The sequence below is a fragment of the Flavobacterium sp. UBA2787 genome (genome assembly GCA_002352205.1).
In the GTDB taxonomy this organism is placed as follows: Bacteria; Bacteroidota; Bacteroidia; order Flavobacteriales; family Flavobacteriaceae; genus Flavobacterium.
The window spans coordinates 115344-171635 of record DEHZ01000012.1 but is presented as its reverse complement, the minus strand read 5'-3'; the positions used below and the strand labels follow the sequence as shown (position 1 = coordinate 171635).

Below are 56292 nucleotides of genomic sequence, written 5' to 3'. Positions count from 1 at the left end.
AGTTGCTTTGATTTTTATATTCAAAAGTGGAAATTCTTTTTTGTCGGTTTCTTGGTTGGCAATTTCATCCATTACTTCAAAACCTTTAGTTATTTTGCCAAAAACGGTGTGCTCTTTGTCTAAATGATGGGCTCCATTTTTGTTTTGAACGAAATAAAATTCATAAGGATTGCTAAGTTTTTCTGGGTTCTCTTCCCATAATCTTGCAGCGGCTAAGGCTCCGTAATGGTGCTTGAGGGCGTTATTAAATTCGGGAGGAATGAGGTATTTGCCAATGTTTTTTCTATCTTTTTTTGTAATTGATTCATCTGAACTTCCACCTTGTATGATGAAATTTTTAACAACCCGATGAAAATAAGTCGTATTGAAATAGTTCTTTTTGACCAAGTAAATAAAATTGGCTCTATGGAGTGGAGTTTTATCGGATAATTCAATTTCGATATTTCCATATTCTGTCTCGATAAGAACTTTTTTTTCTGGATTTCTCTCGCCATACCACATTAAAAAATCGACTACATTTTCGTCTGTAAGAACAATTGTTTCTAGATCGTATTTTGGCTTTGGAGCACTATTTTTTATGTTTACTGAATCATTTTTTTGCTCTCTATTTTTTTCTGTAGTATCTTTAGTTTTCTTTTCACACGAAACGATTAAAAAAAATAGCAAAAAAAGGAAGATTTTATGGAGTTTCATGATTTTTTAAAATATGTTCCAAAAATAGCAAAAGAATCGCTTCCTGCTACAACTGCCCATTTAAAAATGGCTCCTTTGTTTCGTCAAGAGTTATTAAAGGAGATTGATTATGATTCGTATCAGCCTAGAAAAGCGGCGGTTTTAATGCTTTTTTATCCTAAAAATAATGAAACGCATTTGGTGTTGATTGTTCGGAATACGTATCCAGGCGTTCATTCTTCACAGATTGCTTTTCCGGGTGGGAAAGTAGAATTAGAAGATGAGTCGTTGGCTCACACTGCTTTGCGTGAAGCAGAAGAAGAGATTGGCGTGAATAGAATGCATGTTGAAATTGTTAAGTCGTTTACAGATGTTTACATACCACCAAGTAATTTTTTGGTTTCTCCCTTTTTAGGAGTATGTCAAAAAGAATTGGAATTTATAATGCAAGAAGATGAAGTGGCCGGCATAATCGAATTGTCGTTACGCGACTTTTTGGATGATAAAAATGTGGTGATGAGAAAATTAACTACTTCCTATGCCAATGAAATTGATGTACCCGCTTTTTTAGTAAAAGAACACATTGTTTGGGGTGCTACTGCGATGATGATGAGTGAATTAAAAGAAACTATTAAAATGGTAATTTAATTGATTAGATTTTTATAAATTCGCAATCAATTTTTCCAACAAAAGAGTAATTATGGGATTGTTTAAAAGAAATCCTTTCGGACACATTCTGTTTTTAAAAAAATGGCTCATACGCATTTTCGGAGTGCTAACACACCAACGTTATCGTGGTTTTAACGAAATGCATATTGACGGCTCTGAAATTATTAAAAATCTTCCGCAGACAGGTGTTTTGTTTATTTCTAATCACCAAACTTATTTTGCTGATGTTGTGGCGATGTTTCATGTATTCAACGCTAGTTTAAGCGGTCGGGATGATAGTATTAAAAATGTTGGCTATTTATGGAATCCCAAGTTAAATATCTATTATGTTGCTGCCAGTGAAACCATGAAAGAGGGGCTTTTGCCAAGAATTTTAGCGTACGCCGGAGCAATTACTGTTGAACGCACTTGGCGTGCGAAAGGCAAGGATATTCAACGGGAAGTAAATCCAAATGACACTGAAAATATTAAAATAGCTTTAAATGACGGTTGGGTAATCACTTTTCCGCAAGGAACAACACGTTCGTTTAAACCGGTTAGAAAAGGAACGGCACACATCATAAAGCAACACAAACCGATTGTGGTTCCGATTGTTATTGATGGTTTTAGACGTTCTTTTGACCGCAAAGGACTTCGCATCAAGAAGAAAGGAATTCTTCAATCAATGGTTATCAAAGAACCGTTAGATATTGATTATGACAACGAATCTATCGAAGAAATTGTTGAAAAAATTGAATATGCTATTGAGCAACATCCATCTTTACTCAAAGTGATTCCGGTTGAAGTTTTAGAAGAACAAAAAGAATTAGACAAAAAAAGAATGTGGGAATATTAAAAATCCATTTTCTTTAACTCTTCATAATTTTTGTATAATCTTCGCATTAAGAACCCGTAAATCAAACGGTAGAACAACCAAAATAATCCAAAAGTTACAGCGAATAAAACAAAGTAAGTTAAGCCAATAACAATCCAAAATGCTTGCGGATTACTGTCTTTTGCATTTTCCAAAACCGAATTAATGCTCGGATCATAAGTGATTTGAGAAATGACAACAATTATAAAAATCAACGCAAACATCGCTAAATTATACCAAATGTAGTACTGAACTGTTTTTCGTGTTTTTATGATCGAACTCATCAGTTTTTTGACTGTATCGGTCGTTGAAATTGTTCTGAAATTTTTATAAAATACATATATAAAAAATAAAATAATAGCATAGTTAATTACAGTCAACACACCGAATAGCGTATCAATATGATACATTTCCAATGTTTTCAAATAATTATCATCTACGGTAAATAGACCAATAGCAGCCCACAAAATCAATTCGGCAATACTAATCATCAAAATCCATTTTACAATGGAAGATGATCGCTTGTGAATCATTTTATATATTTGGTTTTCCGTCACTTGCTCATAAGCGTGTGCGTCTTTTTTCCAAGCTTTTTTCAATAAATCCAATTCCTCAGTCATATACTTATGGATTAACGATTTTTTTTAATTTTCCTTTAATTCTATTCATTTTCACGCGTGCATTTACTTCCGTAATTCCCAGTGTTTCGGCAATTTCTTCATAATCTTTATCTTCTAAATACATAAAAACTAATGCTTTTTCAATGTCATTCAATTGATGGACGGCTTTGTATAAAAGTTTAATTTGTTCTTCTTCTTCAAAATTGTAATCATCGGGTGCAATGAACTGTTTTTTGCCTTCCATGTCAGTCGTAGCAACCGTTCGCGTGCTTTTTCGATACAATGTAATAGCCGTATTCAATCCCACACGATACGCCCACGTCGAAAATTTCGAGTCGCCACGAAACTTCGGAAACGCTTTCCATAACTGAATCGTAATTTCCTGAAATAAATCATTGTGAGCATCTTCACCCGACGTGTACAAACGACAAATCTTGTGAACGATGTTCTGATTTTCCTTTAATTGCGTAACAAAAGATTGCTCCAGTGAATTGCTCATGCTCAGTTAGTAGTCAGAATATAAAATTTGTTACAAGTTACAATTATTTTCAGAAGCTAATCCCGCTACCTGCCTGCCGGCAGGCAGGTCCGTTTCAAGCTTTTTTGTCTTGTTACGTTTTTCTAAGGCAAAAAAAGAGCTTCCGTTGGTCGCTTTTTTTGCCAAGAAAAACTGCAACAATCCTGCAAAAGGCTTTCCACTGCTATCGGGGCTAGGAGTTGTGAGTTGAAAAGTTGCGAGTTTGAAAGTTTCAGGTTTCAGGTTTCAAGTTTTCCGATACTTTGTGCCTTGTCTTCTTCCTAGCAAAATTACCAACCAAAAATGATAAAATTCAGTTAAATTTTGACCTATCAAAAAACGAGTAATTCATCAAATGTTAAAATCAACTATCTTTGTCATACAAAATCTCAGTAGCTCAGTAACTCAGCTACTCAGTAACTCAAAACTATGAATATCCCAAATACTAATCTTCCCAGAATCGTCATCATCGGTGGCGGATTTGCCGGAATTGCACTCGCCAAAAGCCTTAAAAATCAACGTGTTCAAGTCGTCTTAATCGATAAACACAATTACCATACATTTCAACCATTATTATATCAAGTAGCCACAGGCGGATTAGAAGCCGGATCTATCGCTTACCCAATTAGAAAAGTTGTTCAGGAGTACCAGAACTTTTATTTTCGTTTAGGTTTTGTCAACGAAATTGATACGCAAAACCAAAAAGTAAAAGCAGACATTGGCGATTTGCGGTATGATTATTTAGTGTTAGCTACCGGTTCCAAAACCAACTTTTTTGGTAACAAAGAAATCGAACGCAACAGTGTGGCAATGAAAACCATTCCGCAATCACTCAACATCAGAAGTTTGATTCTTGAAAACTTTGAACAAGCGTTGCTGACGAACGATATTCACGACCGACATAGTTTAATCAATTTTGTACTTGTGGGTGGCGGACCAACCGGAGTAGAATTAGCCGGAGCTTTGGCCGAAATGAAAAAAGCCATTCTTCCCAAAGATTATCCCGATTTGGATGTGCGAAAAATGCAAATCAACCTCATTCAATCCGGAGAAAGAATTTTAGATACGATGAGCGAAAAGTCATCGAATGCAGCTGAAGATTTTCTGATTAATTTAGGTGTAAATGTCTGGAAAAATGTTCGTGTAACCGGTTACGACGGCAGTACAGTTTCAACCAACACCGATTTAACTTTTGAATCAGCGACCGTAATTTGGACAGCGGGTGTGCAAGGAGCATTGCCATCCGGAATTGATACAAATGCAATAATTCCACGAGCTGATCGTGTTAAAGTAAATGAATTCAATCAAGTAGAAGGTTACGATAACATCTTTGCCGTTGGTGATATTGCTGCGATGATGACTGAGCAATATCCAAAAGGACATCCTATGATGGCACAACCGGCGATGCAACAAGGAAAATGGTTAGGCGAAAACATCGTCAAAAAAATAAATAAAAAACCGCTAAAACCTTTTGTCTACAACGACAAAGGTTCGATGGCAACGATTGGCAGAAACAAAGCGGTGGTTGATTTACCAAAATTTCATTTTAGTGGTGTTTTTGCTTGGTTTGTTTGGATTTTTGTACACTTGTTTTCCTTAATCGGATTTAAAAATAAAGCAGTTGTTTTGACCAATTGGATTTACAACTACATCCGTTTAGACCGCGAAGGACGATTGATTATCAGACCATTTAAAAAGAAAAATGTGACTTCTTTTGTGGCGGATGAAGTTTAAGTTGGGAGTTATTAGTAAGGAGTAGGGAGAAAGAAATAGGCAGAAAACTCTCCCAACTAGTAACTCCTTACTCCATACTTTCTCTCCATTCCAATCATCAATCCTACAAATTTGCTATATCCTTCCAAACCGTCTTTTTGTTTGTTGAGTTTTAAAAAATTGTCGTAAAAGGTTTTGAAAATCGGTTCCAAAAACGTTTTGTATTCTTCGTGAAATTGTTTGCTTTCTTCAAAATTTTTGATAATTCCTGAATTGATTAACGGTAGAAATTTTTCACTACTGCCTTCTTCAATCCGTTCTAAATTTCGCAAACAATGCTTCACAGCAAAACTATAACCCGAATATTGAAAATAAATATCATTACTTTTCACAGAAGCTAAAAACCCGATGAAATTGGCTTCGCTCTCGCTGGCATACCCAATTTGATGAGCCATTTCATGTAACGTGGTGGTTGGAAAATTATATTTTGGCAAACAATCATTCACTTGAGCTTCATTGGTAAACGGATTCAAATACCCACCAAATCCCATATAACTCAACGGAACACTGATTAATGATGGTTTGATGCTTGGTTTTTCATACAATAGAAAAGGAAATTCTTTTTCAACCGAGGCATAACTTTTTACACTCAAATCAAAAATCTCCTGAGTAGAGTACGGAACAACCACTTTTACCGAATCATTTTTCGTAATTTGTTTGTGAATCGCATTTGTTTTTTCAATCAATTTTATCGTAAAAGCTTCTAATTCTTCAGTAGAATATTCTTTGTCAATTTCCAGTTTTTCATACATAGGAATGCGATGGTAATTGGTTGCCCACAATAAATGAAATAGAAAGTAAAACACTGAAGCAAAACTGAGAATCTTCAGCAAATTATCTTTCCAAGCTGTTTTCCACTTTTTACGCACTTTCCAAAACCATCGGAAAACCAAAAACAAAACGATACCGTAAATAATATCACCAATGGAAATCGAAGTAAATCCAAAAGTGGTTCTAGAAATTTTTGAGATAATAGGATATATTCCGTTACTGTAATAATCTTCGATAAACTTGGGAAATAAAGAAGCGATTTTTAATACAATGATTTGTATCAAAAGGAATAGTGGAAGTATGTATTTTTTTTGAATCATCGTTGGGTCAAATATATGAAAAGGTGATGGGTAATTGGTAATCGGTAAGAGGTTTGGCGAAATTTTAATAAAATTAACTTCTTTATTTAGAATAAATAAGAATAATATTTTACATTTGTAGCATCATTTTTCAATCATGGGAAAAGCAAAAAAATCTGAAAAAGTAATTTATTTCTGCGACGGCAAAAAATGCTGTAAATACAACAAAGAAATCAAAGATTGTCTGAAGGATTTGGTCAAAGACAATGGTTTGAAAGAAACTGTTGCCTTTGAAAAAATGAAATGCCAAGGAATGTGCAAACAAGCTCCCGTTTTGTGTATTCACAAAAATGAATGCGTGGGCAAAGTATCGACTAAGGATGCTAAAAAACTATTCGAAAAGCATATCGCTTAACTTTTTTCGCACTTCTTTCTTTATAATTTAATTGAGGTTATTATTCATTTTACTAAACTAAATTAAAAGTTCTAAAATACCAACTTGTTTTTAGATAGGTTTAAATGTTATATATTTGAGTTACTTACAAAAACATCTGTAAGTCTTAAATTCTTTAGAACTATGAAATGGACCTACAGTATAAAAAATAAATTGACAGCTTCCGGTGCACTTTTTTCACTTTGTGTATTGGTGTTGTTCAGTAATTACATTGACAGAACTCATACAGAAAACGTAAAAAAGGCAATCAGCACTTTGTATGAAGACCGATTAATTGCTGAGGAATTTATTTTAAAAATGACGAGTGGTTTTTATCAAATTAAAGAAGCAATAAATTCTGATTCGACTGATGTTATTAAAATTAAAAGTATAAATAATTTAATTGCTGATGTTGTATCGGTAAGCAATGCCTATCAAAAAACTAAATTTACGGCTGTTGAAACAAGAAAAGCAAATGAATTGTTACTTATACTCAAAGAGTTTGAATCCAGTCAACATACTCTTCAAGCAAAATTAGAATATTCGAACAAGGCGTTAGTAATTCTCAATGAACTTTCTGCAATTCAGTTAGCCGAGTCTAAACAAATCATGGCTCATGCTGAAGAATTGTATCTCTCAGGAAAAACATCTTCACAGTTTGTTTTTGTTATCATTGTTATCATATTAATCGTACTTCAAGCTCTTGTATTTACTTCTAAAAGTTTAGTTTCAAATACAAAATTTCCAAATCTAAACTAGCTAAAACAATATAAACGGAACACTATTCGATAGTACTATTTCAAAAACTTTCACTTTTGTTAATTCAAAAATCCCTCAATTTCTTTGTAACTTTGCAATGCTGAAAAAAACTCAGCAATTCAGAATTTTCGAATCTCAGCAACTAAAAAAAATGAATCAAGAAATCAGAAACCTAGAACCCAAAGCACTTTGGAATAAATTTGCCGATTTAAACGCTGTTCCACGTCCGTCTAAAAAAGAAGAACGTGTAATTGCTTTTATGATGGATTTCGGAAAGCAATTAGGCTTAGAAACTAGTAAAGATGCAGTCGGAAACGTCATCATCAAAAAACCGGCAACTGCAGGATTAGAAAATAGAAAAACAATCGTGATGCAATCACATTTAGATATGGTGCATCAAAAAAATAACGATACGACTTTCGACTTTGATACACAAGGAATCGAAATGTATGTGGATGGCGATTGGGTTCGTGCCAAAGGAACTACACTTGGAGCCGACAACGGTTTAGGTGTAGCGACCATTATGGCGATTTTGGAAAGTAAAGACATTCCGCATCCGGCCATTGAAGCCCTTTTTACCATTGACGAAGAAACCGGAATGACCGGAGCAATGGGTTTAAAAGGCGGTTTGTTAAACGGAGAAATTCTGTTGAATTTAGATACCGAAGAAGATGATGAAATTGACATTGGTTGTGCCGGTGGAGTAGATGTAACTGCGACAAGAAGTTATAAAGAAGAAGAAACTCCCGAAAATTCGTTGGCTTTTATCATTACTGTTAAAGGTTTAAAAGGCGGTCATTCCGGAATGGATATTCATAAAGGATTGGGAAATGCCAACAAAATTATGAATCGTTTGTTGTTTGACGGTTTTCAAAATTTCGGTTTACAAATTGCTGAAATTAATGGTGGAAGTTTACGAAATGCCATTCCGAGAGAGAGTGTGGCCAAAGTGATTATTTCGGCTATTTATGAAGGAGCATTTCAATTGGATATGCAAAACATAATTGATAATATTAAAACTGAATTCAAAACGACTGAACCAAATTTAACCATCGAAATTACCGAAACCGAATTACCGGAAAAAGTAATGGATTTAGGCATTCAAGAAGGATTGATTCGTGCGATTTATGCGGCTCACAACGGCGTTTACCGAATGAGTGCCGACATGGAAGATTTGGTTGAAACCTCCAACAATATTGCAAAGGTTACCGTAAAAGAAGGAAATATAACCGTTCAATGTTTGACTCGTTCCTCGGTTGAAACATCCAAATTTGATTTAGCGAATGCATTGCGTTCTGCATTTGAATTGATGGGCTGCGAAGTGACCTTTGGCGGAAGTTATCCGGGTTGGACACCGAATGTGAACTCACCAATTTTAGATGTTTTAGTGAATATTTACGAAAAGCAAAACGGCACCAAACCAAATGTAGTAGCGTGCCACGCCGGTTTAGAATGTGGAATTTTAGGCACCAATTACCCAAACATGGATATGATTTCGTTTGGACCAACGATTCACGGAGCTCACTCTCCGGATGAAAGAGCTTCGATTTCATCGGCACAAAAATATTGGAAATTTGTGTTGGAGATTTTGGAGAATATTCCGGAGAAGAAATAAGAGTATAGAGAATAGAATATAGAAATCCCGATTAGAGTCGGGATTTTTTTTGTTCAAAAATGGCGAGTAGCTGTAAATAGCTTTTAACGTTTTAGTAGCTGTTAGTGGTTGGCAAATTGTCTTCCAAATTTCTGTTTTTAATATTTTAAAATATTGAATTTACTTTTCCCTGTATATTTCAAACTCTCCATTTGCAACTTCTTCAATATATTCATTTTCCGTAATCTTTTCTTCATAAATTATCATTTCCCAAGTTCCTGAAAATTTTTTTTCCATTTCGTCATAAAAACCAAGATATTCTATATTAGGATGTTTGATATTTTTGTCAACTAAAATTTGACCGTTTTCGTCTTTAAAGTAAAAGTATGGATAATTTACAATGAAACTGATTTTGTCATTTTCAATAAATCCTTTTACTTTAATTGGTTCTGTGAAAATATTTTCAGATTCCGAATCGATTGTTGTTCCTATAAATGAGTTGCCATTAAAAGTTAAATTCATTTTGAATGGTACTTTTACATAACTATCAATAATTTCATAACCTTGTAAGTATGAAAAAAAACCTTTCCAAATTTGTTCATTATCTACGATTCTCATAAAGATTATTTAATTCTTTTTTTGTTCTAATCTATAATTTTATATGAATATTTCTTTTCGGTTATAAATCTCAATCATTTGAATTACTTTCAGTTACGTTTGCTTGCCGCTCTTGTATGTTACTCAGTTATTTGAGCATATAAATTTGTTTTCATATAGATATATTAAACTAAATTGAGTTTAATTTTATTAAATTCAACTATAAAGAATTTATTACCACCTACTATTTCCAAACCAAAACCACAGATTAAAAAAATCAGCAAATCTGTAGTTTTTCCTTTTATCAATTCACTTTCTTAAACGGAAACCCCTGACTCTTCCCGTCACCACTAATTTCCGCATACAAACTGTCTTTATTTACTATTTTGTAGGTGATTTTTTTTGGAAAATCGTGTTCTGGATTTTCAAAAATTAATTCGTTATTCGTAACAGTTGTAGCAGTAAAAAGAGTCGCTTTTCCATCGTTTTGATTGGAAGCCATCACAGAATAAATCCATTTATCCATTTTGAAGAGAATTACTTCTTCTTGAAACAAAGTGTCACCATTTTTAATAAAGGTACTTTTTGCTTCTAATCGATCATAGGTTAATCCTTCTTTTGTTTCGTTCTTTGTTCTGTACCAAGTTTCTGTAAATGTTCCATCTTCTGTTTTGTTTTCCCAAGTGCCAATTAACCAATCCACTTCTTGAGTAGAATAGTCTTTCTGACAAGCGTTAATAGAAAAAATAATCACTAACAATAATAGTAAAATACGGTATTTCATAATCAAAGATTTTGTTTAACAATACTACAACAAAACATTGAAATGAGAAACTTGACACTTGACACAAAAAGTCGTACTTTTGCACTCCAAAATAGAGTTATAAGACTATGTTAGACAGATTACAATATGTAAAACAACGTTTCGACGAGATATCAGATTTGATTATTCAGCCTGATGTGATTGCCGATCAGAAGCGTTATGTGCAATTGAACCAAGAATATAAAACCTTAAAAGGTTTGGTGGACAAGCGTGAAGAATACATCCGTTTGACACAAAGTATCGAAGAAGCCAACGAAATTATTGCCGATGGTTCGGATGCCGAAATGGTTGAAATGGCCAAGATGGAATTGGATGATGCCAAAGAACGCATGCCATTATTGGAAGACGAAATCAAGTTTATGTTGATTCCGAAAGATCCCGAAGATGCAAAGAATGTGATGGTTGAAATTCGTGCCGGAACGGGTGGGGATGAAGCTTCCATTTTTGCTGGAGATTTATACAGAATGTACACCAAATACTGCGAAGGTCGTGGTTGGAGAACTTCAGTGGTAGATATGAACGACGGAACTGCCGGAGGTTTTAAGGAGGTAATTTTTGAAGTAACCGGAGAAGATGTTTACGGAACATTGAAATTTGAAGCCGGAGTTCATCGCGTGCAACGTGTTCCTCAAACGGAAACACAAGGTAGAGTTCACACATCAGCAGCAACCGTAATGGTTTTGCCGGAAGCGGAAGAATTTGATGTTCAAATTGATATGAATGATGTGCGTATTGATTATTTCTGTTCATCAGGTCCTGGTGGTCAATCGGTGAATACGACGAAGTCGGCTGTAAGGATGACGCACGTTCCAACCGGATTGGTGGCTCAATGTCAAGATGAAAAATCGCAACATAAAAACAAAGACAAAGCGTTAACGGTTTTACGTTCGCGTTTGTATGAAATGGAATTAGCCAAAAAACAAGCGGAAGATGCCACAAAACGTACTTCGCAAGTGAGTAGTGGTGACCGTTCGGCAAAAATTAGAACGTATAATTATGCTCAAGGCAGAATTACCGATCACCGAATAGGGTTGAGTATTTTTGATTTAGACGGTTTTATGAACGGAAATATTCACAAAATGATCGAAGAGTTGCAGTTAGTGAGCAACACCGAAAAATTAAAAGAATCGGAAGTATTTTAAATAAAAAAACGGAGCCAAATTGGCTCCGTTTTCCTTTCCACAAAAGAGTAGGTTATTCTTTTGCTTCAGCGTTTTCTTCTGATTTTGCACCTATTCTATTTACTTTAAAGAAAGTAGCAAATCTGGTTTTTAAACCTGCAATTTTTAAATTATCTGAACCAGACAACCCTTCTTTTTCAACTGTATTTTTACGGGTATCTAATGCTTCATAAAGCAATTTGATTTCGTCCCATTCTTCTCTTGAATAATTGTCTTTATTATCTGAGGCAGTGTTTACAAAAGTTTCATAGGTTTGCAAGATGTTATCTTTGTTAACCCAATCAAAATTCATGTCATCATTAATTTGTTGACCACCAAAAAGTGAAGATCTTACTTTTGCTTTGTAGTTTGCCGCTTCCATTTTTTGTCTTTCGGCAACTAAATTAGCTTTAAATGCTTCATATTTTGCTGATGATTCTTCAACTTTTCTGTCTAATTCTGCTCTATCTTCTAAATTTTCTAAAGCACTTTCTGCTTCAATTTTTTTAGCTACATAAGCACTTTCAACATCATCCCACTTTTCAGCTAAATCTTCTGAAGCAACATTGCTAACAGAATCAATATAAGCTGTGTAATTGTTTACGGCTTTTTCTGCCTGAGTTTTTTTCTCGTCTGCACATGAAACGAATGTAGCAGCAACGATTGAAGCTACGAAAAGTGATTTTAAATTTTTCATTTTATTAAGGTTTAAGGTTATTATAATTTATTTAATTCTGGTTCTTCTGTTTCTGAAACAGTTTCTTCTTTTGAATTTACTTTTGTTAAGTAATTGGTAACTACAAATTGTAAAACGGTACCAAGCACTTTTTTTATTGGATTACTGGAATTACCAATGATTACTTTTTTTGAAACATATCCGCCAACCAAACTTAAAAGAGTTGGAAGCATCGGAAGTAGTTTATTTTTATCAGTAACGGTTTGATATACTCCTTGTAGTCCTTCTTGAATAATGTTGGATGGAGAAATGCTTTCTTGCACAAGTTTGAATTGTTCTTTAATTTCAACAAGTTCTTGTCTGTGCTGTATTGTGAGCAATGCAATTTTTTGATCCAATAATTCGTTTTGATTTAGCTTTTTCATGATACTATAAATTTGAATTATTGATTTGGTCTTCTAAGAATTTTTCATCTTTCTCTTTCATCAATTTTCCTACTACGATATTATCAATTGGAATTTTGATTAAAGGTTTTCTGAAAATATAAATTAAAATACCAACAAAAACATAGAATCCGGACACAATGAAAAATCCCATTGCATAATCTGCTAATAGTTTACCAATCAGCAGTGCTAATCCAATATTTATAAATAATGTAAATATAGCCACAACAAGCGTTAGCGATAGAACAACAGCTAGTGATGATATAACATCTGATGATTTATCAATAGCATTCAACTTGATAAGTTCTAAACTTGTTTTTGAATACTGTTCTGCTTTGTCGTAAAGCTTACCTAAATTTGTGGCTATATTTTCCATGATTTATAATTTTATTTATTCAATTCGCGGTTAATTTTTTCAAGATTCGCTTTTCCTTCATTTGCTACGTTATGAGCAACGTCTTCTGCTTTTGAAGTAAGTGAATGATACTGATCTTCAACTGAAGTCAAGAAATCATTAAAACTTGATTTTACGGTGTCTTTTAAATCACCACTTTTTTTGGCAATTTTTCTTCTGGTGTTTTCACCTTTGTCCGGTGCAAATAAAACTCCTAAAACTGCTCCTGCGGCTAATCCGCCTAATACTCCTAATAATACATTTGATGCTTTCATAATTTGTGTTTTTAATGGTTATATATTTCTTCCTTTGATTAATCTAAACAAAATAGCGATTACAGCGATGACTAATAAAATGTGGATAATTGATCCGATGCTGTAAACAAAAAATCCGAGTGCCCAAAGTATAATTAATACTACTGCGACTGTGTATAATAAGTTTGACATAATATATGTTTTTTAAAGTTAATATTAAAATTTATAAGCAGCATAAATGCTTAAGTTACTGTTTTTTCCGTCAGGAAAAGTATAGGTTGTTCCTAAGAAGCTTCTTTCTTTACCAACGGTTGATAAACCATAGTTGTAACGAACTCCAAAACCTATTGAATCAAAATCGAATCCTGCACCGGCAGATAAACCGTAATCAAATTTGTTAAAATCATCATTGTCTACGTTTTCTTCAAAATCAAAATCTCCACTGTTAGATTCGTTTGTTACTTCTGCATCAATTAAATAGGCAAAATAAGGTCCGGCATGAATATTAAGGTTCTCTGTTAAATTTACTTTCAATAAAATTGGAGCCTCAATATAATTCAATTTGAATTTTCCGGTTCCTGAAGCAAAAGCATTGTCATAAACCAATTCTGCACCTTTTCTGGAATACAAAAATTCCGGTTGAATGGATAAGAAATTTGTAATTGGCATTGAAACAAACACACCTACATTGAAACTAGTTAAAACATTGTTGTCGTCTATATCTTCTGTGTAAAGGTTAGAGAAGTTTACTCCTCCTTTGATACCAAAGCTCGCTCCGGTAGTGGCATTATCATTCGTTTGTGCATTTGAAACGAAGAACGCTGAACAAGTTAGTGCTGTTAAGATTAATTTTCTCATGGTGTAAATAATTTTAAGTAATTAGTAATTGGGTTTATTTTGGGTTTCTAAAAAATTATTAATTGTGGTAATATTTTGTTCCAGTTCTTCAATTTTTTTTTCGTAAAAATCATTTAAGTCCTGAACTTTATTTTTTTGACGAATTTTTTCTAATTTTTCTTTTTCTTTTTCTAAAAAAATTCTAAAATCTTTTAAACCATTTTCTGATGAAATTTGAAACTGATTTGTTTTTTTTGAAAACACATCAGATAAAACAATGAGCTTTTTTTGAGCAACAGAATTTATGATTGTATCAACTTGATTGTGATTTTTTTCAAATTCCGAAAACATGTTTATTAATAAACTATCTTCACTTTTTTCAATGAACTGATTGAATGCTAATTTTAATCTCAAATTAATAGTACTCAATCGTGTAATATTTTCAATTTCAAAATCAAATTCTGACTTTGTCATTTTTTTTTCTTCCTCTTCAATACATGATAGTGAAACCATCATAAATAGTAATAAGGATGCCGTGATTTCAAAAAACTTTTTTGTGTTAATTCTTTTCATTTTATTCACTTGATTTAACATTACAAAGTTGCGACAATCAAGTTCGTGTTGTGTTACAAGATATTTTGATTTTGTTATAGAATTACCACATTTCCCAATTTTAAAGGGGTTTTGGTTGATTTTGGCCAAAAAAAAATCTCATTTTTACATGAGATTTAATTTTAATTAGAAAGTTTTAAAATCTTAATAATTGAATTTATTAACTAGTTTTAATGTCATCAATACAAATCTCTTTTTCTTTTTTCAAATCTTTGATTTCATGATCTGCCGATTGAATTGTTTTGGCCTCTGTAGTAACTGTTATATATTGCACAATCTCGGCATATTTTGAAGGCTTTATGGGTTCTGCAAACTTAACTGCATAGCATTTGGCAAATGTTGCACCTAAATATAATATTACTGAAGAGTAGTAAACCCAAACCATCAAAACCACAATAGATCCGGCAGCTCCATACACATCGCTAATATTTGAATTTGAAATATAGAAAGTAATTAAAAATTTACCGAGCATAAACAATACCGTTGTTGTGAAAGCCGCAACACGAACTTGTCTCCAAGTAATGTCTGCATCCGGAAGAATGGTGAAGATGGCTCCAAAAAGTAAAGAGGTAATTAAGAAAGTTACTATAATGTTAGAAAAATGGATAAACCCAATACTAATTTCAGAATAATTTTTGGCTAATTGATCACTAATTCCGTCTAATAATGTAGAAAAGCCAAGTGCCACAAGCATAATGAATCCCAAGCTTCCAATCACGCCAAACGATAATAGTCTAGCTTTGATGAATAACCAAATCCCGGATCTTTTCTTAGGTCGTAAGCTCCAAATGGTATTAATGGAATCTTGAATTTCTGCAAAAACTGATGTTGCGGCAAAAATTAAAGTTCCAATTCCAATCACAGCGGCTATGGTGCTGTTTGGGGATAAAGCTAAATTTTGAATCATCGACTGAATTTGCTCTGCTGCTGACGGCCCGAGAAAGTCCTTCATTTGCGAATAAATTGCACCTTCAATCGCTTCTCTTCCCCAAAAAACATCACAAATAAATAGAATAACAAGAAGTAGCGGTGCCAACGAAAAAACAGTTATGTAAGCCAAAGAAGAGCTCATTTTAAGAATTTTGAACTCCGAAAAACCATCAAAAGTATCTAAGATAACTTCGTAAAATGATTTGAAATAAGTTTGTATAGCCGGCATTTAAAATTTTTTTAATATTCTGTTGGTAAATAAACAGTGATTAACGCACCTTCATCTGGCTGGCCATTGGCACAAATAAAACCGTAATGATTTTTTACAATTTTTTTGCAAATGGCTAATCCAACACCGGTTCCTGGATAACTGTCTTTGGCATGAAGTCGATTAAAGAGCAGAAAAATTTTCTTTGAATCATCCGGATGAAAACCAATTCCGTTATCTACAAAACTAATTTTATGATAAACTCTATTTGAATTGTCATCAATTTGATCATCTTCGCTGGCTTTTATTTTTTCATAACTGATGGTTATGATTGGAGGTTGATCCGGCTTTTTGTATTTGATGGAATTATTTATTAGATTGATGAATAATTGTCTTAACTGAAATGGAATTCCTTTAATTTCCGGTAATTGACAAAAATCAACGGTTGCATTGGTTTCTTCAATTAATTGCGATAATTCTTGAACAGCAGCTGTGGCAGTTTCATTCAAATCTACTTCTTCAAAACTCGCATCTGTTTTATTGGTTCTGGAATATTGCAATAAATCATCAATTAGAACTCGCATTCTGCTTGCCGAAACCACGATTCTTTCCATATATTCTTTTCCTGCTTCAGAAAGATTTTCTTTTTCCTTTTCATTAATACGAGAAATAAAGGTTTGAATTTTTCTTAGCGGTTCTTGCAAATCATGACTGGCAGCATAGTTGAATTCAACCAATTCTTTGTTGTTTCTTTCTAAATCGGTATTTTTTTCTCTGAGTATAATTTTCTTAACAATATCATCAGTAACATCTTGTGTGGTTCCGATAATAATTTTTTCGTTAAAGCGATTAATGAATAATTTTCCAACCGATCGCAAATGACGTACTTCTTCATTTTTATTAATAATTCGATAATTGATTGTTGAAAGATTTTCATTTACAGGAATTTCATTGAATGCTTTTGATGTAATTTCATAATCATCCGGATGAACAAAACCTAAGAAATCGGTGTGCGTTGCTTCAAAAACTTGCGGTTCTAATCCAAAAAGCCGAAACTGATTATCCGAAAACTGAATTTCATCTTTTTCCAAATTCCATGTCCAACTACAATAATTCCCTAAAATTTCTGCTTGATTGATAGATTCTTGAGAAACACGTAGCCTTGAATTGGAGCGTTCAATTTTTTTAAAATCGCTGTTAATTTTAATGTAAGCAATAACAATAAAAAATAATGTGATAAGAATGACCAATAAAGCATAAAGTGGTGTATAGGAAACAGAATCTCGAAAATCAAATTCACGTTTTTTCAAAATGCTGTTTTCAAGAGAAACCATTTCGTCAACTTTATTCCGAATTTGATCCATCACTTTCTTACCATTGGCTTCATAATATTTTTTATAAAGATCTTTGTCTTCATAACTTTTATTAAAATAAGTGTACCGCAAAACAATCAAATGATACAGTTCTTTTAACTTTTTTTGCTGCGATTGATTGTCTAGTGTAAGATTTTTTAAATTAAAAAAAGCTTGATTTACTTTTTCTCTGGAATTGGAATACGAATCTAAAAAAGTGGTATCACCATATAATAAATAACCGCGATAACCTGTTTCTGCATCTTTGATATAGGAAATAACACGTTCAAGTTCCAATTGAACTTCATAAGAATGAATAACTAAATCTCTTGATTTGTTGAGATTGATGATATGTTTGTATGAAACAGAAGCCGTAAATAAAATGACCGCCAACGAAACCACAAATGCGATTTTGAGAAGTAGAGTCGATTTTTTTAGGTCTTGAATTTTCATATTACATTCTTAACAAAAAATTTTCTTTGTTTAGTCCAGATGTATGGTATTGCCAATTTAGCGTAACCACTTCACTTAATATTTTTTTTAAAGTACTGAATTCACTTGGCTTTTTGATATAAATATTAGCTCCTTGCACAAATGTATTTTCAATATCTTCCTCAGAAGATGAAGTTGAATAAATAGCAATGGCAATATCATCAAATTTTTGTACTTTTTTAATTTCTAGTAAGCATTCAAATCCATTTTTCCTAGGCATATTCAAATCTAAAAAAAGGATATTTGGCAAAACTGTTTCAGGATCATGAAGATATTTCATCAATTCTTCACCATCACAATGCGTGGAAACTACGGTATTAATTTTTAATTCTTCAAAGGCATCTTTAAAAAAAAGTCTATCATCTTCATCATCATCGGCCAAAGCAATGGTAATGTGTTCTTTTTGCATACAAAGTGTTTATTATAGTTAGTTGAATGATTTTAATCTTCGTTTGGCGATGATTCGTTGAAAGGCAGATGGTGTAATTCCGGTAATATTTTTAAACTGTGTGCTCAAATGGGCAACACTGGAATAATTTAATTTAAAAGCAATTTCTGTTAATGTTAATTGATTGTTGATGATTAGGCTTTTAGCTAATTCAATTTTTTGAATAATTATAAAATTTTCTATTGAGGTATATGTTACTTCTGAAAACAGATTTGATAAATAACCATAACTGTGATTTAATTTTTCGGTGAGATAAACAGAACTTTTTACAGACAGTGGTTCTTCACTATTCACCATTTCTGTAATAGTATCTTTTATCTTTTGCACCAATATACTTTTTTGATTTTCAATAACTTCAATACCGTATTCATTTAGCATGATGGTCATTTCTTGTAGTTTTTCAGCAGAAATATTTTCTGAAAACTCAATTTCGCCAAAACTTAGAATCATAGGTTTTAAGCCTAATTCGCTCAGCTTTTGTTCTAAAATTTTTTTAGTCAATATGTTAAAATCAAATTTTAAAAAGGCTTTCATATTCTATGGTTAATTCGTAGTAAATTTAGCAAAAAAGACAGTAAATACAATTTTAATATAAAACAAGACATAACTTTTTGAAGAGTTATGCCTTGTGGGGTGAATTAATAAGTCTATTTTGTTAATTCTAAGGTTTGAATTTCATTGGAACCATCTGTAGATTTCCACTTTTGTGATTTTCTGTTGTTTTCGATTAAAATCCATGTTTTAGCAATTGAAGAATTTTCGCTTTCTATTGTTATGTATGGTTCATTCAAATTCCATTTGAACGGAACATCGTCTTTTGTTTCTACTCCCAAAACATTATAATATAAGCTTTTCTCTCCTGTATTGTTTTTATTAAAAGTAATAGTTCCTATGTTGTTCAAAGAAATATTTTGTTCGCCGGGTTTAATTGTTTCAAACTTTTGAACGTTCCATGTTCCAACAATTTTTTCAGAACAAGAAGTTAAAAACAAAACGGCAACAAAGGATAAAGTAAAAATTGATTTCATAAAAGTAAATTTTAATGTTATAAAAATTTGATTTGACAACTGTCATCGAATTAGGTTTAATTACTTAAAATCAAACCTAATTCTTTGAAAGTCATTCTTTTTCGTAGCATTTTTTATAACTAAACTTAAAGCTTATCAATCATTTTTTTGACTTCATCTTTAGATTTTCCAACACGTTGTTGAATTCTTCCGTAAAGTTCATCTTCTTTTCCTTCAACGTATAATAAATCGTCGTCGGTTAAATCAGCATATTGTTGTTTTAACTTTCCTTTTAACTCATTCCAGTTTCCTTTTAAATCGGTTGTATTCATGATTTTGGTTTTTAAATTAATAATTTCGTTAATGTATATAACAAATTTAGCCCAACTAAGCACTACTTATGTTACATAATTTTTTTTGTTTGTTATATAATTTCCGGGAAAGTTTATGCTTTTAGAAGAATTAGAGCTTATAAATTAATTCGGGTTTTGTTTATCATCCCTTATTTTTTTCCAGTTTTTTAACCTTATTCTGGCGGAGCTTCTCAAATGTTCATCAAGCGGTTCCCCAATCAAAAACCCATAAGGTTTTAGTTCAGGAATCGTGTCAAAAACAACTTTTAAGCTGGCAATAACCGGCAACGCAACCACCATTCCGGCTGTCCCCCAAAGCATTGAGAACAAGATGATGGATAGAATAGCAACAAAAGCATTTATGCTCACTTTTGAACCTGTGATTTTTGGAGTAATAAAATTTCCTTCTATAAATTGAATAAACACAAAAATGGCAATAACGCCAACCGGATACCATAAAGAATCCTTCGTGGCTAAAGCAACAATTGCGGGAAGCAATGATCCAATAATTATTCCTATGTAAGGAATTAACAATAATAAAGCCGCCAAAAACCCAAAGAAAATAGCATTATCAATTCCTAAAATTAATAAACCTATAGAATTGAGAACACCAACAATTCCCATAACCATAAATAATCCTACCAAATAATTTTGTTGAACATCATAGAGTTTACTCAAAATTGTTTTTGCTTTCAAAGTGTTTCCATCCTTTGAAAATGCTCTGTAAAAAAAGCTTTTGAAAAATTTTCGGTAAATTAAGAAGAAAAATATATATAGTGGAATCAAAATTACATCTGTAAAAATACTTCCGGACATTGTAACGAAGTCTAATATGCTGGATGAGTTCTCTTTTAAAGTTTCACCAAGATTTAATTTTTTTAATGATAAGTCGCTTTTATTCATGCCAAGCGTAGTTTCGATTTTTGTGGCCAGAGAATTATAGACTTCACTTAATTTATCTGCATAATCACCACCTTTATCCATAATATCTGAAATTTGAAATCCAATAAAGGTAATCAAGCCAGAAACTAGCAACGATAACAATAAAATAGCAAAAATTGCAGATGCTACTCGATTAAAGTGCCATTTTCGTTCCAAATACAATACGAACGGAAAAACCGAGACACTTAAAATGATGGCAATTATAATAGGTACAACGATCGGTTTGAGTATATATAAAACAAAAACCAAACTTATTATAAAAAGCAGGTTTAAGGCAGGATGGTCGTCTTTTTTTACAGTGGTTAGCATGCAACAATAGTGGTTAAATTTAAAAAAAGAGGAATTATCATAATTCCTCTTTTCAGTAATGGTGCTTATTAAAGCTTGTCGATCATATCTTTAACTTCTTCTTTCGATTTACCAACTCTTTGTTGAATTCTTCCGTAAAGTTCGTCTTCTTTTCCTTCAACGTATAGTAAATCATCATCTGTTAAATCGGCATATTGTTGTTTTAATTTACCTTTTAACTCGTTCCATTTTCCTTTTAAATCTGTTGTGTTCATGATAGTTTAATTTTAAATTAATACTTGTTTGTTCTTGTATTCACAAAATTATCATGAAATCCGTCTTGTCTTGTTACACAATTTTTCCAGATTGTTATATAATTTCATTGATTGTCTAAATCTACTTTGTAAATTTGCCAAACTACAAAAACCAACACCTTGACTACAACAGAACTTATTGAACAAATTTACACTAAAAAATCGTTTCTATGCATAGGTTTGGATGTGGATTTAAATAAAATTCCTAAACACCTACTTCAAACCGAAGATCCTATTTTTGAATTCAACAAAGCCATCATCGATGCCACCCATGATTTGTGTGTTTCCTATAAACCAAACACAGCTTTTTATGAAGCCTATGGATTAAAAGGTTGGCAATCGTTGCAGAAAACAATTGATTACATTAATACAAATTATCCCAAAATTTTCACGATTGCCGATGCTAAACGAGGCGATATTGGCAATACTTCTTCCATGTATGCAAAAGCTTTTTTAGAAGATTTGAATTTTGATTCCGTCACCGTTGCACCCTACATGGGAAAAGATTCTGTGGAACCCTTTTTGGCATTTGAAAATAAACACACCATTTTACTTGCATTAACTTCCAACGAAGGTGCATTCGATTTTCAAACGAAGCTTTCCGGAGAAACAGAAATATATAAACACGTTTTAGAAACATCCAAAACTTGGAAAAACAGTGAAAATTTAATGTATGTTGTTGGAGCCACCAAAGCAGAATATTTTACAGAAATCAGAAAAATAGTTCCCGATAGTTTTCTTTTAGTTCCCGGAGTAGGAGCACAAGGAGGAAGTTTACAAGAAGTTTGCAAATACGGATTGAATGCCAATGTTGGTTTGCTAATCAATTCGTCACGCGGAATTATCTATGCTTCAGCCGGAGAAGATTTTGCAGTAAAAGCAAGAGAAGAAGCGTTGAAATTAAAATTGGAGATGGAAGAAATCCTTCTAAATGTTAAAAATTAGCAGGAAATTAACGAGTATTATTTTTTAATTTTTATTGAGAAACCTATTTTTGTTTTTTGATAAAACACAAAGAATTGAAATATAGAGTAGTATTAGCCTTATTTTTATCTCCACTACTGAATTATGCTCAGGAGAGAAAAACTGTTTACCCGCATTCTGTTTTTTGGCACAAAACAGAAATTAATGAGTTTTTCAATGAAAATTGGGGCGTTGGAGCAGATTTTGTTTATAGAAGTAAAAACGAATTAAACTCCGGAAGCATGTTTGATAGCCATTTGCGAACCAGCATCAGACCTTGGATTAATTATCAATTTACTAAAAATTCTCGACTTTCAATTTCACCAATCGGATACATGCATACCAACGAATATGTTGGGAAACCTGAAGATCTGGAACGACCTAATTATCATGAACTAAGAACTACTTTTCAATTTTTCCACCATTACAAACATGATAATGGAAAGTGGATGCATACTTGGCGATATCGTTACGAATTGCGTTGGCAAGAACAAGCTGACGCAGATGAATATCGTTTTTTTACACGATTTAGATTTCGTTACAGAATTAGATACATGATTAATTCCAATGATTTTTATGAAAACAATACATTATATGCAGCTGTTTCAAACGAAATTGGACTAAATATCGGTAAAAATGTCGTTCTTAATACTTTCAACCAAAATAGATTATATGTAGGTTTAGGTTATCGTTTCCTAGATGTAGCACGACTCGAATTACGTTATGTTGACAGATTTCGAACTCGTGGAGCAACCGGATATGAGTTTGATCACGGAAGAGGAATCATGGTTGGACTATATATCGATCAATTAAGTGGATTGTGGAAATCTAATGATCAACAAGTAAGATATTCAGACTAATGGAATCAATATGATTAAAAGAAAAAATTATATTTTACTTCTAAGCAGCATTTTTATAACAGGATTGTGCTTCTACTTATTATATAATTATAAAATAGAAAAGCAATCTAATGAGTTAAAAGAATTAAAAGAGAAGTATACCCTCAAAATAGATTCTTTAGAAACATATAAAAAATACTTCCAAGCTACTCATTTATATTTAGAAGGTTTTGAACAAGAAGCAAATACAATCGTTAAGTCAATACCAATGTCAGATTCACTTTGGATAAATACAGTTGAATTGTTACAAAATAAATCCAATAATACGTCGCCAAAAATCATTTTGAGTCAAAGAGAAAAGACGGTACATGATACAATAATTGCCTATGATAAAGTTGCAATAAGTGATTTAGAAAAAACGAAAAATGATTTAGAAGTGGCAAAATCCAAGTTAAACGAGCTTCAGATGGCAAGTGGAATTTTGAATTTAACCAGTTCAAAAGGTAAAAAATTTCAATACATCGGACAAACTAAAAACGGAAATGCAGAAGGTTTTGGAGTTGGGATTTTTGAAACCGGAAGTATTTATAAAGGATATTGGCAAAATAATTTCCGTCACGGAAAAGGAATTTTTACTTGGAAAGACAACGAACATTATGAAGGTGAATTTAAAAATGATAAAAGAGACGGATACGGAGAATATCATTGGAAAAATGGCGAAGTGTACAAAGGTTTTTGGAAAAATGATCAACGTCATGGGGAAGGAAAGCTGTTTAAAAAGAACGGAAAACTAAAAAAAGAAGGAATTTGGGAAAATGATGAATTAGTGAGATGATAAAAATAAAAGACCAACTTGATAATCTTCATCAATTTGAAACTTCGCCCAAACGAATCGTTTCCCTCGTTCCCTCACAAACCGAACTTCTATATGATTTGGGTTTAGAAGACCAAATCGTAGGCATCACAAAATTTTGCGTTCACCCCAAGCATTTAAAAGCTACCAAACAAATTATTGGAGGAACTAAACAAGTGAAATACGATAAAATAAAAGCCCTTCAACCCGACATCATCATTGCCAATAAAGAAGAAAACACCCGAGAAATCGTCGAAGAATTGAGCAAAATTTGTCCGGTTTGGGTGACAAATATTATTACCATTGAAGACAATTTGCAAATGATTACTGATTTCGGAAAGATTTTCAACAAACGCACGGAGGCTCAAAAATGGAATGATAAAATCACTTTTGCGTACAATGATTTTCAACAATTTATCAAGGATAAACCTTTTCGAAAAGTGGCTTATTTTATTTGGGCCAATCCGTATATGGTAGCCGGAAAAGATACATTTATCAATGAAATGCTTGTTCTAAATCGTTTTGAAAATATATACAAGGAAAAAGGACGTTATCCGGAAATTGAATTGGAAAAAATACGTCAAGAAGGTGACCCGGAAGTTGTTTTTTTATCCTCAGAACCGTTTCCGTTTAAAGATGAACACGCTTTTGAAATTGGCCGTTGCACACACCATGCCAAAACCATTTTTGTAGACGGTGAATTGTTTTCATGGTACGGAAGCCGGATATTGAAAGCCTTTCCTTATTTTAAAAAATTACACGAAAAATTATAGTTCAACTTCCTCTAGAACAAGTGTTTCGTTCTTTTCAGCTTGAACATTTTCCGGTTTTTCAGCACTAGGTTGCTTTTTCTTTTTCAAAAAGTTTGAAAATTCTTGTTTCAAAAACTTTAAATCTTTATTTTCTTTAAAAACGCCTTTCATTGGGGTGAAATTTTTTTTGCAAAGATACATTATCAAATAATTAAATTATCATTAAGAATTGTTAAGATTCAACTTTTGTATAAAAATGCTACATTTGCCAAAAAAAGTTTGATTTCCTATTCAACATACAAAAACGAAAATTCTTCAGAGTGGGTTACCTTTGTACATGGTGCGGGCGGAAGCTCGTCTATTTGGTTCAAACAAATCAGAGAATTTCAAAAACACTTTAATGTTTTGCTACTTGATTTGCGTGGGCACGGCGAATCAAAACCAAACCTCAAAAACGGATTCAAACAAAAATATACTTTCAAATCCATCGCCCAAGATGTGTACGAAGTAATCGATCATTTAAAAATTGAATCGTCGCATTTTGTTGGCATTTCACTCGGAACCATCGTCATAAGACAATTGGCAGAAATGCATCCCACCCGAGTAAAATCGATGATTATGGGCGGAGCCATTTTAAAAATGAATTTCCGGTCGCAAATTTTAATGAAACTCGGCAATATTTTCAAATACGTTTTACCCTATTTAGTGCTTTACCGTTTTTTTGCTTTTGTGATTATGCCAAAAAAAAATCACAAACAATCACGACTACTTTTCATCAACGAAGCAAAAAAATTATACCAAAAAGAATTCATAAAATGGTTTAAACTAACCGCCGAAATCAATCCGGTACTCAAATGGTTTCGTCAAGTCGAAATTAATATTCCCACACTTTATGTCATGGGCCAAGAAGATTATATGTTTCTGCCCTCCGTTCGTCAAGTCGTTGAAAAACACTATAAAACGGCAGAATTATTTGTGATAGAAAATTGCGGACACGTAGTCAATGTTGAGCAACCGCTGCAGTTCAACTCGGCTGTCATTTCATTTGTTCAGTCTAAAGCATAAAAAAAAGTCAGCGGTCTCAATCACTGACTTTCTTTTTACTAACTAACTCTAACCAAACAAACCTTAAATTTATACTGCAAATATCAGCAGAAAAATTCATAAGTTGTGTTAAGCATTTGTTATATATATGTTATTGATTATTAAATTTTTAGCTGTCTCATCTTCCAACCCGTAACCCGTAACTCGCAACCCGCAATTTACTTATTATCCTGCATCGCAAAAACCCGCTTCAACAAATCAGAACTTCTCGCACTCAAATTCGTTCTAATCTCTTTTTCTTCCACAGCCACCATTTTAAAAACACCTTCCATCGCTTTTGTGGTCGTATAATCCGTTAAATCAGGATTCACTTTTTTCACCAACGGAATCGAATTATATTTCGTAATGATTTCTTTCCAAATTTCATCCGCTCCTACTTTCTCAAAAGAATTTTTAATCACCGGATTAAATTTTGAATACAACGCAGTAGAAGTAGAATTCTGCAAATACGAAGTCGCCGCCGTCTGATTTCCCATCAAAATATTCTTAGCGTCATTAAACGTCATTTGCTTCACCGCATCCACAAAAATCGGAGTCGCTTCTTTCACAGCATCTTCCGCAGCACGGTTCAACACTTTCAAACCTTCATCAGCCAAACTCGATAAACCCATCGTACGCAATCTGGAATCTACCATTTTCAACTCATCCGGAAGCAAAATTTTCACCGCTTCGTTCTTAAAAAATCCGTCCGTTTTAGTCAATTTCGAAACCTGTTTGTCAATTCCGTTGTTCAAAGCTTCTTTCAACCCGCTGGCAATATCGGCATTCCCAAGCATACCGCCGGTTTGAGGAAGTTGAGCGGCAATTTGCTGCATTTCTGCACAGCTAAAAAATGTAAAGGCACATAAAAGTAAAATCGTTTTTTTCATACTTGATATAATTTAATGTTTCAAAAATAAGCAATTATTATGCCTTTTTCTGAGTTGTGTTGTTAAGTTTTAACTTAAATTTTCTCGCAGAGACGCAAAGTCGCAAAGCCACAAAGTAATAAAATAAGGTTTTAAACTTTGCGTCTCTGCGGCTTTGCGAGAAACAACTAATAAAAATCCGCCAAAATCCGCGTTTAGCTTCAGCTAATCCGTCCAATCCGCGTTCCAATTATGAGTTCCCAAAAGCTTCGTGCCTTTCCAACTTCGTGGCAACCCCCAAACAAATAATTACTCCAATTTTTAAAATCTGCGTTCAAAATAACCGACAACAGAAAACCGACAACAGAAAACAAAAAAACCGCTATTATTTTTTATTAATTCCGTAAATTGCACCCTCAAAAACATCATTTTTTTATCAATGGAACAAGCAACTCCTTATATTCCTAAAAATAAAGTAAGAATTGTAACTGCCGCATCCCTTTTCGACGGACACGATGCAGCCATCAATATCATGCGACGCATCATTCAAGCCACCGGTGTAGAAGTCATTCACCTTGGCCACGACAGAAGCGTAGAAGAAGTCGTAAACACTGCTATTCAAGAAGATGCCAATGCAATCGCCATGACATCCTACCAAGGCGGTCACAACGAATATTTCAAATATATGCACGATTTGCTCAAAGAAAAAGGAGCCGGTCATATCAAAATATTTGGCGGTGGAGGAGGCGTAATCCTTCCCGAAGAAATCAAAGAATTACACGAATACGGAATCACTCGAATTTATTCGCCCGATGATGGTCGTGCAATGGGTTTACAAGGAATGATCAACGATTTAGTGCAACAATCCGATTACCCAATTGGCGATAATTTGAATGGAGAAGCTAATCATTTGGAAGAAAAAAATCCAAGAGCTATAGCAAGAGTGATTTCTGCCGCAGAGAATTTCCCTGATATCGCAAAAGAAACGCTCGATGCCATTCACAAGAAAAATGAAACCTCCAAAATTCCCGTTCTCGGAATCACAGGAACAGGCGGAGCAGGAAAATCATCATTGGTAGATGAATTAGTTCGTCGTTTTCTAATCGATTTCCCTGAAAAAACGATCGGATTAATTTCCGTAGATCCTTCCAAAAGAAAAACAGGCGGAGCGTTGTTGGGCGACAGAATCCGAATGAACGCCATCAATAATCCTCGCGTTTATATGCGTTCGTTGGCTACTCGTCAGTCCAATTTAGCGTTATCAAAATATGTTGCAGAAGCCATTCAAGTGCTGAAAGCAGCCAAATACGACATCATTATTCTCGAAACCTCCGGAATTGGTCAAAGTGACACCGAAATCATCGAACATTCCGATGTTTCATTATACGTAATGACACCGGAATTTGGTGCCGCAACGCAATTGGAAAAAATCGATATGCTTGATTTTGCCGATTTAGTCGCCATCAACAAATTCGACAAAAGAGGTTCACTCGATGCACTTCGTGACGTGAAAAAACAATACCAACGCAATCATAACCTTTGGGATGCCGATTTAGATTCGTTACCCGTTTTCGGAACAATTGCTTCGCAATTTAATGATCCGGGAATGAACACACTTTACAAAAAAGTGATGGACAAAATCGTCGAAAAAACCGAAGCCGATTTACAATCTACCTTCGAAATCACACGTGAAATGAGTGAGAAAATCTTCGTCATTCCACCACACAGAACACGTTACCTTTCGGAAATTGCAGAGAATAATCGCAAGTATGATGAAACGGTTTTATCACAAGTAGATGTCGCTCAAAAATTATACGGAATTTATAAAACCATCGAATCGGTTGGACATATCAATAAATTAGGGTTAACTAAATTCGGTTTGGATGAAGAACGACTTCGACAGGCTCAGTCTGACATAAACAAAGAATTTTTAAGTTTATTAACCAAAGAATTTGACCGTGTAAAAATGAACCTCGACCCATTCAACTGGGAAATCATTTTAACGTGGGATGAAAAAGTGAATAAATACAAAAACCCGATTTATTCGTTCAAAGTGCGTGACAAAGAAATCAAAATTCAAACGCACACCGAATCACTTTCGCATTCACAAATACCAAAAGTAGCATTGCCAAAATACCAAGCTTGGGGCGATATTTTAAAGTGGAATTTACAGGAAAATGTTCCGGGAGAATTCCCTTTTGCATCCGGATTGTACCCTTTTAAACGAGAAGGCGAAGATCCATCGCGAATGTTTGCCGGAGAAGGCGGACCGGAGCGAACCAATAAACGTTTTCACTATGTGAGTGCAGGTTTACCCGCCAAACGTTTATCAACCGCGTTTGATTCGGTAACATTATACGGAAACGACCCCGATTTACGTCCCGATATTTACGGAAAAATTGGTAATGCTGGGGTTTCCATTTGCTGTTTAGACGATGCCAAAAAATTATATTCCGGTTTCGATTTAAGTCATCCGTTAACGTCTGTGAGTATGACCATCAACGGTCCGGCTCCGATGTTGCTTGGCTTTTTTATGAATGCCGCCATCGACCAAAATTGTGAAAAATACATCATCGAAAATAATTTGCAAGTTGAGGTAGAAGAAAAAATCAACGAAATTTATAAGAAAAATGGTTTCGTTCGTCCAACCTACAACGGCGAACTTCCAAAAGGAAATAATGGTTTAGGTTTGATGTTATTAGGAGTAACAGGAGACCAAGTGCTACCGCAAGATGTGTATCAAGATATCAAAATTAAAACCTTAGCTCAAGTTCGCGGAACCGTTCAAGCCGATATTTTAAAAGAAGATCAGGCACAAAACACCTGTATTTTCTCCACCGAATTCGCTCTTCGATTGATGGGCGACGTGCAGGAATATTTCATTAAAAAGAACGTTCGAAATTTCTACTCGGTTTCTATTTCGGGTTATCATATTGCGGAAGCAGGGGCAAACCCCATCACACAATTAGCGTTCACATTGGCAAATGGTTTCACTTACGTGGAATATTATTTGAGTCGCGGAATGAACATCAACGATTTCGGACCTAATTTATCCTTCTTTTTCTCCAACGGAATCGATCCGGAATATGCCGTGATTGGTCGTGTGGCAAGAAAAATTTGGGCAAAAGCCTTAAAAAATAAATACGGAGCCAACGAAAGAGCTCAGATGTTGAAATACCATATTCAAACGTCGGGACGTTCATTGCACGCTCAGGAAATTGATTTTAATGATATTCGAACAACGTTGCAAGCCTTGTATGCCATTTACGATAACTGTAACTCGTTGCATACGAATGCGTATGACGAAGCCATTACAACACCAACCGAAGAATCCGTTCGTCGTGCAATGGCAATCCAGTTGATTATCAACAAAGAGTTAGGTTTAGCCAAAAACGAAAACCCAATTCAAGGTTCGTTCATCATTGAAGAATTAACCGATTTAGTGGAAGAAGCGGTCTTACAAGAATTCGACCGCATCACAGAACGTGGCGGCGTTTTAGGTGCAATGGAAACGATGTACCAACGTTCTAAAATTCAAGAAGAATCGTTGTATTATGAAACCTTAAAACACAATGGCGATTTCCCAATTATTGGGGTAAATACGTTTTTAAGTTCAAAAGGTTCGCCAACTGTCGTGCCAAGAGAAGTAATTCGTGCCACTGAAGACGAAAAACAATTTCAAATTAAAACCTTAGAAACCCTACACCAATTGCACGAGCAAAAAGTGAACGAACAATTAAATGGTTTACAAGAAGCCGCCATCAACAACCAAAACATTTTTGAACGTTTGATGGAAGCCACCAAATATTGTTCGCTTGGTCAAATTACGAGTTCGTTGTTTGAAGTGGGTGGGCAGTATAGAAGGAATATGTAATTTAATTTTATATGATTTTAAAAGGACGACGGGAGTTGTCCTTTTTTTGTTTGTAATAATAAGAGGCTGTGTCATTTCGATGTTAGGAGAAATCACATATCGTGAACAAATTATGTGATTTCTCCTAACGTCGAAATGACACAATAGATATCTTTTGTGTTTAAATTTTGCTAGGATTTTTATTGTTGAGAATGGTAGATTTTGCTATGAATTATCAAGTCTGCGATGTCTATTTCTTAGGAAGGAATTATTATTCGCTTCGAAGTCAGAGACATTCGAAGAGCAGTGTGCTATAATACTGCTATTAATGACTTTTACTCAGACTTCGTGGAGCTTGGAGACTGCGGTTGTCTATTTCTATATAAGGAATTATTATTCGCTTCGAAGTCAGAGACATTCGAAGAGCAGCGTGCTATAATATTGCTATTAATGACTTTTATTCAGACTTCGTGGAGCTGGGACATTCGAAGAGCAGTGTGCTATCTCAACTACTATTAATGACTTTTATTCAGACTTCAAGGAGCTGGATTTACGGCAGCTTGGTATTGTGAAAAGATAATTATTCTGTAGTCCAATTTAAGAATTTTTTATTTTTTATTATGAATGGAATTTGAATAATTAATACAATAAAAAGATCAGGATAGATAGCTTTTATTAAACATTCTAAATATCCAATTATAGGAACTATAAAAAGTTTATCAATAAAATTTGAAGATATTAAATAGAAATTATAGCCACTTAAAACTCCGGTTTGCCAAAATAAAAAATTTTTATAAATAGCAGGATTTTCAACTTTTTCATAGAGCATAAATCCATACCCAAAGTAATTCGAATCTATTACATTAAAAATAGTATAAAAATTGTTTGTTACGTATAGGATAACTAATGATTGTAAAAGACGACTTATAAAAATATTTTTATCATTTTTTAAAACAATTCCAATTTTATAAATTATAAAAAATATAAAGAACAACCAAATGGTGCTTCCATTAAATTCAGCATTCTCGTTTGGTGGATTAACAATAATAGTCAATATGATTTGAATAATGAAACAAATCATTACATAGTTAACTACATTTAATACATATGTTTTAGATGTTGAATTGTTCATTTTTTTGATTAAAATATTAAATAAGTTGAGTTAAAACTGTTCATTATCTGAGCATTTTATTTTTTATCCATTTCATTTTTCTATTTCCATATTAATTAAATTTTATTTTGAGAGTACTGTAGCTTTTCTGACATCAATTGGGATAAAAGTCAAATGATTTTAGAGACAGTTAATAAACACTTTCTAATGGTTTATGTTAGGAAAATTAATTTAATCCGAAGTCGGAAAAATACGTATAGCTTGGGTGTGGCAGAATGGTACAACGATTAAGGCTTTTAGCAGTAGTTTTTAACTCCCTTTTTCAGAAAATATCTTCAACCCTTTTACGTTTATTTTAAACGCTAATTTCATTAACTTTAAAAAGTTCTCTTCTTTTAGACTTTCTGTACTTCTCAAAGCAAAAGCACCGATTACAGTGAAAAATAAAGGCAAAGCAAAAATCAATATTATAAATCTAAACCAATTAATTTCACTAACTGCAATTTGAAAAATTGTGTGTGCTATAATAAGAAAAAAACAAAGTAGAAACCCAAAAGTTAAAATAATACGTTTAGGTTTATCTTTTTCAATTTCTAATTTTGCATTTAACATTTTGTAATTTTCATTATCTGTTTGTCTCATAATTAATTCAAGGGTTTTATCATTTTTAAAATATATAATGTACTCAAACCATTTGTTTTTATTTTCGTTGAGTAATACTTTAATACTATTAGTAACAGCAATTATTCCATCTTTAAACTTGTCTTGTTCAGGATTATTATTTTGAGCGAGTTTTAGGAATTGTATAACATTCATAAACTGTTCTAAAATTTCAATGAAATAGTCTTGATCTCCGCTTTTCAAAACATATATCGCTCCTAGAGAATTTGCTACACCAGCTTTAGCCGAATAATAATTTCCTAATTCAGTTCTTTTAAGAACTAAATCAACTTCATTCTCCATTATATATCTATGATTTATTTCATGTAAATCATTTATTTTTTTATAATGATCAAGAGCATTCACAAATTTTTCTTCTTGCATTGATTTTCTTGCAATTGGTTCAAGAAGTTTTATTTTGATAGTTAATGATGATAATTTCCAATCTATTTTACCTCTATCTATGTAATCTTTTGCTTTTTCGTTAGCAGTATCATAATTGAGTTCAATTATTTTTAACAATTTTTGAATATGATCGTTTGCTAGTCTAGCAATTTCAAGTGCTCGATCATATTTCCCTTTTCTAAATAAGAATCCATATAAGCATTCATTAACTTGAAATAAACCATATTCTTTAGTTATAGTTAATTGTAAATTTAGATTTACGTCATCGACATTTAATGCGATTACTTCGTTAATATAATTTACTAGATCATTATAGTATACCGATGCTGTTTTAAAATTTTCTACACTCAAATCGCTTTTACATGCAATACGTTTTTCTTCGAGTGCTTTTTCATGTAGCTTGTTGATCTGATCTATTGTATTATGCATTTTTTTAAAATTACTGCTGGCTCTGATATATATCTGCCAAAATAAGACTTATATACTCAATTTTGGGTAGATTGGTCTGATAAATGTTGTTTTATTATCTTCTTCCACTCAAAGCGAAATTCTAAGAAGTCAATCTTTTCGAATGGTAACTTTTTTTATTTATTCTTATTCTTTTTCAAAGGTCAGATGCCTTTTCTCCCAGTACAAAATAAAAGTATTCTGCTCATACTATTTTACGGATTCCCGTAAAAGACTAAAAAAAAATAAATGGGGTAGGTTTTTGCCAACTGGCAAAAGTTGTTTTTGGAATTACTAAGATATATAAAATGTAGTTAGGTTAAGAAAAAAGTTTATTATTTTTTAATGGCAAAAAAATGCCTTCCGGATGGGAAGGCACTAGAGGGAAATTTGAAAAAAACTTGAGATTATTTCATTATTATTCTATATAATCGATTTCAAAAGAAAATATGATTTGCTTACAATTATTTTCGTTTTTCTGCTTCTAGTAATCGCTCATAAAGTCTTTTATTTTCTTCGTAAGCTTCAACTAATTTATCTAATGGATTGAAGGTGCAATGGTGTCCTGTATATATTGGACCTTTATTGTCTGTAAAGTTGCTGAAATAATTAATGACAGCTTCTTCGCTAAAATTATGAATAGCTTCTTTTGAAACTCCTAATTCTTTAGCAATTAGTTCTAATTTATCGTCTTCCACAATTTCACTTGCTTCAATATTTGAAATTGTTTGTTGACTCACTCCAATGGCGATAGCTAAAGCTTCTTGCTTCATTCCGCGGAGTTCGCGAATACGGCTTATGTTGCGGCCGATGTGTTTTGGTTTGGCTGTTGTATTCATATTTCAAATATATAAAAATGTTTGGGAATGTGTGTATGCAAATATGGAAAAATGATTGGTAAAAAACAAAAGTGGTTGGTATTGTACTAGGAATGTGGCAATTTGGTAATTGGGTCAGTGTGGGATTTAGGACGAGTCAGAACGTTAACTAATAAACCTACAGAAACAAATTCGCATTCGGCTCTTTAATCGAATTCAACATCGTGATAATCGGTTCCGAAGACAAAAACGCTAAATGCTCTGCGTTAAAATCGTTCATAGGTCCAGTCATTTTTTAAAACGAAAAACAACTGTATAGCAAGTTTAGGATTAAGAATTATAGTTGTATAACTATAGTAGGATTTATTTAATAATCTGTATAGTTATTTTAGGACGGGTCAGGACGGTTCAGACAACCGACAACCGTATAGATAAAGCATAGATAGTGTATGGATAGTGTATGGATAAAGCATCAATCGTGACAGATTTTCTCGATTCTCAATTCCCCTTCAACTAAAGTCTTACTTGATAAATTTTACAAATAAAATCATCATAAAAAAAACCTAATAAAATTAAATCGCCATAATCAATAATTAATTATATTGCATCACCAATAAACAAATACTAATTAATATTTATCATTTTATGAAAAAAGTTGGAGGTTATTTAATGTTTTTCGGAGTTTTTGCTCTTGTATTAAGTTTCTTAGATAGAGTGCCAAGTCTGCTTATTTGGATTTATAATTGGGGCGATGTGGTTGCCTACGCTATTATGGGCGGGATGACGGCTGTGGGAGCTTTGCTCTATTTTCTATCTCCTAAAGAAGTAGAAGAAGTGCAGGAAGTAGCTCCACAAGAAGCAACTGCTGAGGTAAATACTGAAGTGAATCAAGAAGTTAAATAGTTATTTTACTATCATACATTAATAAAACCTTTCATTTGAGAGGTTTTTTTAGTTAATAGAAAATTAGATCTCTACTTTATGTAATCAAATTTGTACATTTTTGGCTACTTTTTTTAGTTATTTGCTACATAATTATTAAAATGTTGTAGTTTAGTCAAATCTAACCACAACTATGAAACAACTTTACTGTTTTTACCTGCTTTTCTTTTTCGCGTTCAGTTCGTTTGCTCAAACAGATGCAGAAACGTTATTGAATCAAGGAGTAGAACTTTATTCGCAAGGGAATTATCAACAAGCAATTGTTTTATTTAAAAAAGCGGTCGCTAATAGCGATAAAGAAAAAGACAAAATCATCATTGGAAAAGCCACCAACAACATTGCCAATTCCTATTCTCAAATTGGTAAATCAGAATTGGCTTTACAGTATTACCTCAAAGCCATTGATCAGTTCGACGAATTAAAAGATACGTTCAACATTGCCAAATCCACCAAAAACATTGGAGCATTATATTCCGAACAAAAAGAATTTGATAAAGCATTATCGCATTATCAAACGGCTCTCACGTTAGCCCAAAAAATAAATGATCTTGCGTTATTAGCCGATTGCTACAATAATATGGGCGTGGTGTATGAGCAGCAAGATAAGTTGGATCAAACCATTGAAGTGTACACCAAAGCCCTCGACTTATACCGCGAATTAAAAAGTGAAGAACGAGAGTCAATGGTCCTCAATAATTTAGCAATCGTTTGGAAGAATCTAAACGACTACCCCAAAGCAATTGCCTACTACAACCAAGCCATTTCGCTTTCTGAAAAGGTGGGCGATCAATTTATGGTGGCCGCCAATCAAAACAATTTAGGGAATGTGTATATCTTAACCGGCGATTACCAAAAGTCGTTTGATTTATGTCTGCTTGCCAATACCAACGCCAAAAAAATTGATGCGAAAGAAATCATCATCGAATCGTATGACGGTTTAGCCAACGCTTCAGAAAAACTCAAAAAGTACCAAGAAGCTCTCCAATACAGAAAATTATACCAAGAAGAAAAGGACAGTTACATCAATGTGCAACGTTCCGAGCAATTGGTCTCCATGCAAGTCAAATACGAAACCGCTCAAAAAGAAGCAGAAATTAAAATCAAAAACTTAGAACTAAAAGAAAAACAACTTCAAATCAACAAACAAAACTATTGGATATTCTCCATTTTATTATTCTTAGTAGTCGGAATTTTGTTCTTCTTTAACTGGAAAGCCAAACAAAAACTAAAAAACCAACTAATCAAAGACACCGCAATTCGTGAAACAGAAGAACAGGAAAGAATTAGAATTGCCAAAGACATTCACGACGATTTAGGCTCCGGACTTTCTAAAATAAAATTCTTAAGCGAAATCATCCATCAAAAAACCACCACACAACCCGACGTGCAAACCAGCAGCGAAGCCGTGAAAGAAACCGCCAACAAAATGATCGAAAACATGCGTGATTTAATTTGGGCATTAAACCCTGAAAATACCACGCTCGCCAATCTCATCGCCCGAATGAGAGAATACACCACGGATTATTTAGAAGATTACCCGATGGAAGTGCATTATGATTTCCCTGAAAACATTCCGCAAACCGCCATCAGCAAAGAAAGTCACCGCGAATTATTTATGGTGATAAAAGAATCGCTTAATAATATTGTAAAACATTCCAACGCCACACGCATCCATTTTTCCATCCGTTTAGATGCCAAACAAATTAGAATCACTATCAAAGACAACGGTCAAGGATTTTCAACTGAAACCAAAAGTTCCGGAAACGGTCTCCGAAATATGCAATCACGTCTTACCCAAATCGGTGGAAAAATAAACATCGAAAGCAATACTAATCAAGGCACGTCCATCGATTTAGTCTTACCTTTAAGTAAAATATTAACCCGTAAGTTGTAATTAATTTTTGAAATAATTTTGCCACGAATTTACTTCGTCAGTTCGCTACGCTCGGGCCACTAATTTTTTAGAAAAATTATTCGATTTAATTCGAATTTTCATCATTGATGAACAAATTTTCACGTTTACTTAATTTTAAAATTCGTGAATTCGTGGTAAAATAGTAAGATAAGCCCGTTAGGTTGTAATTAATTTTTGAAATAATTTTGCCACGAATTCACTTATTTTTTAGAAAAATTATTCGATTTAATTCGAATTTTCATCATTGATGAACAAATTAACACGTTTGATTAATTTAAAATTCGAGAATTCGTGGTAAAATAGTAAGATAAATCGCTTCAAATTAACTTTATAGGATGAAAAAGACCCATTTATATTTAACTCAAGAAAATCATATATACCACTTTAGTAGTAACCACGATTGCACACATTCCGTAAATTTGTAGCTATGAAAATTAAAGTCGCCATCGTAGAAGACGAAAAGCAAATCAGAGAAGGTCTCGCTATGCTCATCAATGGTAGCGAGGGTTTCAGTTGCGTGCACACCTATGAATCCGCAGAAGAAGCCATCGAGTCCATCCCTGATTTAGATATAGACGTAGTGCTGATGGATATTCACCTTCCCGGCAAAAACGGCATCGAATGCATCGAAATATTAAAACCCAAATGCGAGGAAATTCAGTTTCTAATGTGCACGTCGTTTGAAGACACCGATTCCGTTTTCAAAGCCCTCAAAGCCGGAGCAACGGGTTACTTAACCAAAACCACTCAACCTTCCAAAATTCTTGATGCTATATCCGATGTCCACAAAGGAGGCTCACCGATGAGCAGCCACATCGCACGAAAAATTGTGGCTTCTTTTCATCACCAAGGCGAAGAAAATGTAGAATTAAAGAAGTTATCCATCCGTGAAAAAGAAGTATTGAATTTACTCTCACAAGGATTGCGATACAAAGAAATTGCCGATAAATTATTCCTAAGCACCGAAACCGTTCGCACGCACATTCGCAACATCTACGAAAAACTTCAGGTCAATTCTCGAACAGAAGCACTCAACAAAACATTTCCTAAATGATTGTAAAGTAGCATTTTACTACTATTTGCGTATTGCACACACCATCCCTTCCATCTACTTTTGGCTAACAAATCAACTGAAAAACAGTCTGATTTACTAACCAAATAAAATACTAAATCATGAAAACATTTAAAAAAATTACACTATTTGTGCTTGTCGCAATTTCGGGATTTGCAATCTCTTGTTCAGAAGACGATGATGCTCCGGTATCATCCTATGTATGCGAAACGTGTGTGGACACCCCAGATGCATTAGCAGTTAATGACAACAGCGTTAAAGGAGTTTACAAAGGAATTGTTGTGGGATCATCGGGAACAATCTCCATCAACATTCAAAACGGAAGCAGTACAATTACCGCTACAATGGTATTGGATGGTGAAACTGCCGTGCTTACGTCAGAAGTGGAAGTAATTGACGGTCAGTCTTACATTGCACCTTTTACTGGTACTTTTAACGGTGGTGATGTTTCAATTACGTTTAGTGTAGGACTTGGCGGAACCACGCCAACAATTGTAACCTCAAGCATTCCAGGACATCCTAATGCAGTGTTCCAAATTTTTAAAGAAACGTCAACGGCTTTGATTGAAGCGTTTGAAGGAACGTATTCAAAACCCGGCGAAACAGGTGTGTTTAACATCGTTTTATCAAGTGCATTAGGCGGATTTAGTGGTATTGCAAAAAGTGATCAAACAAATGAAATTAATGATGTAGAAGGAGATTATAACGCAAATGGTGAGTTAATTGACGAAGATGGCGAAGTAGTAGCCAACATAACCGGCGATGTATTATATGGTACTTTTGTAGATGGTAACAATGACCAAGTTACCGTAAACGGAAACCGAACTTTATAAGTGAAGTTTTTTATTTTGGTTAAGAACCATCTCGAGCAATTGAGATGGTTCTTTTTTTTCTGAATTTTTATACAAACAAATTCGCATTCGGTTCTTTAATCGAATTCACCATTGTGATGCTCGCAATAGCCAGACCTATCTATTGACAAAAATCGCTGTAATGACCAGTTATTTATTTAATGCCCTAATAGCTTGTTCATCTACTTCAGATTCCTTTTCCTCAAAACTTGGATAGTTCGCAATTCTATAGATAATTTCTAAAACTTCTGGATGTAAAGGCTTTTTAGAGTAAATTCCAAAAACACCAATAGTCCAATATTTCCACATTTCATCTTTTCCATTTAAAATTTCTATGATTTCAGGAATTATAAATTCAGAAATGGTTATCAAATAGTCAGCTACTGTTTTTGCTACCGGCCAATTCATATCTTGAATCCAATCCAATAAATCAGGTACTATTGGTTTTATTTCTTCATACGAATAGTCTTTCAGCTTTTCTGCTGTTTCAATATCAAGTTTGTCTTTAGGAATTAAATCTTCAATATTCATTTATAATTATGAATAACGTTTTGCGGCTTCATGAAGTGGCGATGAACCAAGACCAAGCCTTTACAAATGTAACTAAAACTTTAAATTAAAAACCTTTTCCATTTCTGATAAATCCCGTGCCTCGCCATTTCTTGAAACCGCTGTTAGCTGTAGTATGTTATTCCATTTTCCGTTATAATTCCACTATAAATCGTAACATCATATTCAAATTCGAATAAGGTTATAAAATTCCCGTTTTCAGGTGCTAGCATTATGGTATAAAGGATATTCAATTTCTCAAAAAGCAAATCAAAATTCCGGTATAGAGATTTAGCATTTAATTCCAGCCAATCATTATTTTCAATAAGAAATTGATTCTTAACTAAAATCCTTTTCGAACCCTGTTCAAAAATCCAGTTTTTAATTGCACTTTTAACATTCAATTTTTCTTCGTTTGTTTTATATCGTAATTCCGTATAAACAGGATTCTCTGGTTTATCATAGAGAGTTGGACTTGCGATATTTTTAATATTAATGTCAGATGAAGATATTTTTACTAATTCAGATTCAATATTATTTAATTCAGATAGAAATTGATTCAAGTCGTTCTGCCTTTTCTCAAGTTCAGTTCGACCTTTATAATTAGTTCTTTTTTGCTTTAAATATTCTAATCTTTCTGTTTTGTCCATATTACAGTTAAATCTATTTATACCCGCTACAAAGTAGCGACTATAAACCCAAAATTGGATAGACTGTCGCTAATCAATAACATATATTCCCCACTAAAATACTAAAAATCCCCCCACTTTAACATTTCCTCAAAAAATCTACTAAAACCAAAACCCCTTCACCAAGTCATAAAACTTAATAAAGGGGTTATATATAAAAAGTAAGAACGTTAACCAATAAACCTACACAAACAAATTCGCATTCGGCTCTTTAATCGAATTCACCATTGTGATAATCGGTTCCGATGACAAAAACTCTAAAAGCTCTGCGTTAAAGGCTTGTGGTTGCTCCATATTCGACAAGTGCCCTGCATTATTAATTACTTTCAACGTCGAATCTTTTATGTGTTTATTCATAAATTCCGACTGCTCCAGCGGCGTCACTTCGTCTTCACGACCACAAATAATCAACGTAGGAACAGTAATTTCCGCCAATTTAGAACACGTTTCGTTACGCATCGCCAACGCTTTCAAACCGTTCGTGATTACTTCCGGAGAATTCGCCAAAATGTCGGCATTTATTTTTTTAACTAATTCTTTATCCGAAGAATAGGTATCATCCGCAAACACAGAATCCAAAAACGTAGCTGCAAATTTCGACGTTCCGTTTTGCTCAATTTCCTCAATCGTTTTATAGCGTTTCTCTTTTTGTTCAGGCTTGTCGGCAACACAATTCGTGTCACACAAAATCAAAGCCGCAAACCGCTCGGGATAACGTGTAATCGCATTCAACGCCACAAATCCACCCATCGATAGTCCGCAAATAATCACTCTTCGCAAATTCAATGCATTCAAAAAACCAATCAAGTCATCGCCCAATAAATCCATACTCAACGCAGAATCATCATTCGTCGATTGACCAAAGCTTCTAAAATCCACCGATATAAAACGGTGCGTTTCCTCAAAAGTTTTCAATTGATTGTCCCACATCGACTTATTAAAAGGAAACCCGTGCAAAAAGACAATCGGTATTTTCCCAATTCCCACATCATTGTAGGATAGTTTTATGTTATTGACTTCGATTGTACTATTGAAATTTGAATTAGACTTTTCCATCATTAATAAATTTAAAATTATAGTCATAAAGGTCGAATATATTATAATCTTCATGTTATATGATTATTTGATTTTGTTGTATAATTATGATTTTTTCAATTCTTTCTTCTTATTTTTTATGAGAAGTTTTTTGTCCTTTTAAATTTCCAAATTGTTATTTTTGCAAAAATATTTTTATGAAAAAGTTTATAGTTCTATTGATTTTTGCTTCGATTTTTACCGCTTGTGATTCTTCAGATGATTCAGCTCCGGCTTTTGAGTCTACGATTACTGTGGATGGAGTTGAGTTTAAACCAACAACGGCTAAATTAGAACGTAATCCTTCATCTGATAATCCTAACATAGAAGGTTTAACTTTTAACTTAGAAAGAGGTGTTTCTGGTTCAGATGATTATGAAGCTATTCTTTTTGGTTTTAGTTATTCAAAAAATTCACCTACAGGACCAAACGGAATTTATACTTTTGGTTTAGGAACGATAGGGGAAACGCTTTTCGCTAATGGCTTTTATTATACTGAAACAACCACAAATATGTTATACCATTCAACTGTTGAGGTTACCTATTTAGAAAATGGAAAGTATAGATTTGAGTTTAATGATGTGCTTGCAGTTGTTCTAAATCAAGCAGAACCGATAGTCATTTCAGGTTATTTTGAAGGAAAAGTAAACTAATGGATTCACTCAGTCAAATCGTTCTCGGTGCCGCAGTGGGCAATCAAGTGCTCGGCAAAAAGATCGGCAACAAAGCCATTCTTTACGGTGCCATCATTGGAACGATGCCCGATTTAGATGTGCTTTACGGTAAGTTTTTAGATCCGTTAACTGCTACAGATATTCACCGTGGCTTCAGTCATTCCACTTTATTTTTTCTTTTTCTTTCACCCATTTTAGGATGGATTTTGCAAAAAATAGAACATAAAAAAGGTGTAAATTTCAAAGAAGCAACGTTGTTTTCTTTCCTTATTTTGCAAACACATGCACTTTTAGATTTGTTCACTACGTGGGGAACGCAATTGTTTTGGCCGCTTGAAAACCGATTCTCATTGCAATCCATATTTGTTATTGATCCACTCTACACGCTGCCTTTTTTGTTGTTTCTGATTTTTTCAATTAAGAAAAAGAAAGACGACCCCAAAAGAATGTTTTGGAATAGAACGGGATTAATTGTGAGTACTTCGTATTTGTTTCTCACGCTAATTGTCCAATCCATTGTCTTGCAAAAATTTGAAAAACAATTGGAACAAAATAAAATTAGTTATAAGGAAATTGTGGTAAAACCATCGCCATTCAACATCATTTTGTGGACAACTAATATTAAAGTGGATAATGGATATTACATCGGCGATTATTCTTTTTTTGATACAAAACCGATACAATTTCAATTCATTCCAAAACAGAATGAATTGATTACTGAATATGAAAACGAAGCGGTTATCAAACAACTCAAACGAATTTCAGAAGGTTGGTACTGCATCACCCAAAAAGAAAATCAATTGCTTTTTAACGATTTGCGTTTTGGGGTGATGAATGCGGATAAAAACGACATGCAGTTTTCATTTAGTTATGAAATTACGGAAGAAAATGGGGAAATCAAAGCCAAAGAATTACCAAATAAAAATAGGGCACAAGCAAAGAAATTATTAGGCAAATTATGGGTTAGGTTGTGGGGGAATTGATGGAGTTTTCTTTTATTTTGTATTTATAAATTTATCAACATCTTTTGTCCATTCATCTTTATACTTGTTCAAATAGTTTTCGTGTCCTACATTTTCATAAATTTTTAATTCTTTTTGACCCTTCAAATTCAAGAATATTTCATCAATTTCTGCCAAACTGACTTTTTCGTCTTTTTTTCCGTGTAATAGTAGGGTAGAACAGTTAATTTTTTTTGAATATTCAGTCGGATTGTGTCCGAAACCCCAAAACCCATTTTGAACGCCTCCCCAAAAAACTAAAAGTCCGGCCATTGGAAAAGTGGGTACATTCATCGATTCAAATCTTGCACAAACAGTTTTATACATTGAACCAAAAGGACATTCGATTATGATTCCTTTAGGTTTAATTTCAAAATCGCTAAGTGCTTTCATTATGGCAACAGATCCCATCGATGTTCCAAAAAGAAAAATTGTTTTTTCACCTTTTTGCTTTATATATTCATAGGTTGATTTAACTTGTTCTGCTTCTAAGAAACCTATGGTTGTTTGGTTTCCCTCTGAATTGCCTGAACCCATAAAATCAACTAAAAATGTGCTGAAACCAAGCTCTCTGAAAACTTCAGCTTTATCAAGCATTGAAGATTTATTTCCTCCATATCCATGAAAAAGTATAATCGTGCCTTTTGAATTTGGTATTTTGATATCCCAACATTCTATTTCCTTATTGCTGTTAATAGTAATTGTTTCAAAAGCTATAGAAGGTGTTTTTTTATTAACAGGTTTTGGATTATTTACCCCAAATAGTATAGTTGAAATTTTCTGACCGCTCGAAAGTTTTGTTGGAGTTTTAGTCTTTTCTGAATTATTTTCAGCGAAGTGAGTGAATTTATAGGAATGAAAAATTGCAATAACATTCATTAAAATGAATAATATTGCAAAGGTCCAAACTAGTTTTTTTATTATTTTACGCTTAATCAATTTTGCTGAATATTTACTGCATAAACCTCACCTCACTAATCTTACCATCTGTAATCGTATAAACCGCAATTGCATACAGTTTTGGTTCCGATTTCATAAAGACAACTTCTTCGTGGTCGATGACTTTGTTGTTCAATACAATTCGGTTGACCAATTTACAATTCAAATCGGGTAATTGGTTGAACATTTGGGTATACTCTTCTCGCATTTTTGCCTTTCCTTCATACAAAAGTTGATCGGGAAAAGTATAGACTTTTACATTTTCGCTGTAAGGTTTCAAAAAAGCTTCGATATCTCGTTTATTGTATCCATCCAATTGTTCTTGAGCTAAGGCAGCGGCTTCTTTTTCAATGGCAACCTTGTCCTGGGCAACACTATAAGAAATAGTGAAAAATACGAAAGTAATCAAAAGTAAATTTTTCATATCAATGATTTAATTAGTTAGCGGTTTCATTTTCTTCACTATTAAACTTGCGAACAATTGCTTTCAACTTCTCTTTTCTCGCCATTTCTTTTTCTTTCTTTTTGGCTTGTTCCTTGTGCAATTTGTCGTTGTGTATTTTAATATTCTTCGGATTATTTCTTCCCATAAGTCACTCCTTTTACATTCATTTTTAAACCATACACAGCATCCATCGCTGTGATAAATAAGAGGTCGTTGTTTTTGCCGCCAAAGCAAACATTAGCCGTCCATTTCTCCGGCACCGGAATATGAGCCACCGGAAAACCATTCTTATTAAAGACAGACACACCTTTTCCGGTTAAGTAAACATTCCCTTGATTATCAATTGTCATTCCATCTGAACCCATTTCGCAAAAAACTTTTCGATTCATCAACGTTCCATTAGATTGAATGTCATAAACATACGTTTTTTGATCGTTAATATCAGCTACATACAATTTTTTTCCATCCGCCGATCCAACAATACCATTCGGTTGCACTAAATTTTCATCAACGGCGATGATTTTTTTTCTATCAGGCGAAAGATAATAAACATGATTGCCGGTTCTTTTACTCACAGAATCTCTTTCCCAATAATTCCGAACATACAACGGATCAGTAAAATAAATCCCGTTTTTGGAATCAATCCACAAATCATTCGGACCGTTATGAGCGTTTACTTTATCTTCATAAATCACTTTGTGTTTTCCTTTTTTGTCAAATTGCCAAAGTTGATTATTCAAATCGGCACACGCAATCAGGTTTCCTTTTTTGTCAAAATATAATCCGTTTGAACGACCGGAATTATCACTGAATACGGTTGTTTTACCACTTTCCGCATCCCAACGAATAATTTTATTGTTGGGTTGATCAGTAAAAAACACATTCCCATTTTTATCCGAAATTGGTCCTTCCGTAAAAATAAAACCATCAGCTAAAAGCTTTACATCTTCATTTACAGCAACTAAGTTTTTAGAATCGGCAATTTGCCCTAAATGTTTTCCATAAACCAATAAAAACAGTAGTAAGAATTTAATTTTCATCTTTCAGTAATTTATCAATTTTTACATAACCAATTTCCAGACCATCTTGTTGGTTTGAATTTGTTTTTGTTATTTTCAATTTGAAATTTTCTTTAAATGTTGGTGATAAAATATCTTCAATTTCATAAATATCATCTACATCCACGCCATATTTATCATCAATATGCGACGTCGCTCCTTTAAAACCGTAATGTTTATAGAACGAAGTGGCTTTTGCTTTTTTAATCGCTTCGGTTTTGTTTTGAGCAACGGTTAACACTTTATAATGATATTCTTCAAATTCATTTTCTTTGTAACCACCTAAATTGATGAAAAATAATTTTTCTGAGATGGGTAAGTTTTCCTCACGAGAAACAACTTCAATTTTAAAATCATCAACAAAAGAAACTTTTCGCCACGCGTCAATATGAATTCGGCCTTTTGCTTCCGGCCAAAAGTCTTTCATAGCCGGTACTAATTCTTTCAAAGCATGTCCAATTCCAAAAAAAATATCATGTTGTTCAGTCAATCTTCCGGGAGGAGTAGCTCCCAACATGACCATAAAAAGAGATTGATTTTCTATCATTTTTCAAAAGTAAGAAAAATTAAATTAGGGCAAATGGTTCAAAAAAGATAACTTTGGCATGAGTATTGGATAGTACCAACTATCATTAATCATTAAAAAATAGACGTATGAAAAAATTTACATTCATTTTAGTGTTAATCGGGATGATAACATTACAAAGTTGCGAAGGTCCACAAGGTCCTCCGGGAAGAGATGGTTTTAGTGCAGAAGCAGAAGTGTTTGAAGTAAATAGAAGTTTTACAACTCAAAACGGATTTACTGGCGAGATTGTTTTAAATCCCCCTATATTGTCATCAGATCATGTTTTAATTTATAGATTAGCAGGTGCTTTTCAAGGAGAAGACGATTGGAAATTAGTTCCTGAATATTATTTCTTTGAAGACGGAACATTAGACTATGCTTACAACTATAGTTTTACTCGTTTTAATATAGGTCTTTATATGGAAGGTTTTGATTTGGCAGGTTTAACACCAGCAGTCACAAATAATCAAATTTTCAGAGTTGTAATAATTCCTGGGTTTTTCTCCGGAAGAATGGATTACAGCAACTATAAACAAGTTATGGAAATGTACGGTCTTACTGAAGCTGATGTAAAACCAATCAGCGAACGTCAATAAATTCTAAATAAATTCTAAAAAGGTCTTTCCGAAGGCCTTTTTTTGTGCATTTAATTTCCTATTTTCGCAGTTCTTTTAAAAGCAGTTATGGATTTTCTATTTATCATTTTAGGTTTAGTTCTTTTAGTTTTTGGTGGCGATTGGTTGCTCAAAGCAGCAGTCGGAATGTCGCTTCGACTCAATATTTCCAAAATCGTAATCGGAATGACCGTAGTTTCATTTGCCACTTCTGCACCTGAATTGATTGTGAGTGTCAAATCAGCAATGGCGGGTTTTCCGGATATTGCTTTAGGGAATGTTGTTGGTTCTAATATTGCTAATATCGGTCTGATTCTCGGATTAGTCATGATTATTAGTAAAATGAAAGTAGATGAATCCTTCTTCAAAACAGATTGGCCAGCTATGATTGTGGCTTCTTTTATACTGTTTGGAATACTTTTATACGATGGAGAAATAAGTAGAATAGAAGGATTTGTATTGTTTTTCTTAATCATAGCTTTTGTTGTTTACCTCGTAAAATCACAAAAAAATAAAGAAGAAATAGAGATTCCACTAGAAGAAACCATGGAAATGTATAAAATAATTGGATTTCTTGTTGTTGGAGGAGCAGCTCTTTACGGAGGATCGGAGTTTTTAATTAAAGGAGCTGTCAATGTCGCTCAGGCTTTTGGAGTTTCAGATAGAGTAATTGCCGTAACCGTAGTAGCTATCGGAACAAGTATTCCGGAACTTGCGGCATCGCTTATCGCAGCCATCAAAAAAGAAAGTTCTATTTCCATCGGTAACGTGTTGGGTTCAAATATCTTTAATATTTTGTCCGTACTTGGTCTCACCGCTATCATCCACCCCATAAAATTAGTCGATAATCGCTTGCTAACATTCGATATTTATTGGATGCTAGGCTTTTCTCTCATATTATTACCACTGGTTTATATGCCACAAAAAGGTTTCCTTGACCGAAAAGCCGGAGTGATATTATTGGCAAGTTATATTTTGTTTGTATATCTAACATTTGCTTAATTTTCAGAAGCTAATCCCGCTTTCCATTCCAAGCTTGTTTGTCTTGTTGTTTTTTTCTAAGGCCAAAAAAGAGCTTCCGTTGGTCGCTTTTTTTCGCCAAGAAAAAATACAACAATCCTGCACAAGGCTTTCCATTACAATCGAGGCTAGGGGAGCAGTGGTTTAAAATAGTTTCAGGTTTTAAGTTTCAGGTTATTACCTGTTATTCTTCTCATTTCATAATTTAAAACAATAATGAAAAGGTTAAAAAATATATGACATTTTTTAACCTGAAACCTGAAACCTGAAACTTGAAACCTGAAACCTGAAACCTGAAACCTGAAACTTGAAACCTGAAACTTTCAAACAAAATCTCCTCAAACTACCATTTCCTCAAAAAAACCACCACTATAATCGATAATTTTTGCTTTTTATAGATTTTACCCCTAAAAAAATAGGGGTATAGTTGTTTTAAAATATTTTTTAGATATATTTGCACCATAAAATAAGATAGTTAAACCTTAAAAATTAATTTTATGTCAACGTTACGTTTTCAAGCATTAAAAGATGCATCAAGCAGAAAACCTGTAAAATTTGAAGAGTCAGGCAGAAAATCTGAACTTTTCGGATCCAATGTATTCAACGACAAAGCAATGCGACAGTACCTAACTGCCGATGCCTACAAAGGTGTAAAAGATGCCGTTCAACACGGAACAAAAATTGACAGAAAATTAGCCGACTACATCGCTCTTGGAATGAAAGAATGGGCTTTGGCAAAAGGCGTAACACATTATACACACTGGTTTCAACCACTTACGGGTTCAACTGCAGAAAAGCATGATGCTTTCTTCGAAACTTCGTATGACGGTTCAGATCCGGTAGAAAAATTTGGTGGCGGACAATTAGTTCAACAAGAACCGGATGCATCCTCTTTCCCAAATGGTGGAATCAGAAATACATTCGAAGCACGTGGATATACTGCTTGGGATCCAACATCTCCTGCATTCATCTTCGGAACGACTTTGTGTATCCCAACCGTATTCATTTCTTATACCGGTGAAGCATTAGATTATAAAACACCTTTATTAAGAGCTTTGAATTCAGTTGACGAAGCAGCAACTGAAGTGTGTAAATATTTCGATAAAAACGTTAAAAAAGTAACTGCAACGTTAGGTTGGGAACAAGAATATTTCTTAGTAGATTCATCATTAGCAAACTCACGTCCTGACTTAATGTTAACAGGAAGAACGTTGCTTGGACATACATCTGCTAAAGGACAACAATTAGACGATCATTATTTCGGATCAATTCCATCAAGAGCATTGGCTTACATGAGAGAATTGGAAGAAGAGTGTATGTTATTGGGAATTCCGGTAAAAACACGTCACAACGAAGTAGCTCCAAACCAATTTGAATTAGCTCCAATTTTTGAAGAAACTAATTTAGCGGTTGACCACAATTCATTGTTAATGGATGTGATGTCAAAAGTAGGTGAACGTCATGATTTTAAAGTACTTTTCCACGAAAAACCATTCAAAGGTGTAAACGGTTCAGGAAAACACAATAACTGGTCATTGGCTACAGATACCGGCGTGAACTTACTTTCACCTGGAAAAACACCAATGAGCAACTTGCAATTTTTATCATTTTTCATTAACACCATCAAAGCAGTAAATGAATATGAGGAATTGTTGAGAGCAGCCATTGCAACCGCCAGTAACGATCATAGATTGGGTGCAAACGAAGCTCCGCCGGCAATTATTTCGGTTTTCATTGGTGAGCAATTAACCAAAGTTTTAGCTAACTTAGAAGGTGTTTCCAAAGGAAAACTTACTCCGGAAGAAAAAACAGATTTGAAACTAAATGTAGTAGGTAAAATTCCGGATGTAATGTTAGACAACACGGATAGAAACAGAACCTCTCCATTTGCTTTCACCGGAAATAAATTTGAATTTAGAGCCGTTGGTTCTTCTGCAAATTGTGCCAATGCAATGACAACGCTGAATTCTATCGTTGCAAAACAATTAAAAGAATTCAAAAAAGAAGTGGACGCTTTAATCGAGAAAAAGGATTTAAAGAAAGACGAAGCAATTTTCAACGTGTTGAGAGAATACATCAAAACAACAAAAAATATTCTTTTTGAAGGTGATGGTTACAGCGATGAATGGGAAAAAGAAGCTAAAAAACGTGGTTTGAGTAATCACAAAACAACTCCGGCAGCTTTGAAAGCAAAAGTTTCTAAAAAGGCATTGGATTTATTTAAAGATTTGAATGTAATGAACCACGTTGAAGTGGAAGCTCGTTACGAAATTGAATTGGAAGAGTACACCAAAAAAATTCAAATCGAAGGAAGAGTTTTAGGCGATATTGCCAGAAATCACGTGATTCCAACGGCAATTCGTTACCAAAATACATTGATTGAAAATGTTCGTGGTTTAAAAGAAATCTTCGGAAAAGATTTTGAAAAAATTGCAAAAGAACAAATTTCATTAATCAAAGAAATTTCTGCTCACATCGAAGGAATTAATTCAAATGTTGAAGCGATGGTTGAAGCTCGTAAAAAAGCAAATGTTTTAACAGATGCACAAAAAATGGCCGAAACGTATTGTGATAAAGTAAAGCCTTACTTTGAAATCATCAGAGAACACTGCGACAAACTAGAGCTTTTGGTTGACGATGAAATCTGGACGTTGACAAAATATAGAGAGTTATTGTTTACGAGATAAAACTTTTAAAAAAAAATCCCGCTTTTAGCGGGATTTTAAAATTTTAATTGGTTTCAGAAATTACAACCGTTGGAGTAGCATTTGTATTGAAAAGTTGTGATGACCAAACTCCTGTTCTTCCATTGCAGACATAAACTTTATTATCATAATAATCAATAAAACTAAAGTTACGATTGGAAGCAACTAAATCAGGTGATGCATTTGTGTTAAATGGCTGTACAGACCATACGCCGGTTTTACTATTATATACATAAGCATTATTGTCGTAATTATCTATAAAACCAAAATTGCCATTTGAAGCAACAAAATCGGGAGTAGCATTGGTATTAAATGATTGAACACTCCAACTACCAGTACTTGAATTATAAGCATACGCCTTGTTGTCATAATAATCCATAAAAGCAAAACTACCGTTTGAAATCATAAAGACTGGAGAAGCATTAGTATTAAAAGTTTGCGAAGACCAAACACCAGTTTTTCCATTATAGGTATAAGCTTTATTATCATAATTGTCAATAAAGCCAAAGTTACCATTAGAAGTTACCAATTCTGGAGTAGCATTTGTATTAAATGATTGAAAACTCCACATATCAGTGGTTGTATTAAATGCATAAGCTTTATTGTCATAGTAATCCATAAAGGCATAGTTTGACGTTTTATTTTCAATTATTTCATCATTTATATTTGAGTTACCTGCAATACTGGAAACAGTTGCTGCATGCATAGCATAAGGAACAGAAAGTAACTGAGTTGTTCCAACAGTTACAAAGTTTGTTCCTCCGGTAGCATCCATTTCTACTTTCAAAAACTTTGAATTTGTCCCCCAGTTTATAGTATTAAAAGTTCCGGAAACAACTGTTCCTTGACCAATAATTAAGTTAAATAATCCTTGAGCATTAGTTGTTTTAGTTTGTGTTTCAGTATAAATGGCTGTTCCGTTTGAGGCATTGTCTAGTATAGTTAAACGGATTCCAACGCTAGAGTTAACAACAGGATTCCCCGATGCGTTTAAAGCAATGGCTTGATAAGAAATTCCTTGTGGCACTTGTGCAATAGCAAGTGATGTAGCAAATAAAACAAGTAGAGTAATTAATTTTTTCATAAGTGAAGATATAAGTTATTGTTTGATAATTTTAAAAGCATTGTATTTTTTATTTTCAAATTGAATGAAATAAATTCCTGTAGAAAGATCAGTTAAGTCAATTGAATTTGATGAATTAATTTCAATCTCCTTCACAAGTTGCCCTGAATTAGAAAAAATAAAGACCTTTTCGTTTACAAGATTAGTTTTTGTTCTGAAATTAATTGCGGTAGTAGTTGGATTTGGAAAAACAACAATATTTTCGCTTACGTCAAATTCAGAAACAGACAGATTTTCTTCATTAATAATTGTTAAAATCCCAATTATTCCAGAACTGGTTTGATTTTGATTTTCCGGTACAACAAAAATTTCACCTACAGTAACCATAGAATTAGAGGAAATGATTGAACCTGAATTAATGGATTGAATAACACTCTGTGCATTAGAAATTGAACTCAGTGAGAAAAAGAGTAGAGCTAGTAAAAAGTATTTCATAAATGTTAATTTTTTCAAATTTATGAAATAATTAAACTCTATTTTTAAAAAAAAATAATACTTTATTTTTTTAAAAATGTTACAATATTAAAATAATTTTATATTTTCGTATCGCTATTGTAAACAAACACTAGTTTTAAAAATAGCAAATGCCCCAGCATTTAAAAAAATCTAACAATATAACCGTGGGAAGTATAGTGGTATTTTAACAGTGAGTTTTCTGTGTTCAAAAATACTACATCAAAATCTTTTTGATTTTGATCACAACAAAACTAAATTTCCAACAAATTAACACTAAAACGGGTGGGATAACGAAAGTTGTCCCACTTTGTTTTTTTATACCAACTATGAAATTAATTAGTTGTATTTTCGTTATTGTAAAAATAGTCAACATGAAATCGGTAATTTTTTCGATTCTTTTTTTAGTTTCACTTCAATTTGTTTCTGGTCAGGAACAGTCATCGTATTATTTTGACACCAATAAATTTGAACTTAAAAATTCAGAAATTCAGAAATTAAACGAATGGATTTCGAAAAACGAAGAAGTCAAAATAGTAGCCATAAATGGATATACCGATGAAGATGGAACAATTGGTTTTAATGACACATTAGCTCAAAAAAGAGTCGATTTTATTTATCAATTTGTAAAAGATAAAGTCAAAATTAGAGATGATTTTAAAACCCGAAGCTTCGGTAAATTGCACAAACAATCCGACAATAAAGCAGAAAACAGAAGAGTTACCGTTTACTATATTGAAGCAAAAGATTTAGCGAGAGAAGATGAAATTTTAGGAATTAAGAAAGAAGAAATTGTTTCTAAACCCAAACCAAAAAAACAATTTCCGGAAGCTATTGTCATTCAAAATCCAAATGGAACAGAATCTACTTTTGAATTAAATGTTGAATTCATGCAACAAGTTGATGCTGCAAAACCAGGCGAAAAGTTGAAATTGGAAAACCTTAATTTTCAATTAAACACATTTGCAATCGTCAATGAAAGTCGCGGAAAATTATATGAATTACTCATCGTGATGCAACAAAATCCTGAACTTTCCATCGATATTCAAGGTCATTTGTGTTGCATGCCAACCGATAGAACCAATCTTTCAACCCAACGAGCGAAAGCAATTAGTCAATTTCTCCGAATGAATGGAATTGAAAATTCAAGAGTTACCTATCAAGGTTTTGGTAGCAGCAAACCCATTTATCCTTTACCGGAAAAAAATGAAGAAGAAAGAGCAGCCAATCGCAGAGTAGAAATTGAAATTATTAAAAATTGAGAATAGTACTTTTTTTTAGTTTATGTTTCTCATTTCTTCAGGCTCAAGAATCAAAAACACTTTATTTTGATTTCGCCAAAGAGGAACCAAATGCTATTTCTTTAAAAAATTTTGATGAATGGATTTCTTCAAATAAAAATATAGAAATTCTGCAAATAGAAGGTTATTGCGATTCCGTTGACACCAATTTATCAAACAAAAAACTGGCTTCAAAAAGAATTCAGAGTGTTTTAACTTTATTAAAATTAAAAAATAGTAGAATTTCTAATAGTTTAATTCAAGAAGTTTTTGGAGAAGATTTTAAACAATCTAAAGTACAGGCTGAAAATAGAAAAGTAACTTTTTTGTACAAAATAGTGGATGAACCAATCATAGAAACCGAACTAGTGATAGAAGAAAAGCCCAAAGAAGAATCGCTTGTTGAGAAAATTGAAAAGGAAAGAATTTCACTAATAGATAAGTTCGAAAAAGCGAATGTTGGCGATAAAATTGTGATTAATAATATTCACTTTCAATTTAATTCAGAAATTATTATCCCTGAATCTCAACCTTTGATGGAGCAATTACTATTTGCTATGGAGTTGAATTCGGATTTAGAAATTAAAATATTTGGACATATTTGCTGTAATCCTGACCCAAATGATACAAAATTATCGTATCGTCGTGCTTTAATAATTTTTAATTATTTGAGAGATAACGGTATTCAACTCCGAAGATTGGCTTATAAAGGTTTTGGAAGTAATGAGCCAGTTTATCCAATTCCTGAAAAAAATGAAGAAGAAAAAATAGCCAATCGTAGAGTAGAAATTGAAATTGTAAAAAAATGAAAATAGTAATCAGCTTTTTTATAGTTATATTTTTTATTCCACTTTCCGCTCAGGAGAAATTCGACGTTTTTTTTGAGTTTGATAAAGCGTATCCTAATTCAAATTCTAGTAAAGCTTTGGACGAATGGATAAAAAATAATTCATCTGCAGAAATATATAAAATGGAAGGTTATTGTGATACGGTAGATTCAAAAATTTACAATTTGAAGTTAGCTGAACGACGAATTCATTCCATCGAAAATATTTTAAAACTTAATAAAATTAAAGTAGTCAATAAATTGGAACGAATTCCTTTTGGTGAAGAATTTGATTTTTCTTTAAACCAAGATGAAAATAGAAAAGTTTCCTTTTTCTATCAAAAACCAACTCCAACTAATTCATTTTCCGAAAAGGTAAAAAGTTCAAAAGTTGGTGAATTGTTGAATTTGAAAGGATTGAATTTTTATAATATGAGTGATGTTGTTCTTCCTGATTCGAAACCAATTTTAGATGAATTATTGCAAATAATGAACAATAATCCAACATTAAAAATTGAAATTCAAGGGCACATTTGTTGTAACCCCAGTGAAATAGAAGACATTTCATTGAAACGTGCTAAAACCGTTTATAATTTCCTATTATCAAACGGAATTTCAGAAGATCGAATCACATACAAAGGATTTGCATCTTCACGACCACTTTATCCTTTGCCTGAAAAAAATGAAGAGGAACGTGTTGCCAATCGAAGAGTTGAAATTTTAATTATTGAAAAATAGCACTTCTGGATGCATTTTAAAATTGCTACATTTTCACATTAATCCTATCTTTGCCAAACACAACAACACAACTATGAGTTCTGATACCAGCAAACGTTATGCTCTTCGCGGAGTTTCTGCCGCCAAAGAAGATGTGCATAATGCCATTAAAAACATTGACAAAGGTTTATTTCCTAAAGCATTCTGCAAAATTGTTCCTGATTATTTAACTGGAGACAACGATTATTGTCTCTTAATGCATGCCGATGGTGCCGGGACAAAATCTTCGTTAGCGTATTTATATTGGAAAGAAACAAGAGATATTTCAGTGTGGAAAGGCATTGCTCAAGATGCGTTGATTATGAATATTGATGATTTGCTTTGCGTTGGTGCAACCGATAATATTATGCTTTCATCTACCATCGGAAGAAATAAAAATTTAATTCCTGCTGAGGTAATTTCTGCCATCATCAACGGAACGGAAGAATTAATTCAAGAATTAAAATCATTTGGTGTTACGATTCATTCCACCGGAGGTGAAACAGCGGATGTGGGCGATTTGGTACGAACAATCATTGTAGATTCTACCGTTACAGCTCGAATGAAAAGGAGTGATGTGATTGATAATGCCAACATTCAAGCTGGCGATGTGATTGTGGGATTGGCTTCGTTCGGACAAGCCTCGTACGAAAAAGAATACAACGGCGGAATGGGAAGCAATGGCTTAACCTCTGCTCGTCACGATGTTTTTTCGAAATATTTAGCCGAAAAGTATCCTGAAAGTTTTGATGCTGCGGTTCCTTCCGATTTGGTTTATTCCGGTCAAGTAAAATTGACAGATGAAGTTGAAAATAGTCCAATTGATGCCGGAAAATTAGTGCTTTCGCCTACACGAACTTATGCTCCGATTATCAAAACTATTTTAGAAAAATACTCTCCAAATGAAATTCACGGCATGGTGCATTGCAGTGGTGGAGCACAAACCAAGATTTTGCATTTTATTGACAATTTACATATTATCAAAGATAATTTATTTCCGATTCCGCCTTTATTTAAATTGATTCAGGAACAATCAAAAACCGATTGGAAAGAAATGTATCAAGTCTTTAATTGTGGTCACCGAATGGAATTGTATGTTCCTGCAGAAATCGCCAACGACATTATCGAAATTTCAAAATCGTTCAATGTCGATGCTCAAATTGTAGGTAGAGTAGAAGTTTCCAAACATAAAAAATTAACGATTACGAGTGAATTTGGTACATTTGAATACTAATTCATTTACCTTTAACCCATTACCGATAACCAATTACCATAAAAAAAGATGGACTTACCAAAATTTGTTTTAGCAGACAATACCGATCATCCGGAAGATATTTTTATCATTCATTTAGAATATCCTCGTTTCATTATCAATTTAAAAGATGACGAAGTTGAAATCATCGAAGAAGTTGATGCAGAAGACGAAAAAGACCTCGAAACCGAAATGGAAAAGCTAATTGAATTAGCCGGAGCTTTTTATGATCGGGAGATGGAAAGATACGAAGAGTAAATTGTAACTAGCTCTTTTTAAAATATTTATCTAATAATTCCATCGCTGCTGCAAAAGGAGAAAGTTCATCATTTTGCACGGCTTTTTTCTTTTTCTCCAATAAATCAATAATTTCAGAATGATTGTAAAAATGATTTTTCAACTGTTCATTAATCGTTTCCATCATCCAATATTGATTTTGCTCTTTTCTTTTTTCTTGAAAATAGACATTGGATTGAGTCAATTCTAAATAATTTGAAATTGTTTTCCAAATAGCATCAATTCCATCTTTAGTTATTGCACTACAAGTAGAAACTGTAGGCATCCAACCTGATTTCTTTGCCGGAAAAAGATGCAATGCTCTGTTGAATTCGGTTTTGGCTAGTTTGGCTTTTTTGATGTTATCGCCATCTGCTTTATTGATTACGATGGCATCGGCCATTTCCATAATGCCACGTTTGATTCCTTGCAATTCATCCCCGGCACCGGAAATTTTCAATAACAAA

64 protein-coding genes (2 of these 64 running past the window's edge) are annotated in these 56292 nt (G+C 33.4%); 27 read left to right on the top strand and 37 right to left on the bottom strand.

Features of this window, described 5'->3' with window-relative positions; all coding sequences use genetic code 11:
- A protein-coding gene (locus B4N66_RS11460) for a peptidylprolyl isomerase (RefSeq protein WP_291094912.1) crosses the window boundary here: on the bottom strand, nucleotides 1-693 show its 5' portion. Its footprint begins 12 nt before the window's first position; the window shows 693 of its 705 coding nt (coding positions 1-693); it begins with the start codon at nucleotides 691-693; the stop codon falls past the left edge of the window.
- Here B4N66_RS11460 and B4N66_RS11455 point away from each other — a divergent pair.
- Both B4N66_RS11455 and B4N66_RS11450 read left to right on the top strand, forming a co-directional pair.
- A complete protein-coding gene (locus B4N66_RS11455) occupies nucleotides 682-1320 on the top strand; it encodes an NUDIX hydrolase (RefSeq protein ID WP_291094911.1) in 639 nt (212 codons plus the stop codon). The genes B4N66_RS11460 and B4N66_RS11455 overlap by 12 nt on opposite strands.
- A gap of 52 nt (nucleotides 1321-1372) precedes the next feature.
- Nucleotides 1373-2176, top strand: coding sequence for a lysophospholipid acyltransferase family protein (locus B4N66_RS11450; RefSeq protein WP_291094910.1), 804 nt, complete (start codon nucleotides 1373-1375; stop codon nucleotides 2174-2176).
- Here B4N66_RS11450 and B4N66_RS11445 read toward each other — a convergent pair.
- Both B4N66_RS11445 and B4N66_RS11440 read right to left on the bottom strand, forming a co-directional pair.
- Nucleotides 2173-2814, bottom strand: coding sequence for a hypothetical protein (locus B4N66_RS11445; RefSeq protein WP_291094908.1), 642 nt, complete (start codon nucleotides 2812-2814; stop codon nucleotides 2173-2175). The genes B4N66_RS11450 and B4N66_RS11445 overlap by 4 nt on opposite strands.
- A 4-nt stretch (nucleotides 2815-2818) precedes the next feature.
- Nucleotides 2819-3313, bottom strand: coding sequence for an RNA polymerase sigma factor (locus tag B4N66_RS11440; protein ID WP_291094906.1), 495 nt, complete (start codon nucleotides 3311-3313; stop codon nucleotides 2819-2821).
- A gap of 447 nt (nucleotides 3314-3760) precedes the next feature.
- Here B4N66_RS11440 and B4N66_RS11435 point away from each other — a divergent pair, with 447 nt between their 5' ends.
- Nucleotides 3761-5065, top strand: a complete 1305-nt coding sequence (locus tag B4N66_RS11435) for an NAD(P)/FAD-dependent oxidoreductase (RefSeq protein WP_291094904.1) — start codon at nucleotides 3761-3763, stop codon at nucleotides 5063-5065.
- Between the two features lie 56 nt (nucleotides 5066-5121).
- Here the strand turns inward: B4N66_RS11435 and B4N66_RS11430 are convergent, their stop codons facing one another.
- Nucleotides 5122-6159, bottom strand: a complete 1038-nt coding sequence (locus B4N66_RS11430) for a DUF3810 domain-containing protein (protein WP_324522777.1) — start codon at nucleotides 6157-6159, stop codon at nucleotides 5122-5124.
- A 172-nt stretch (nucleotides 6160-6331) separates the two neighbouring features.
- Here B4N66_RS11430 and B4N66_RS11425 point away from each other — a divergent pair, with 172 nt between their 5' ends.
- From B4N66_RS11425 to B4N66_RS11415, 3 genes are all read left to right on the top strand, one after another.
- A complete protein-coding gene (locus B4N66_RS11425; protein WP_248434918.1) occupies nucleotides 6332-6589 on the top strand; it encodes a (2Fe-2S) ferredoxin domain-containing protein in 258 nt (85 codons plus the stop codon).
- A 162-nt stretch (nucleotides 6590-6751) separates the two neighbouring features.
- Complete coding sequence (locus B4N66_RS11420) at nucleotides 6752-7366, top strand: hypothetical protein (protein ID WP_291094901.1); 615 nt, start codon at nucleotides 6752-6754, stop codon at nucleotides 7364-7366.
- A 151-nt stretch (nucleotides 7367-7517) separates the two neighbouring features.
- Nucleotides 7518-8981, top strand: a complete 1464-nt coding sequence (locus B4N66_RS11415; RefSeq protein WP_291094900.1) for an aminoacyl-histidine dipeptidase — start codon at nucleotides 7518-7520, stop codon at nucleotides 8979-8981.
- Nucleotides 8982-9140: 159 nt separating this feature from the next.
- On the opposite strand, the gene B4N66_RS11410 is transcribed toward B4N66_RS11415, so the two are convergent.
- Both B4N66_RS11410 and B4N66_RS11405 read right to left on the bottom strand, forming a co-directional pair.
- Nucleotides 9141-9578 (bottom strand): hypothetical protein, encoded by a 438-nt coding sequence (locus B4N66_RS11410; RefSeq protein WP_291094899.1) that lies wholly within the window; start codon nucleotides 9576-9578, stop codon nucleotides 9141-9143.
- Nucleotides 9579-9861: 283 nt separating this feature from the next.
- Nucleotides 9862-10341 (bottom strand): DUF6265 family protein, encoded by a 480-nt coding sequence (locus B4N66_RS11405; protein WP_291094898.1) that lies wholly within the window; start codon nucleotides 10339-10341, stop codon nucleotides 9862-9864.
- A gap of 107 nt (nucleotides 10342-10448) precedes the next feature.
- Here B4N66_RS11405 and prfA point away from each other — a divergent pair, with 107 nt between their 5' ends.
- Nucleotides 10449-11522 (top strand): peptide chain release factor 1, encoded by a 1074-nt coding sequence (gene prfA / locus B4N66_RS11400; RefSeq protein ID WP_291094896.1) that lies wholly within the window; start codon nucleotides 10449-10451, stop codon nucleotides 11520-11522.
- A 52-nt stretch (nucleotides 11523-11574) separates the two neighbouring features.
- Here prfA and B4N66_RS11395 read toward each other — a convergent pair whose 3' ends face one another.
- The 15 genes from B4N66_RS11395 to B4N66_RS11325 form a co-directional block, all read right to left on the bottom strand.
- Nucleotides 11575-12237, bottom strand: coding sequence for a hypothetical protein (locus B4N66_RS11395; protein ID WP_291094895.1), 663 nt, complete (start codon nucleotides 12235-12237; stop codon nucleotides 11575-11577).
- 20 nt (nucleotides 12238-12257) lie between these two features.
- On the bottom strand, nucleotides 12258-12641 hold the full coding sequence (locus B4N66_RS11390) for a hypothetical protein (protein ID WP_291094894.1): 384 nt from the start codon (nucleotides 12639-12641) through the stop codon (nucleotides 12258-12260).
- Nucleotides 12642-12645: 4 nt separating this feature from the next.
- The gene (locus tag B4N66_RS11385; protein ID WP_291094893.1) at nucleotides 12646-13035 is read right to left on the bottom strand and encodes a hypothetical protein; all 390 of its coding nucleotides are present in this window, start codon (nucleotides 13033-13035) and stop codon (nucleotides 12646-12648) included.
- 11 nt (nucleotides 13036-13046) lie between these two features.
- The gene (locus tag B4N66_RS11380) at nucleotides 13047-13328 is read right to left on the bottom strand and encodes a YtxH domain-containing protein (RefSeq protein WP_291094892.1); all 282 of its coding nucleotides are present in this window, start codon (nucleotides 13326-13328) and stop codon (nucleotides 13047-13049) included.
- 18 nt (nucleotides 13329-13346) lie between these two features.
- Nucleotides 13347-13499 carry a lmo0937 family membrane protein gene (locus B4N66_RS11375; RefSeq protein ID WP_291094891.1) on the bottom strand — a complete coding sequence of 51 codons (153 nt, stop codon included), beginning with the start codon at nucleotides 13497-13499 and terminating at the stop codon, nucleotides 13347-13349.
- 24 nt (nucleotides 13500-13523) lie between these two features.
- Nucleotides 13524-14165, bottom strand: coding sequence for a porin family protein (locus B4N66_RS11370; protein ID WP_291094890.1), 642 nt, complete (start codon nucleotides 14163-14165; stop codon nucleotides 13524-13526).
- Nucleotides 14166-14186: 21 nt separating this feature from the next.
- Entirely contained in the window at nucleotides 14187-14717 is a 531-nt protein-coding gene (locus B4N66_RS11365) for a hypothetical protein (RefSeq protein WP_291094888.1), read from the bottom strand.
- A gap of 199 nt (nucleotides 14718-14916) precedes the next feature.
- Entirely contained in the window at nucleotides 14917-15915 is a 999-nt protein-coding gene (locus B4N66_RS11360; protein ID WP_291094886.1) for a YihY/virulence factor BrkB family protein, read from the bottom strand.
- An 11-nt stretch (nucleotides 15916-15926) separates the two neighbouring features.
- Nucleotides 15927-17699: a sensor histidine kinase gene (locus tag B4N66_RS11355; protein WP_291094884.1), complete on the bottom strand. Its 1773-nt coding sequence runs from the start codon at nucleotides 17697-17699 to the stop codon at nucleotides 15927-15929.
- Between the two features lies 1 nt (nucleotide 17700).
- Entirely contained in the window at nucleotides 17701-18147 is a 447-nt protein-coding gene (locus B4N66_RS11350) for a response regulator (protein WP_291094883.1), read from the bottom strand.
- A gap of 18 nt (nucleotides 18148-18165) precedes the next feature.
- A complete protein-coding gene (locus B4N66_RS11345) occupies nucleotides 18166-18720 on the bottom strand; it encodes a helix-turn-helix domain-containing protein (protein WP_291094881.1) in 555 nt (184 codons plus the stop codon).
- A gap of 113 nt (nucleotides 18721-18833) precedes the next feature.
- Nucleotides 18834-19214 (bottom strand): hypothetical protein, encoded by a 381-nt coding sequence (locus tag B4N66_RS11340; RefSeq protein WP_291094879.1) that lies wholly within the window; start codon nucleotides 19212-19214, stop codon nucleotides 18834-18836.
- A gap of 125 nt (nucleotides 19215-19339) precedes the next feature.
- Nucleotides 19340-19525, bottom strand: a complete 186-nt coding sequence (locus B4N66_RS11335) for a CsbD family protein (protein WP_291094877.1) — start codon at nucleotides 19523-19525, stop codon at nucleotides 19340-19342.
- Nucleotides 19526-19669: 144 nt separating this feature from the next.
- Nucleotides 19670-20797 carry an AI-2E family transporter gene (locus B4N66_RS11330; RefSeq protein ID WP_291094875.1) on the bottom strand — a complete coding sequence of 376 codons (1128 nt, stop codon included), beginning with the start codon at nucleotides 20795-20797 and terminating at the stop codon, nucleotides 19670-19672.
- Between the two features lie 68 nt (nucleotides 20798-20865).
- A complete protein-coding gene (locus B4N66_RS11325; protein WP_291094874.1) occupies nucleotides 20866-21051 on the bottom strand; it encodes a CsbD family protein in 186 nt (61 codons plus the stop codon).
- Nucleotides 21052-21210: 159 nt separating this feature from the next.
- Here B4N66_RS11325 and pyrF point away from each other — a divergent pair, with 159 nt between their 5' ends.
- From pyrF to B4N66_RS11305, 4 genes are all read left to right on the top strand, one after another.
- Entirely contained in the window at nucleotides 21211-22035 is an 825-nt protein-coding gene (gene pyrF / locus B4N66_RS11320; RefSeq protein ID WP_291094872.1) for an orotidine-5'-phosphate decarboxylase, read from the top strand.
- 74 nt (nucleotides 22036-22109) lie between these two features.
- Nucleotides 22110-22913 (top strand): DUF2490 domain-containing protein, encoded by an 804-nt coding sequence (locus B4N66_RS11315; RefSeq protein ID WP_291094870.1) that lies wholly within the window; start codon nucleotides 22110-22112, stop codon nucleotides 22911-22913.
- Between the two features lie 10 nt (nucleotides 22914-22923).
- Nucleotides 22924-23727 (top strand): MORN repeat-containing protein, encoded by an 804-nt coding sequence (locus tag B4N66_RS11310; protein WP_291094868.1) that lies wholly within the window; start codon nucleotides 22924-22926, stop codon nucleotides 23725-23727.
- On the top strand, nucleotides 23724-24518 hold the full coding sequence (locus tag B4N66_RS11305) for an ABC transporter substrate-binding protein (protein ID WP_291094867.1): 795 nt from the start codon (nucleotides 23724-23726) through the stop codon (nucleotides 24516-24518). Before B4N66_RS11310 ends, B4N66_RS11305 begins: the two co-directional genes overlap by 4 nt.
- Here B4N66_RS11305 and B4N66_RS11300 read toward each other — a convergent pair.
- Complete coding sequence (locus B4N66_RS11300) at nucleotides 24513-24668, bottom strand: hypothetical protein (protein WP_291094866.1); 156 nt, start codon at nucleotides 24666-24668, stop codon at nucleotides 24513-24515. The two genes, B4N66_RS11305 and B4N66_RS11300, sit on opposite strands and share 6 nt — an antisense overlap.
- 108 nt (nucleotides 24669-24776) lie before the next feature.
- Here B4N66_RS11300 and B4N66_RS11295 point away from each other — a divergent pair, with 108 nt between their 5' ends.
- Entirely contained in the window at nucleotides 24777-25562 is a 786-nt protein-coding gene (locus B4N66_RS11295) for an alpha/beta fold hydrolase (protein WP_291094918.1), read from the top strand.
- A gap of 197 nt (nucleotides 25563-25759) precedes the next feature.
- Here B4N66_RS11295 and B4N66_RS11290 read toward each other — a convergent pair whose 3' ends face one another.
- Nucleotides 25760-26470: a DUF4197 domain-containing protein gene (locus tag B4N66_RS11290; RefSeq protein ID WP_291094864.1), complete on the bottom strand. Its 711-nt coding sequence runs from the start codon at nucleotides 26468-26470 to the stop codon at nucleotides 25760-25762.
- A gap of 418 nt (nucleotides 26471-26888) precedes the next feature.
- Between B4N66_RS11290 and B4N66_RS11285 the strand changes: the two genes are divergently transcribed.
- Nucleotides 26889-30323, top strand: coding sequence for a methylmalonyl-CoA mutase family protein (locus tag B4N66_RS11285; RefSeq protein WP_291094862.1), 3435 nt, complete (start codon nucleotides 26889-26891; stop codon nucleotides 30321-30323).
- Nucleotides 30324-30882: 559 nt separating this feature from the next.
- Here B4N66_RS11285 and B4N66_RS11280 read toward each other — a convergent pair.
- From B4N66_RS11280 to B4N66_RS11270, 3 genes are all read right to left on the bottom strand, one after another.
- A complete protein-coding gene (locus tag B4N66_RS11280) occupies nucleotides 30883-31434 on the bottom strand; it encodes a hypothetical protein (RefSeq protein ID WP_291094860.1) in 552 nt (183 codons plus the stop codon).
- Between the two features lie 288 nt (nucleotides 31435-31722).
- Nucleotides 31723-32907: a hypothetical protein gene (locus B4N66_RS11275; protein WP_291094858.1), complete on the bottom strand. Its 1185-nt coding sequence runs from the start codon at nucleotides 32905-32907 to the stop codon at nucleotides 31723-31725.
- Between the two features lie 482 nt (nucleotides 32908-33389).
- A complete protein-coding gene (locus B4N66_RS11270) occupies nucleotides 33390-33764 on the bottom strand; it encodes a helix-turn-helix domain-containing protein (RefSeq protein ID WP_291094857.1) in 375 nt (124 codons plus the stop codon).
- Nucleotides 33765-34388: 624 nt separating this feature from the next.
- Here B4N66_RS11270 and B4N66_RS11265 point away from each other — a divergent pair.
- The 4 genes from B4N66_RS11265 to B4N66_RS11250 all read left to right on the top strand — a co-directional run bounded on the left by B4N66_RS11265 (nucleotide 34389) and on the right by B4N66_RS11250 (nucleotide 38505).
- Nucleotides 34389-34646, top strand: coding sequence for a hypothetical protein (locus tag B4N66_RS11265; RefSeq protein ID WP_291094855.1), 258 nt, complete (start codon nucleotides 34389-34391; stop codon nucleotides 34644-34646).
- A 172-nt stretch (nucleotides 34647-34818) separates the two neighbouring features.
- Entirely contained in the window at nucleotides 34819-36579 is a 1761-nt protein-coding gene (locus B4N66_RS11260) for a tetratricopeptide repeat-containing sensor histidine kinase (RefSeq protein ID WP_291094854.1), read from the top strand.
- 448 nt (nucleotides 36580-37027) lie between these two features.
- On the top strand, nucleotides 37028-37654 hold the full coding sequence (locus tag B4N66_RS11255) for a response regulator transcription factor (RefSeq protein ID WP_291094853.1): 627 nt from the start codon (nucleotides 37028-37030) through the stop codon (nucleotides 37652-37654).
- A 119-nt stretch (nucleotides 37655-37773) separates the two neighbouring features.
- Nucleotides 37774-38505, top strand: a complete 732-nt coding sequence (locus B4N66_RS11250) for a hypothetical protein (RefSeq protein ID WP_291094852.1) — start codon at nucleotides 37774-37776, stop codon at nucleotides 38503-38505.
- Nucleotides 38506-38673: 168 nt separating this feature from the next.
- On the opposite strand, the gene B4N66_RS11245 is transcribed toward B4N66_RS11250, so the two are convergent.
- From B4N66_RS11245 to B4N66_RS11235, 3 genes are all read right to left on the bottom strand, one after another.
- Nucleotides 38674-39054: a DUF5071 domain-containing protein gene (locus B4N66_RS11245; RefSeq protein WP_291094851.1), complete on the bottom strand. Its 381-nt coding sequence runs from the start codon at nucleotides 39052-39054 to the stop codon at nucleotides 38674-38676.
- Between the two features lie 143 nt (nucleotides 39055-39197).
- Nucleotides 39198-39722, bottom strand: a complete 525-nt coding sequence (locus tag B4N66_RS11240) for a hypothetical protein (RefSeq protein WP_291094850.1) — start codon at nucleotides 39720-39722, stop codon at nucleotides 39198-39200.
- A 222-nt stretch (nucleotides 39723-39944) separates the two neighbouring features.
- Nucleotides 39945-40844, bottom strand: coding sequence for an alpha/beta fold hydrolase (locus tag B4N66_RS11235; RefSeq protein WP_291094849.1), 900 nt, complete (start codon nucleotides 40842-40844; stop codon nucleotides 39945-39947).
- A 149-nt stretch (nucleotides 40845-40993) separates the two neighbouring features.
- On the opposite strand from B4N66_RS11235, the gene B4N66_RS11230 reads away from it, so the two are divergent.
- Both B4N66_RS11230 and B4N66_RS11225 read left to right on the top strand, forming a co-directional pair.
- Nucleotides 40994-41488: a hypothetical protein gene (locus tag B4N66_RS11230; RefSeq protein WP_291094848.1), complete on the top strand. Its 495-nt coding sequence runs from the start codon at nucleotides 40994-40996 to the stop codon at nucleotides 41486-41488.
- Entirely contained in the window at nucleotides 41488-42492 is a 1005-nt protein-coding gene (locus tag B4N66_RS11225; protein ID WP_291094847.1) for a metal-dependent hydrolase, read from the top strand. Before B4N66_RS11230 ends, B4N66_RS11225 begins: the two co-directional genes overlap by 1 nt.
- 12 nt (nucleotides 42493-42504) lie before the next feature.
- Here B4N66_RS11225 and B4N66_RS11220 read toward each other — a convergent pair whose 3' ends face one another.
- The 5 genes from B4N66_RS11220 to B4N66_RS11200 all read right to left on the bottom strand — a co-directional run bounded on the left by B4N66_RS11220 (nucleotide 42505) and on the right by B4N66_RS11200 (nucleotide 45499).
- Nucleotides 42505-43389 carry an alpha/beta hydrolase gene (locus B4N66_RS11220; protein ID WP_291094846.1) on the bottom strand — a complete coding sequence of 295 codons (885 nt, stop codon included), beginning with the start codon at nucleotides 43387-43389 and terminating at the stop codon, nucleotides 42505-42507.
- Between the two features lie 73 nt (nucleotides 43390-43462).
- Nucleotides 43463-43873 carry a nuclear transport factor 2 family protein gene (locus tag B4N66_RS11215; protein ID WP_291094844.1) on the bottom strand — a complete coding sequence of 137 codons (411 nt, stop codon included), beginning with the start codon at nucleotides 43871-43873 and terminating at the stop codon, nucleotides 43463-43465.
- A gap of 13 nt (nucleotides 43874-43886) precedes the next feature.
- Nucleotides 43887-44039 carry a hypothetical protein gene (locus B4N66_RS11210; protein WP_291094843.1) on the bottom strand — a complete coding sequence of 51 codons (153 nt, stop codon included), beginning with the start codon at nucleotides 44037-44039 and terminating at the stop codon, nucleotides 43887-43889.
- The gene (locus B4N66_RS11205; RefSeq protein ID WP_291094841.1) at nucleotides 44026-44934 is read right to left on the bottom strand and encodes an SMP-30/gluconolactonase/LRE family protein; all 909 of its coding nucleotides are present in this window, start codon (nucleotides 44932-44934) and stop codon (nucleotides 44026-44028) included. The genes B4N66_RS11210 and B4N66_RS11205 overlap by 14 nt, the downstream gene beginning before the upstream one ends.
- A complete protein-coding gene (locus B4N66_RS11200; protein ID WP_291094840.1) occupies nucleotides 44924-45499 on the bottom strand; it encodes a DUF1543 domain-containing protein in 576 nt (191 codons plus the stop codon). Before B4N66_RS11200 ends, B4N66_RS11205 begins: the two co-directional genes overlap by 11 nt.
- A 107-nt stretch (nucleotides 45500-45606) precedes the next feature.
- Between B4N66_RS11200 and B4N66_RS11195 the strand changes: the two genes are divergently transcribed.
- From B4N66_RS11195 to B4N66_RS11185, 3 genes are all read left to right on the top strand, one after another.
- Nucleotides 45607-46116 (top strand): hypothetical protein, encoded by a 510-nt coding sequence (locus B4N66_RS11195; RefSeq protein ID WP_291094839.1) that lies wholly within the window; start codon nucleotides 45607-45609, stop codon nucleotides 46114-46116.
- A gap of 87 nt (nucleotides 46117-46203) precedes the next feature.
- Nucleotides 46204-47136 carry a calcium/sodium antiporter gene (locus tag B4N66_RS11190; RefSeq protein ID WP_291094837.1) on the top strand — a complete coding sequence of 311 codons (933 nt, stop codon included), beginning with the start codon at nucleotides 46204-46206 and terminating at the stop codon, nucleotides 47134-47136.
- Nucleotides 47137-47651: 515 nt separating this feature from the next.
- Entirely contained in the window at nucleotides 47652-49841 is a 2190-nt protein-coding gene (locus B4N66_RS11185; RefSeq protein ID WP_291094836.1) for a glutamine synthetase III, read from the top strand.
- A 43-nt stretch (nucleotides 49842-49884) separates the two neighbouring features.
- On the opposite strand, the gene B4N66_RS11180 is transcribed toward B4N66_RS11185, so the two are convergent.
- Entirely contained in the window at nucleotides 49885-50943 is a 1059-nt protein-coding gene (locus B4N66_RS11180; protein ID WP_291094835.1) for a hypothetical protein, read from the bottom strand.
- A gap of 15 nt (nucleotides 50944-50958) precedes the next feature.
- Nucleotides 50959-51417 carry a T9SS type A sorting domain-containing protein gene (locus B4N66_RS11175; RefSeq protein WP_291094834.1) on the bottom strand — a complete coding sequence of 153 codons (459 nt, stop codon included), beginning with the start codon at nucleotides 51415-51417 and terminating at the stop codon, nucleotides 50959-50961.
- 392 nt (nucleotides 51418-51809) lie between these two features.
- On the opposite strand from B4N66_RS11175, the gene B4N66_RS11170 reads away from it, so the two are divergent.
- The 5 genes from B4N66_RS11170 (at nucleotide 51810) to B4N66_RS11150 (ending at nucleotide 55807) form a co-directional block, all read left to right on the top strand.
- On the top strand, nucleotides 51810-52697 hold the full coding sequence (locus B4N66_RS11170) for an OmpA family protein (protein WP_291094833.1): 888 nt from the start codon (nucleotides 51810-51812) through the stop codon (nucleotides 52695-52697).
- Nucleotides 52694-53524 carry an OmpA family protein gene (locus tag B4N66_RS11165; RefSeq protein WP_291094831.1) on the top strand — a complete coding sequence of 277 codons (831 nt, stop codon included), beginning with the start codon at nucleotides 52694-52696 and terminating at the stop codon, nucleotides 53522-53524. Before B4N66_RS11170 ends, B4N66_RS11165 begins: the two co-directional genes overlap by 4 nt.
- Nucleotides 53521-54279, top strand: a complete 759-nt coding sequence (locus B4N66_RS11160; RefSeq protein WP_291094830.1) for an OmpA family protein — start codon at nucleotides 53521-53523, stop codon at nucleotides 54277-54279. Before B4N66_RS11165 ends, B4N66_RS11160 begins: the two co-directional genes overlap by 4 nt.
- Before the next feature lie 73 nt (nucleotides 54280-54352).
- Nucleotides 54353-55531 carry an AIR synthase related protein gene (locus tag B4N66_RS11155; RefSeq protein WP_291094829.1) on the top strand — a complete coding sequence of 393 codons (1179 nt, stop codon included), beginning with the start codon at nucleotides 54353-54355 and terminating at the stop codon, nucleotides 55529-55531.
- 48 nt (nucleotides 55532-55579) lie between these two features.
- Nucleotides 55580-55807 (top strand): hypothetical protein, encoded by a 228-nt coding sequence (locus B4N66_RS11150; RefSeq protein ID WP_112087232.1) that lies wholly within the window; start codon nucleotides 55580-55582, stop codon nucleotides 55805-55807.
- 7 nt (nucleotides 55808-55814) lie between these two features.
- Here the strand turns inward: B4N66_RS11150 and meaB are convergent, their stop codons facing one another.
- Nucleotides 55815-56292, bottom strand: the 3' portion of a protein-coding gene (gene meaB / locus B4N66_RS11145) for a methylmalonyl Co-A mutase-associated GTPase MeaB (RefSeq protein ID WP_291094826.1). 614 nt of this gene lie beyond the right edge of the window; only the last 478 of its 1092 coding nucleotides appear in the window; the start codon falls outside the window, past its right edge; the stop codon is at nucleotides 55815-55817.

What these genes read in the sequence shown, in the direction of transcription:
- B4N66_RS11455 (WP_291094911.1), top strand. Translation starts at nt 682, where the DNA reads ATGGAGTTTCATGATTTTTTAAAATATGTTCCAAAAATAGCAAAAGAA.
- B4N66_RS11450 (WP_291094910.1), top strand. Translation starts at nt 1,373, where the DNA reads ATGGGATTGTTTAAAAGAAATCCTTTCGGACACATTCTGTTTTTAAAA.
- B4N66_RS11445 (WP_291094908.1), bottom strand. Translation starts at nt 2,814, where the DNA reads ATGACTGAGGAATTGGATTTATTGAAAAAAGCTTGGAAAAAAGACGCA.
- B4N66_RS11440 (WP_291094906.1), bottom strand. Translation starts at nt 3,313, where the DNA reads ATGAGCAATTCACTGGAGCAATCTTTTGTTACGCAATTAAAGGAAAAT.
- B4N66_RS11435 (WP_291094904.1), top strand. Translation starts at nt 3,761, where the DNA reads ATGAATATCCCAAATACTAATCTTCCCAGAATCGTCATCATCGGTGGC.
- B4N66_RS11425 (WP_248434918.1), top strand. Translation starts at nt 6,332, where the DNA reads ATGGGAAAAGCAAAAAAATCTGAAAAAGTAATTTATTTCTGCGACGGC.
- B4N66_RS11420 (WP_291094901.1), top strand. Translation starts at nt 6,752, where the DNA reads ATGAAATGGACCTACAGTATAAAAAATAAATTGACAGCTTCCGGTGCA.
- B4N66_RS11415 (WP_291094900.1), top strand. Translation starts at nt 7,518, where the DNA reads ATGAATCAAGAAATCAGAAACCTAGAACCCAAAGCACTTTGGAATAAA.
- B4N66_RS11410 (WP_291094899.1), bottom strand. Translation starts at nt 9,578, where the DNA reads ATGAGAATCGTAGATAATGAACAAATTTGGAAAGGTTTTTTTTCATAC.
- B4N66_RS11405 (WP_291094898.1), bottom strand. Translation starts at nt 10,341, where the DNA reads ATGAAATACCGTATTTTACTATTATTGTTAGTGATTATTTTTTCTATT.
- prfA (WP_291094896.1), top strand. Translation starts at nt 10,449, where the DNA reads ATGTTAGACAGATTACAATATGTAAAACAACGTTTCGACGAGATATCA.
- B4N66_RS11395 (WP_291094895.1), bottom strand. Translation starts at nt 12,237, where the DNA reads ATGAAAAATTTAAAATCACTTTTCGTAGCTTCAATCGTTGCTGCTACA.
- B4N66_RS11390 (WP_291094894.1), bottom strand. Translation starts at nt 12,641, where the DNA reads ATGAAAAAGCTAAATCAAAACGAATTATTGGATCAAAAAATTGCATTG.
- B4N66_RS11385 (WP_291094893.1), bottom strand. Translation starts at nt 13,035, where the DNA reads ATGGAAAATATAGCCACAAATTTAGGTAAGCTTTACGACAAAGCAGAA.
- B4N66_RS11380 (WP_291094892.1), bottom strand. Translation starts at nt 13,328, where the DNA reads ATGAAAGCATCAAATGTATTATTAGGAGTATTAGGCGGATTAGCCGCA.
- B4N66_RS11375 (WP_291094891.1), bottom strand. Translation starts at nt 13,499, where the DNA reads ATGTCAAACTTATTATACACAGTCGCAGTAGTATTAATTATACTTTGG.
- B4N66_RS11370 (WP_291094890.1), bottom strand. Translation starts at nt 14,165, where the DNA reads ATGAGAAAATTAATCTTAACAGCACTAACTTGTTCAGCGTTCTTCGTT.
- B4N66_RS11365 (WP_291094888.1), bottom strand. Translation starts at nt 14,717, where the DNA reads ATGAAAAGAATTAACACAAAAAAGTTTTTTGAAATCACGGCATCCTTA.
- B4N66_RS11360 (WP_291094886.1), bottom strand. Translation starts at nt 15,915, where the DNA reads ATGCCGGCTATACAAACTTATTTCAAATCATTTTACGAAGTTATCTTA.
- B4N66_RS11355 (WP_291094884.1), bottom strand. Translation starts at nt 17,699, where the DNA reads ATGAAAATTCAAGACCTAAAAAAATCGACTCTACTTCTCAAAATCGCA.
- B4N66_RS11350 (WP_291094883.1), bottom strand. Translation starts at nt 18,147, where the DNA reads ATGCAAAAAGAACACATTACCATTGCTTTGGCCGATGATGATGAAGAT.
- B4N66_RS11345 (WP_291094881.1), bottom strand. Translation starts at nt 18,720, where the DNA reads ATGAAAGCCTTTTTAAAATTTGATTTTAACATATTGACTAAAAAAATT.
- B4N66_RS11340 (WP_291094879.1), bottom strand. Translation starts at nt 19,214, where the DNA reads ATGAAATCAATTTTTACTTTATCCTTTGTTGCCGTTTTGTTTTTAACT.
- B4N66_RS11335 (WP_291094877.1), bottom strand. Translation starts at nt 19,525, where the DNA reads ATGAATACAACCGATTTAAAAGGAAACTGGAATGAGTTAAAAGGAAAG.
- B4N66_RS11330 (WP_291094875.1), bottom strand. Translation starts at nt 20,797, where the DNA reads ATGCTAACCACTGTAAAAAAAGACGACCATCCTGCCTTAAACCTGCTT.
- B4N66_RS11325 (WP_291094874.1), bottom strand. Translation starts at nt 21,051, where the DNA reads ATGAACACAACAGATTTAAAAGGAAAATGGAACGAGTTAAAAGGTAAA.
- B4N66_RS11310 (WP_291094868.1), top strand. Translation starts at nt 22,924, where the DNA reads ATGATTAAAAGAAAAAATTATATTTTACTTCTAAGCAGCATTTTTATA.
- B4N66_RS11305 (WP_291094867.1), top strand. Translation starts at nt 23,724, where the DNA reads ATGATAAAAATAAAAGACCAACTTGATAATCTTCATCAATTTGAAACT.
- B4N66_RS11300 (WP_291094866.1), bottom strand. Translation starts at nt 24,668, where the DNA reads ATGAAAGGCGTTTTTAAAGAAAATAAAGATTTAAAGTTTTTGAAACAA.
- B4N66_RS11290 (WP_291094864.1), bottom strand. Translation starts at nt 26,470, where the DNA reads ATGAAAAAAACGATTTTACTTTTATGTGCCTTTACATTTTTTAGCTGT.
- B4N66_RS11285 (WP_291094862.1), top strand. Translation starts at nt 26,889, where the DNA reads ATGGAACAAGCAACTCCTTATATTCCTAAAAATAAAGTAAGAATTGTA.
- B4N66_RS11280 (WP_291094860.1), bottom strand. Translation starts at nt 31,434, where the DNA reads ATGAACAATTCAACATCTAAAACATATGTATTAAATGTAGTTAACTAT.
- B4N66_RS11275 (WP_291094858.1), bottom strand. Translation starts at nt 32,907, where the DNA reads ATGCATAATACAATAGATCAGATCAACAAGCTACATGAAAAAGCACTC.
- B4N66_RS11270 (WP_291094857.1), bottom strand. Translation starts at nt 33,764, where the DNA reads ATGAATACAACAGCCAAACCAAAACACATCGGCCGCAACATAAGCCGT.
- B4N66_RS11265 (WP_291094855.1), top strand. Translation starts at nt 34,389, where the DNA reads ATGAAAAAAGTTGGAGGTTATTTAATGTTTTTCGGAGTTTTTGCTCTT.
- B4N66_RS11260 (WP_291094854.1), top strand. Translation starts at nt 34,819, where the DNA reads ATGAAACAACTTTACTGTTTTTACCTGCTTTTCTTTTTCGCGTTCAGT.
- B4N66_RS11255 (WP_291094853.1), top strand. Translation starts at nt 37,028, where the DNA reads ATGAAAATTAAAGTCGCCATCGTAGAAGACGAAAAGCAAATCAGAGAA.
- B4N66_RS11250 (WP_291094852.1), top strand. Translation starts at nt 37,774, where the DNA reads ATGAAAACATTTAAAAAAATTACACTATTTGTGCTTGTCGCAATTTCG.
- B4N66_RS11245 (WP_291094851.1), bottom strand. Translation starts at nt 39,054, where the DNA reads ATGAATATTGAAGATTTAATTCCTAAAGACAAACTTGATATTGAAACA.
- B4N66_RS11240 (WP_291094850.1), bottom strand. Translation starts at nt 39,722, where the DNA reads ATGGACAAAACAGAAAGATTAGAATATTTAAAGCAAAAAAGAACTAAT.
- B4N66_RS11235 (WP_291094849.1), bottom strand. Translation starts at nt 40,844, where the DNA reads ATGACTATAATTTTAAATTTATTAATGATGGAAAAGTCTAATTCAAAT.
- B4N66_RS11230 (WP_291094848.1), top strand. Translation starts at nt 40,994, where the DNA reads ATGAAAAAGTTTATAGTTCTATTGATTTTTGCTTCGATTTTTACCGCT.
- B4N66_RS11225 (WP_291094847.1), top strand. Translation starts at nt 41,488, where the DNA reads ATGGATTCACTCAGTCAAATCGTTCTCGGTGCCGCAGTGGGCAATCAA.
- B4N66_RS11220 (WP_291094846.1), bottom strand. Translation starts at nt 43,389, where the DNA reads ATGAATGTTATTGCAATTTTTCATTCCTATAAATTCACTCACTTCGCT.
- B4N66_RS11215 (WP_291094844.1), bottom strand. Translation starts at nt 43,873, where the DNA reads ATGAAAAATTTACTTTTGATTACTTTCGTATTTTTCACTATTTCTTAT.
- B4N66_RS11210 (WP_291094843.1), bottom strand. Translation starts at nt 44,039, where the DNA reads ATGGGAAGAAATAATCCGAAGAATATTAAAATACACAACGACAAATTG.
- B4N66_RS11205 (WP_291094841.1), bottom strand. Translation starts at nt 44,934, where the DNA reads ATGAAAATTAAATTCTTACTACTGTTTTTATTGGTTTATGGAAAACAT.
- B4N66_RS11200 (WP_291094840.1), bottom strand. Translation starts at nt 45,499, where the DNA reads ATGATAGAAAATCAATCTCTTTTTATGGTCATGTTGGGAGCTACTCCT.
- B4N66_RS11195 (WP_291094839.1), top strand. Translation starts at nt 45,607, where the DNA reads ATGAAAAAATTTACATTCATTTTAGTGTTAATCGGGATGATAACATTA.
- B4N66_RS11190 (WP_291094837.1), top strand. Translation starts at nt 46,204, where the DNA reads ATGGATTTTCTATTTATCATTTTAGGTTTAGTTCTTTTAGTTTTTGGT.
- B4N66_RS11185 (WP_291094836.1), top strand. Translation starts at nt 47,652, where the DNA reads ATGTCAACGTTACGTTTTCAAGCATTAAAAGATGCATCAAGCAGAAAA.
- B4N66_RS11180 (WP_291094835.1), bottom strand. Translation starts at nt 50,943, where the DNA reads ATGAAAAAATTAATTACTCTACTTGTTTTATTTGCTACATCACTTGCT.
- B4N66_RS11175 (WP_291094834.1), bottom strand. Translation starts at nt 51,417, where the DNA reads ATGAAATACTTTTTACTAGCTCTACTCTTTTTCTCACTGAGTTCAATT.
- B4N66_RS11170 (WP_291094833.1), top strand. Translation starts at nt 51,810, where the DNA reads ATGAAATCGGTAATTTTTTCGATTCTTTTTTTAGTTTCACTTCAATTT.
- B4N66_RS11160 (WP_291094830.1), top strand. Translation starts at nt 53,521, where the DNA reads ATGAAAATAGTAATCAGCTTTTTTATAGTTATATTTTTTATTCCACTT.
- B4N66_RS11155 (WP_291094829.1), top strand. Translation starts at nt 54,353, where the DNA reads ATGAGTTCTGATACCAGCAAACGTTATGCTCTTCGCGGAGTTTCTGCC.
- B4N66_RS11150 (WP_112087232.1), top strand. Translation starts at nt 55,580, where the DNA reads ATGGACTTACCAAAATTTGTTTTAGCAGACAATACCGATCATCCGGAA.